We start from the raw sequence: 55,194 nt of genomic DNA, 5'->3' as shown, positions 1-55,194 counted from the left end.
CGAATCCCTGCTCTACGTGCTGCGCGAGCGCCTCGGTCTCGCGGGCGCTAAGGACGGCTGCTCGCAGGGCGAGTGCGGCGCGTGCAACGTCCAGGTCGACGGCCGGCTGGTCGCGTCCTGTCTCGTTCCCGCGGCCACGGCGGCGGGCTCCGAGGTCCGTACGGTCGAGGGCCTCGCCGTCGACGGCGAACCGTCCGACGTCCAGCGGGCCCTCGCCAAGTGCGGTGCCGTCCAGTGCGGCTTCTGCATTCCCGGCATGGCCATGACCGTCCATGACCTGCTGGAGGGCAACCACGCCCCCACGGAGCTGCAGACCCGCCAGGCGCTGTGCGGCAACCTCTGCCGCTGCTCGGGCTACCGCGGTGTGCTCGACGCCGTGCGCGAGGTCGTCGCGGAGCGCGAGGCGAGTGCCGCCGCGGCCGCCACCACCGAGCCCGGCCAGCCCGCCGACGAAGCCGCGCGCATCCCGCACCAGGCGCCCCCCGGGGCCGGTAGTGTGCAGCCCCACCCGCACGACGGAGGCATGGCGTGAGCAACGACGCGGCCACTGCGCCCACCGCGGCCACCGCGACGCCCCAGGGGGTCGACGACCCCCACCAGGAGCCGCCCGCCCACGGCCTCGGTGCCTCGCTCCCGCAGGCCGACGCACGCGCCAAGACCGAGGGCACGTTCCCGTACGCCTCCGACCTGTGGGCCGAGGGCCTGCTGTGGGCCGCGATCCTGCGCTCCCCGCACCCCTATGCCCGTATCACCGCGATCGACACCTCCGGCGCGACCGAGATGCCGGGCGTACGAGCGGTCATCACGCACGCCGACGTCCCCGGCGACTCGGCGTACGGCCGGCGTATCGCGGACCGGCCCGTCTTCGCGTCCGAGACCGTCCGCCACCACGGCGAGGCGATCGCCGCCGTCGCGGCCGACCATCCCGACACGGCCCGCCTCGCCGCCGCGGCGATCACGGTCGAGTACGAGGTCCTCGAACCCGTCACCGACCCCGAGAAGGCCTTCGCCGCCGACCCTCTCCACCCCGACGGCAACCTGATCCGCCACATCCCGCTCAGCTTCGGCGACCCCGAGGTGACCGGGGAGACGATCGTCGAGGGCCTGTACCGGATCGGCCGCCAGGACCCCGCCCCCATCGGTGCGGAGGCCGGCCTCGCCGTGCCGCGCCCCGACGGCGGCGTCGAGATCTACACCGCGTCCACCGACCCCCACACGGACCGCGACCTGGCGGCGGCCTGCTTCGGGCTGTCGCCGGAGCAGGTGAAGGTCGTCGTCACGGGCGTTCCGGGCGCGACCGGTGACCGCGAGGACCCGGGCTTCCAGATCCCACTCGGCCTGCTGGCCCTGAAGACCGGCTGCCCGGTCAAGCTCACGGCCACCCGCGAGGAGTCCTTCCTCGGCCACGCCCACCGCCACCCCACCCTGCTGCGCTACCGCCACCACGCGGACGCCGAGGGCAAGCTCGTGAAGGTCGAGGCCCAGATCCTGCTCGACGCGGGCGCCTACGCCGACGCCTCGTCGGAGTCGCTCGCCGCCGCCGTGGCCTTCGCCTGCGGCCCGTACGTCGTGCCGCACGCCTTCATCGAGGGCTGGGCCGTACGCACCAACAACCCGCCCTCCGGCCATGTGCGCGGCGAGGGCGCGATGCAGGTGTGCGCCGCGTACGAGGCCCAGATGGACAAGCTGGCCGCGAAGCTGGGCCTGGACCCCACCGAGGTCCGCCTCCGCAACGTCCTCGCGACCGGCGACATTCTCCCCACCGGCCAGACGGTCACCTGCCCGGCGCCCGTCGCCGAACTGCTGCAGGCCGTACGCGACTTCCCGCTCCCCCCGCTCCCCATGGACGCCCCGGAAGAGGCCTGGCTCCTCCCCGGCGGCCCCGAGGGCGCGGGCGAACCGGGCGCCGTGCGCCGCGGCGTCGGCTACGCACTCGGCATGGTCCACATGCTCGGCGCCGAGGGCGCGGACGAGGTCTCGACGGCGACGGTCAAGGTCCAGGACGGCGTCGCGACCGTCATCTGCGCGGCCGTGGAAACCGGCCAGGGCTTCTCCACCCTCGCCCGCCAGATCGTCCAGGAGACGCTCGGCATCGACGAGGTCCACGTCGCCTCCGTCGACACCGACCAGCCCCCGGCGGGCCCGGCCACGCACGGCCGCCACACCTGGGTCTCGGGCGGCGCCGTCGAACGCGCGGCCAAGATGGTCCGTACGCAGCTTCTGCAGCCCCTGGCCCACAAGTTCGGCATGTCCACCGAGCTGCTCCAGATCACCGACGGCAAGATCACGTCGTACGACGGCGTCCTCTCGACGACCGTCACCGAGGCCATGGACGGCAAGGAACTCTGGGCCACGGCCCAGTGCCGCCCCCACCCCACCGAACCCCTCGACGACCACGGCCAGGGTGACGCCTTCGTCGGCCTCGCCTTCTGCGCCATCCGCGCGGTCGTCGACGTCGACATCGAACTCGGCTCCGTCCGTGTCGTCGAGATCGCCGTCGCCCAGGACGTCGGCCGCGTCCTCAACCCGGCCCAGCTGTCCGCCCGCATCGAGGCGGGCATCACCCAGGGTGTCGGCACGGCCCTCACCGAAAACCTCCGCACCGCCCGCGGCCTCGTCCGCCACCCCGACCTCACGGGCTACGCCCTCCCGACCTCCCTCGACGCCCCGGACATCCGCATCGTCAAACTCGTCGAGGAACGCGACGTGGTGGCCCCCTTCGGCGCGAAGGCCGCCAGCGCGGTCCCGGTCGTCACCTCCCCGGCGGCCGTCGCCTCAGCGGTCCGCGCGGCCACGGGCCGCCCGGTCAACCGCCTCCCGATCAGGCCGCAGGCGGCGGTCGCGGTGCCCAACTCGTAGCCGTGTGATCCGCGTTGCACATGCAATGCCGAGGTGCGCGATGTCACTGATGGTGACTACAGTGATCACCGAAGCTTTGTGTGTTGGACGGGGAGGGGTCGTTTCGCATGGCGACTGACTGGGATGCGATGTCGGGCGCGGAACGTTCGCTGAGGGCGGTCAACCCCACGATGGCTTCAGCGCTTTACGACCCCGAGTCCATGCGGGACTTCAAGGTCCGCGTCGACGACCTCATCACCAAGCTCACCGAGTCCCCGGCCGGGGCCGGGAACGTCGCGTCGGATCCTGTGGCCCGCGCCCAGTTCGGCGGCGGCGGCGCGGCCTGGGTCGAGGCGTCAGGCCTCTTCACCGCGTACGGAACCGTGATTGCGGAGCTGAAGAAGCTGTCGGGGCTGCTCGCGGACTGTCTGGCGGGCATGGGAATTGCGGTCGTCGCCTCCAAGGACGGCATCGAGACGGTGGACGACGACATCCGCCGGAAGATGATCGCCATCAACGAGCGCACGAGCGAAGCCAAGGTCGCGGCCGAACGGCAGGCCGAGCAGGAGCGCCGGGCGAAGGAGACGGGGGAGCAGCAGCCGCAGCCCCAGCCCAGCGAGACCGCCGGTGGCGACGGCAATCTCCAGTAGCGGCTCGAGCGGTTTGACTGACGATTCCAGGGCCTACGGGGGCCACGGGGATAGAAGAGGCAGCAGATGCAACACGACGACGGCGACGGGTGCGGGGCGTGACCGACTTCAGCGGAATGTCTCACGAGCAGATGCTGGCGTGGGTGGACGAGGCCAGCAGTTTCTACGTCCAGTCCGCCGCGGACAAGCTGTCGATGGCCGCCGGCGAACTGCGCGACATCGCGCAGCAACTCCAGTTCCGCCCGGAACGGGTGGAGTGGAAGGGCGAGGCGTTCCAGGAGTTCAAGGACTGGGGCGCGGGCCTGGCCAGCGCGACGTACCGCCTCGCGGACTACAGCGAGAACGCGTCGAAATGGATGAGCCAGGCGTCCGAGGCGATCGCCGTCGCCCAGAGCGCCATCCCGCGCTACGCCTCCCATGCGCAGGCCAAGGAGAACCTGGAGGCCGCTCACCAGTACCACAACGACCCGGATGCGGGGCGTGTGGCACAGAACGCCCGGGCATCCATGGCGACGTCCGAGGATGCGAAGGCCATCGCGTTGAAGGAGGAGGCGAACCGTCAGGCCGCGGTGGACGAGATGGTGAAGCTGTCGCAGGCTTACCAGCAGTCCAAGACCCAGATGGAACGTGTGGAGGTGCCGGTTTTGCCGCCGCCGCCGGGTGCGTTTGTGCCGGAAGGCATGGACGCCCGTGGCGACTCTGGGTACATCCAGCCCTCAGCCACTAGCGATAGCGGAACTGTCGGCGGTTCCGGAGGGGGTGCCACCCGTTCCCAGGACAGCGGGTCGACGGCGGAGGTCGGCAGGAGCAATGCGGGCGGGGTGGTGCACCCCGAGCAGCCCGTGGGCCTAGGCATCGACAGCGTTGGCACCTTGCCCCCGCCGACGACGACCCCGCAGGTGTCGTCGGCCTCTCAGCCTCCTGTCGCCAAGCCGGACAGCGGGCTGGTACCTCCGGTTGGCATCACCCCTGGAGTCGCCCGCCCGACGACGGGTGGACCCCCCGTAGGCCGCGGTACGTCAGTCGGCCCGCGTTCTCCGCTGCTGCCCAGCGGTCGCAGTGGCCTTGGTGTCGGTGGTCCGCTGGGAACAATGCCTCGCGACGGCGGGATCACGGGCGGCCGTCCGGTTCCGCCAAGTACCGGTCGGCCGGTAGCAGGCATCCCGCGCGGCACCGTGATCGGCGCCGAGGGCGGCACGGGCCGTGGACCGATGGGGCATGGTGGCGGTATTGGTGGCGGTATTGGTGGCGGCAGTATGGGGGCCGGCCAGAGCGGCGTCAGCGGAGGACGTCGTCTCGCGATGGAGACCGGTGGCATTGTCGGTGGTCGCCCCCAGCAGGTCGGCGCGGTGAGCGCCCGGCCGTTCACGCCGGGCGGGTCCGGCCTGGTGCGTGGTGTGGCGCCAGGTGGCGCCTCCCGAGGTGGAGCTGGACCGATGGGGCGTGGCGGTGCCAGGCCTGCGGATACTCGCGGTACGGATTCGCGCCGTGAGGACGGCTATGGAGAACGCCCGGACTACCTCGTCGAAGACGAGGAGACGTGGCAGCAGGGCAGCCGTCGAGTCGCGCCGCCCGTCATCGACTGAGTTTTACGAGGACATAGATGCGTACCAGCAGGGATCGTGGTCGGGCAGTCGCTTCGGCAGCTCTGGGGATGCTGCTGGTGGGCATCGCATCCATTCCGGCGTATGCGGAGACGATCCGCTCCAGGCAGTGGCATCTGGACATCATGGGTGCCGAAAAGATCTGGAACGTCAGTACGGGCAAGGGCGTCACCGTCGCTGTGATCGACACTGGTGTGGACAAGAACAACCCGGATCTCCTAGGGCAAATTCTTGACGGCAAGGACTTTGCGCCTGACAAGCCGGGCGATGAGCACACGGATTACATGGGGCATGGCACCGGTGTGGCCGGGCTTATCGCCGGGACAGGGAACGGCAGTGGAGGGGACGGCGCGGTCGGCCTCGCGCCCGGGGCGAAGGTCCTTCCCATCAGGCTGCCGGGCGTGGACGTACAGGCTCACAGCCAGAAGGCCGGGAACCTTGAGTTCAACCGGGTTGCTCCGCCCGCGATTCGTTATGCAGCCGACTCCGGCGCCAAGGTCATCAACATCTCCTTGGGCGTGACGGAAGGCTCGCGACAGCTCACTGATGCTGTGAAGTACGCCTCGGACAAAGGATCCTTGGTCTTCGCCTCAGTGGGTAACAGCGCAGACAAGGGAAACCTGGTCGAGTATCCAGGTGCCACACCAGGTGTTGTTGGCGTCGGCGCCATCGATAAGAAGCTGACACGGACCATGGAGTCCCAGTACGGCCCCCAGGTGGACATGGTGGCTCCCGGTGAGCAGATGGTCCACGCCTGCGGTGGAGGAACCGGACTGTGTGAGTCCCACGGCACGAGCGACGCCACCGCCCTCGCCTCCGCCGCAGCCGCCCTCATCTGGTCCAAGCACCCCGACTGGACCAACAACCAGGTGCTGAAGGTCATGCTCAACACCATCAGCGGCCCCACCTCCGGCGAGAAGCGCAACGACTACATCGGTTACGGCGCCATCCGCCCCCTGCGCGCGCTGAAGACTCCGGGCGACCCCGGTCCCGCCGACGTCTACCCGCTTCCCGATCTCGCCGCGGAGTCGAAGACGCCCTCGTCCGCTCCTACACAGGCCGCAGGCTCCGGTGCCGAGAAGCCGGCCGCTGCCGCACCCGCTTCCAACGACAGCGACAGCAACACTGGCCTCTGGATCGGCCTCGGCGTCGCCGCCGCCGCGCTCGTCGGCACCGCCATCGCCGTCCCGGCCATCCGCGCCCGCCGCCGCGCGGCCACCCCCGCCGGAGCCCCGGGCCCGTATCCGCCTCAGTACCCGCCGTACGGCCCGACCGGCCCAGGCCAGTCGCGCTGAGCCGAACCGATCAGCAGCCACGCCAACACACCGCTCTGCAACGGGGAATCCATGTCGTTCGACGAAGAGTGGGCGTCAGCCCGCAGCACCGCCACAGCGAATGTCGGCATGAGGCTGAACCAGGCCGACGGAGGGCCCGGCGGTGGCGGAGGGGCCGCGGACTACAAGGTCACGTCCCCTGATCTGCGGGCCATCGGCAACGAGGCGCAGGAGCTCTTCCACTGGTTCGAGGCCGACGCCTTCCACGCCGGTGCGCAGACCGACACGGCCGCCAACAGCCTCGACGCAGACGGGTTCCAGACCGGACCGGCGCTGTGGACGATCTGGGATGCCTGGCGCACGCAATGCGAGACGCTGCTGAGCGCCTGCGCGCACATCCACAACCACCTCGAGGACACGATCGTCACGCACACGAATCACGAGGAGGAGCTCGTCACCAACTTCTCCATGTCCAAGATCAGCCAGCATTTCAACTGAGGAGAGGGCGTAGATGCTGAAGTTCGAGCAGGTGCTCCACGCCCGCCTCGGCAGCCTGAAGGAAGCCGTCACGAGCTGGTCGGAGACGGTTACGAAGCTGGAGAAGGCGGAGGAGAAGGCGCAGAACGGTCTGCGCAGCAAGGCCGAGAAGGCCGACTGGGCGGGCGAGAACGCCGGTGTGACTCAGGAGTTCGTCAAGAAGACGGCCAAGGAGTTCGGTGATGCGCTCAGGGAAGCGACGGGTATTCGGAACATCTTGCGGGACGCCCACACCGAATTCCAGGCCGCGAAGAGCGAGCTGGCGAAGCTCGTCGATGGGGCTCCCGGCAAGGGAATCAGGATCGGTCCGGACGGTGTGGTCGGCTATCTGATCCACCCGGACCGTCGGAGCAAGGATTACGACGGGCCCAAGCCGCAGGAGGCGGACTTCGACGCCATGCGGTCCGCGATCAAGAGGGCCGTCGACAAGGCGAACGACGCGGATGACGTCGCCGCCCGGGCCCTGCGCATGATCGTCGGTAAGGACGAGCACAACTTCCCCGGAACCAGCTTCGACTCGCTGAAGCAGGCATCGAAGGCACAGGACGCGGAAGACGCGAAGACCGCTCGCGATCTCTACAAGAAGGGCGACGACGCGACCCCGGAGGAGATCGACAAGCTCAACAAGATCTTCAAGGACAACGCGGACGATCCGTACTTCGCCGAGCGGTTCGCCCTTGAAGTCGGCCCGAAGGGGTCGATGGAGTACTGGGCGGACATGGGCGACCCGAGCGATGGTTCGCGCCTTGGGATCGACCACCGGGACAAGCTCAAGGAACTCCAGAAGAACTGGAGCCTGACACTTGCCACCGCGACGCACTCCACGAGCCCCGAGATGGAGCAGTGGAAGGCCGATGTCATCAAGGCGGGCAGCGAGCCGATCCAGACGCGCGGAACATCGCCGTACGGCTTCCAGGTCATGAGCAACCTCATGCGTGTCGGGGACTACGACGACAAGTTCCTGCGCAACTACGGGAACGCGCTCGTCGAGACCGAGGCGAAGTTGACGTACGGCGGCTCACTGCCGGCGAGCCGGGCCTGGCTCCAGCCGGGAGGAATGCAGAATCACCTCAACTGGCTGGGTGGCGGTCTGGGGCAGGACCCGATGGTCGGCTACATGGAGGCGCTCGGCCACAACCCGAAGGCGTCGACCGAATTCTTCAACGGCGAGCTCGACCTCACGCCGGACAACGGCAAGGACGACAAGAAGAGCCTTTTCGACTACTTCTCCAAGGACCGCGACTGGCCGGAGGAGTTGAACGACAAGGGCAAGATGTCCAAGGAACCCGGCTATGACGCGCTGGGGCACGCGCTCGAGTCGGCGACCACGGGTCATCCGTACGACGCGCCGACCGAGGGCCTGAAGGACGTGCGTACGGTCGAGAACGCCGAGGTCATGCAGAAGGTCGTCGAGCACTACGGCAGCGACCCGAAGTACATGCATGAACAGCCGGGCATCGACGACAGCCTGGGCAAGATGGGCGCCGCGTACATCGACGAGCTCGACCGCTCCCTGGAGCAGGACAGCGACACCATCATGGAGGAGAAGGCGAACTCCCCCTTCGGGTACAACAACAAAGATGGCACGTCGAGGTTCGGCGACAAGTTCGACACCGAGCTGCTGTGGAACCGGGGCGGCGCGGTCAACTTCATGGGCATCGTCTCGCAGAGCGAGACCGGCCACGGCACGTTGTCCGCGGCCCAGATGTTGTACACGACCAGTGTCCTGGACGAGGTTGGTCCGAAGCCCGGTTCGCCATTCGGTGAGAAGGACCTCACCGATGCCAGGACCACCCTGCGGATCGGCGGAGAAGCGCAGGGCATCATGGACCAGTCGCGCATGGCGCAGATCGACACCGATTATGCGATGGACTCCGAGGAACACAAGAAGGCGGTCGGCAGGACCACGGAGTGGGTCAAGTTCGGCGTGGGCGCGGTCGCCGCAGGCGGCGTCGCGGCGCTTACAGGCGGTGCCGGTGGCGCACTTGTACCGCTGGCAACGGAGACCGTGGGCGGTGCCGTCGTGACCTATCTCGGAATGGAGGCCGACGACATCGCAGAGAAGTACGAGAAGGATGAACTTCTCAAGAAAGAGTCGGATGAGCTCAAGCAAGAGGCGCTGAACGATGGCAAGAACAACGCCTTGAGGCCGGGACTGGCCTACGCCAACGCTCCCGGTTGGAGCCAAAGCGAACGTAACTATCTTGACGAGAATCTCGTCGACTATGTCAGGAGCGCGCGCATGCATGCCCGAGACAATTCACTACCCGACCCGTACGAACCGAAGAAGTGACATGCGATCCACGTTGAGAATGCTCATGGTGCCCGCGGCTGTCGTCGTTCTGGCGGCGTCAGCGGGGTGCTCCTCCGGCGTCGACGATGCGGCGAAGGGCAAGTCGGCGGAAGAGATCTGCGGTGCCATCGCGAAGAACGCGCCTGCCTCTACTGCGTTCAAGGCGATTGCCGGTGAGGGGAATTTGGAGGACACCCTTGCCGAGCCGGACAGGTTGCTCAAGGACCTCCGTGCAGCTGCCCTCGAGCCGCAGAGTGGAAAGACGCGTATGAAGGGTATCCCCTTCTGCTGGCCGAGGTCAGCAAAGGACGGGAAGGGTGTCTTCATGCTGACATTCCGTGAGGCGCTGGCTCTCCCGGGAAGGAGCGCTGATGATGAGAAGGTTGCCACCTTCTTCGCCACCGGTGAGCAGGCTTCGTCGTCCGACTACTACGCGTCGGTCTACTTCAAATGTCGCATGAAGGCGCCCGCCCACGAAATCTTGATCGACGCAGAGCTGGAACGGGCTGACGAAAACGAGGCCTCGGAGAAGAGCATCCGGGTGCACCAGATAACGGTGGCCAACGCGGCCGCCCGCAAGGTCGCCGCCGATCTGGGCTGCCAGAACGACACCAAACTGGTGAGCGGCGTGCCGACCCCGACGCCTGCTCAGTAGAAAGCGCTACTGCGGGACAGCCGCGTCTGCGGCGGCGACTCCGCAGAGACCGCCAGCGCCCGCCACGCCATCCCCGGTGCGGGCAAGCGGGCGCGGTACGGCGGACGCCGTGAGGTCGCACGTTCGAGTGAAGTGACCCTGTGTATACGGGTGTTGGCTGTACGGTGAGCGCAAAGCGGCCCCCGCGCTGGCGGCAACCAGCGGCGAGGGCCTTCACCACGAGTGCTTAAGCGAAGGAGCACCCGGAATGCTTCGTCATGTTATCCCGCCTGCCCGTTTCTACTCGCAGGTACCGAACGACCTCATCCGGCACCCGCGGCTCAACTCGGACGCGGTGAGGCTCCTGACCTGGCAACTGTCGCTCCCCGCCGACCGGCACGAATCGCTGTCGACGACCGCCGAGCGCGCCGGGATCAAGCCGAGGGCCTTCCAGCGGGCGAAGCAGCAGTTGAAGGACGAGGGGTACTTCCACGAGTGGAAGGAGCAGGGGCCCGGCGGGCTCTGGCAGACCCGGCAGCTGGTCTCCAATGTCGTGCTGACGGCCGAGGACGTCGCGCATCTGAGGGCAGAGGCACCGGCCCCCGCGAAACGGGCCGCCGGTGAGCCGACGGGCCCGTCCGTCGGCCGCCATCCAGAAGAAGACTTCCAGGAGAACACCTCCAACCCTCCAGACGACGGCGCCCGCCAACTCGTCGAGCAGCTGCGGGATCTGGATCCGCGGCTGCGCGTGCCGCGCGGCATGCTGACCGAACTCGCCGCCCTCGCCGCGCAGTGGTTGCACCTGGGACACACCGTCGACGGCGTACGCGCCGCGATCGCGCGCGGTCTGCCTGCCGCTCGGGACACCATCCATCGGCCTGGCGGGCTGGTGCGCTACCTCCTCCGCGACGTGCCACCGGTCGAGGCGCCTCTCGCACCACCGGAGCCGCCCCGCGTCGCCCTGATGCGGGAATGCGTCGGCTCGCACACCCAGCCGCGCCTCTTCCGGCCGGTGGCGGACGAGGATGCCTGCGCCGAGTGCCGCCGAGCCCGAGCCGAAGAGGCCGCGGCGACATCGCGGCCGCCGGCCACGGGGGCTCAGGCCGCCGTACGGGGCGCGGCAACCGCCAGGGCGGCGCTGCGCACCGTGCCTGTGTAGGGGATCTGCAGATCGAGCCGCCGGGTGGTGTCTTCACCGAGCCCGAGGACCACGGGCTCGGACGCTCCCGGGGCGGGCTGACCACCAAGCTCCACCTGGCGGTCGAGCAGGCCCAGAAACCGATGTCACTGGTCATCACGGCCGGACATCGCGGCGAATCCCCGCAGTTCGAGGTGGTCCTGGGGCGTATCCGGGTGCCCAGGCTTGGGCCAGGCCGCCCGCGCACCCGGCCGGACAAGGTCCGTGCTGACAAGGCGTACGGCTACTGCGCGAACCGCGCCCACCTGCGCAAGCGTGGTATCCGCTGCACCATCCCGGAGAAGCGCGGCCTCGGGCGGTGGTCTGGCCCGCGATACGACTGGCCCTGGTGCCTTGCGTTTGATCTGCCGACCGCTGTCTGAGGCGGTGCGTGCTGCCGCCGGAGCGGTGGGCGTGTCCCGATAGGCCCTTCGCGACAGGCACCGTCACAGTCCTGACCGCCACACCGTTCCGGCATCGGCCACCGGCGTTCCCGAGGCGATCAGGAGACAGGCGACCGTGCCAAGCATGACCCAGCAGACCCCTACGCGTCACCACATGGCTGACCAGCACGCTCGGACACCGAAGCGGCCGCCCCATCACCATGGGGCGGCCGCCTCAGGAGGACGGAACCGCAGAGGCCGTGACCGGAATCGAACCGGCGTAAATCGCTTTGCAGGCGATTCCCTGAGCCACTCGGGCACACGGCCGTGTCTGTCGTACGCATCGACCGTAGGAGCGGGTGGCGGCGGGGCTCAAGGATCCGGCGCGCGCTGCCATACGACTGCCATGCGCCGTTCACAGTGGTTCATGGTCCGGCCGTGGTCGTAGGGCCAAGGGATGAGCACGGTCCCGTCCCACGACAGGGGCGTTCAGTGCGCGTGCCACTTACTCTGGGGCTCATGACCGCCCTCGAACAGCACGGCGCCCACGCCGACACCAACGCCGGAACGGATGCCGACGTCACCGCCGGCAGAGCCCCCGGCGGCGTCCTCGGTCGCGAGCACCGCGCCCTCAGCCTCGGCATCGTGTCCGTCGTTCTGCTGATCGCGTTCGAGGCCACCGCCGTCGGGACGGCCATGCCGGTGGCCGCGCGTGAGCTGCGCGGGGTGGAGCTGTACGCGTTCGCGTTCTCCGCGTACTTCACGACCAGCCTCTTCGGGATGGTGGTGGCCGGGCAGTGGGCCGACCGACGGGGGCCGCTGGGGGCGCTGGCCGCCGGGATCTCGTCGTTCGCCGCCGGGCTGCTGCTCGCCGGGACGGCGTCGACGATGTGGCAGTTCATCGGCGGCCGGGCCGTCCAGGGGCTCGGCGGCGGGCTGGTGATCGTCGCGCTGTACGTCGTCGTCGGGCGCGCCTACCCGGAGCGGCTGCGGCCCACGATCATGGCCGCGTTCGCCGCGAGCTGGGTGGTCCCGTCCGTGATCGGGCCGCTCATCTCCGGGACGGTCACCGAACAGCTCGGCTGGCGCTGGGTGTTCATCGGCATCCCCGCCCTGGTCGTCGTACCGCTGGCGCTCGCGCTGCCCGCGATCCGGCGCATGGCGTCCGGGCCCGTCGACCCGACCGCGCCCGCCCCGCGCTTCGACGCGCACCGCACCCGGCTCGCACTCGCGATCTCGCTGGGGGCCGGGCTGCTCCAGTACGCGGGCCAGAACCTGCGGTGGCTGTCGCTGGTGCCGGCCGCTGCGGGCGCGGCGCTGCTCGTGCCGGCCGTGCTGGGGCTGCTGCCGCGTGGTACGTACCGGGCCGTGCGCGGGCTGCCGTCGGTCGTGCTGCTGCGCGGCGTGGCCGCAGGGTCCTTCATCGCCGCGGAGTCCTTCGTACCGCTGATGCTCGTCACCCAGCGCGGGCTGTCGCCGACGCTCGCCGGGCTGTCGCTCGCGGTGGGCGGGGCGACCTGGGCGCTGGGGTCGTACGTACAGTCCCGGCCGCGTGTGGAGCCGTACCGCGAGCGCCTCATGGTCGGCGGCATGGTCCTCGTAGCCACGGCGATCGCGGCCGCGCCGAGCGTGCTGATCGAGTCCGTGCCGGTGTGGGTCGTGGGGGTCGCCTGGGGCTGGGGCTGCTTCGGGATGGGGCTGGTGATCGCCTCGTCGAGCGTGCTGCTGCTCCAGCTCTCGGCACCGGAGGAGGCGGGCGCGAACTCCGCGGCCCTGCAGATCTCCGACGCGCTGTCGAACGTCCTGCTGCTGGCGGGGGGCGGCGCGGCGTTCGCCGCCCTCGGGGGTGGCGCCGTGGGAGCCCACACCGCCGCGACCGCCGGTGCCGGAGGCTCCCACCCGGCTGCCTTCGCCGTCGTCTTCCTGCCGATGGCGGCGGTGGCACTGGTCGGTGCGTGGGTCGCGACGCGGCTGACGTCACCCGCCGCACCCTGATTCACGCCGCACCCTGATTCACGCGGGCTCGTAAATCACGTGGGTGCCTGGCCTGCCCACCGCTACTCTCCGTACATGAAAGAGCTGACGATCAGCCTGCCCGAGGCCGAGTGGGCCGCCCTCGCGGACCGGGCCGACGCGGAGGGGCGGTCGGCGGAAGAGGTGGCGCAGGAGGCCGTCCGCCGCTACATGGACCTCCAGTCGACCCTGCTCCGCCATGAGGCGATGCGCCTGGCCCTGCGCCACGCACCGCTCCTGAGGAGGCTGGGCGAATGAGCCGGGAGATCACCCGCCACCTCACCCTCTCCGAAGTGACGGACATCGCGCGCTGGGCCTTCGGTGGTCGGCAGCCCGAGCTGCGCGCACCCGGGTCGCTGGAGTCCGCCGTGCACCGGCCGCGCGCCCGGGTGTTCGGTGTCGAGGCGTACCAGGACGTGTACGAGCAGGCCGCCGCGCTGCTGCACGCCATCGCCACGAACCACCCGTTCGTCGACGGCAACAAGCGCACCGCGTGGCTCGCCGCCGCCACGTTCCTCGCCGTCAACGGGGTCGATCTCGCCGACGTCGACCAGGACCGTGCCTACGACCTGGTCGTCGCCGTCGCGAGCGGCGCGATCGACGAGATCCACCGGACCGGCGGGACCGGCGGGAGCGTCACCATCGCCGCCGTCGCGAATGTCCTGCGCACCCTGTGACGCTTGCCGCACCTTCGCGCGTCACGGCCTCGTTCGGCCCGGTGCGCGGCAGTCGCACCGGTAGGGTGGCCCGGTTGTCGTACGGACATCCCGAGTACCCGAGCCCCGCAACCGGAGACCGTGACTACCACCGCCTCGCACTCCCATCACCTCTCACCCGCCTTCCCCGGCCGCGCCCCCTGGGGCACGGCCGGAAAGCTGCGTGCCTGGCAGCAGGGCGCGATGGAGCGGTACATCCAGGAGCAGCCTCGCGACTTCCTCGCGGTGGCGACCCCCGGCGCCGGTAAGACGACCTTCGCGCTCACCCTCGCGTCCTGGCTGCTGCACCACCATGTCGTGCAGCAGATCACCGTCGTCGCGCCGACCGAGCACCTGAAGAAGCAGTGGGCCGCCGCGGCCGCGCGGATAGGCATCAAGCTGGACCCGGAGTACAGCGCGGGCCCGCTGAGCAAGGAGTACGACGGCGTCGCCGTGACGTACGCCGGTGTCGGGGTGCGCCCGATGCTGCACCGCAACCGCAGCGAGCAGCGCAAGACCCTCGTCATCCTCGACGAGATCCACCACGCCGGCGACTCCAAGTCGTGGGGCGAGGCGTGCCTGGAGGCGTTCGAGCCGGCGACGCGGCGCCTCGCGCTCACCGGTACGCCCTTCCGGTCGGACACGAATCCCATCCCCTTCGTCACGTACGAGGAGGGCAACGACGGGATCCGGCGCTCGGCAGCGGACTACACGTACGGCTACGGGAACGCGCTCGCCGACGGCGTCGTCCGGCCGGTCATCTTCCTGAGCTACAGCGGCAACATGCGCTGGCGCACCAAGGCCGGCGACGAGATCGCCGCGCGGCTCGGCGAACCGATGACCAAGGACGCCGTCTCGCAGGCCTGGCGCACGGCCCTGGACCCGCGCGGTGAGTGGATGCCGAACGTCCTGCGCGCCGCCGACCAGCGGCTGACCGAGGTGCGGAAGTCGATCCCGGACGCGGGCGGCCTCGTCATCGCCTCCGATCAGGACTCGGCGCGGGCGTACGCCAAGCTCATCCGCGAGATCACGGGCACGAAGGCGACCATCGTCCTGTCCGACGACGCGGGCGCGTCGAAGCGGATCGACGAGTTCAGCGACAACGACGACCGGTGGATGGTCGCCGTCCGGATGGTGTCCGAAGGCGTCGACGTGCCCCGTCTCTCGGTGGGGGTGTACGCGACGACGATCTCGACGCCGCTGTTCTTCGCGCAGGCCGTCGGCCGTTTCGTACGGTCGAGGCGGCGCGGCGAGACCGCGTCCGTCTTCCTGCCCACCATCCCCATGCTGCTCGGCTTCGCCAACGAGATGGAGGTCGAACGCGACCACGTGCTCGACCGGCCGAAGAAGGAGGGGGAGGAGGACCCCTACGCCGAGTCCGAGAAGGAGATGGACGAGGCCAACAAGCAGCAGGACGAGGACACCGGCGAACAGGACATGCTGCCCTTCGAGGCGCTGGAGTCCGACGCGGTCTTCGACCGGGTGATGTACAACGGCGCCGAGTTCGGCATGCAGGCCCACCCGGGCAGCGAGGAGGAGCAGGACTACCTCGGCATCCCGGGTCTCCTCGAGCCGGACCAGGTGCAGTTGCTGCTCCAGAAGCGGCAGGCACGGCAGATCGCGCACAGCCGGAAGAAGCCGGACGCGGAGGCGGATCTGCTGGAGCTGCCGGCGGAGCGGCGACCGGTGGTCTCGCACAAGGAGCTGCTGGAGCTGCGGAAGCAGCTGAACACGATGGTGGGCGCGTACGTCCACCAGAGCGGCAAGCCGCACGGCGTGATCCACACCGAGCTGCGACGGGTGTGCGGAGGACCGCCGAGCGCGGAGGCGACGGCCGGGCAGATCCGGGAGCGGATCAAGAAGGTGCAGGAGTGGGCCACGCGGATGCGGTGACGTCCGCCGTCCGCTCGTGACCTCGGCGCTTGCCTGCGTCCCCTCGTGACCTGGGGCGCTCGCTCGCGCCCGCTCGTGACCTGGGGCGCTTGCCTGCGTCCGCTTGTGATCCGGGGCGCTCGCGTGCGCCCGCTCATGACGCGCCGCGCCTGCCAGCTCATGACGCGCCGCGCCTGCCTGCCATGACCCGGCGTGCGTGTGTGTCAATGACCGGCAGGCGTGGGTATGCGCGTCCGGGATGCATTTCGCCGTGCCCGAAGTCGCGAGATCCGAGGACCCGAACGCCTGCAGACGATCTGCTTCTTGTCGAGCCGACGCCCGGGTTGTCCCCCCTTGGGTCCCACGCGGGAGTATGAATGCCGCATCGACGCCCGGATTCTGGACGAGGTCTTCCGCTGAGCGGAGCTGATCGCTACATTCCCCGCATTGACAACGCCCCGTGGCAGCGCCGCCGCGGAGCGCAGCCGGTGTGCCAGGGCCTCCGGCGGCCTCTCCGTGCGTGCGGTCGCTCCATGGACCGGTGCCGCTGCAGACCCCGCGAGAGCGCCGCCGTTACCGACTCCGAAGGAGAGGGCGTCGTGACCGCGGAAACCTCCCAGACGCTCGACCGAGGACTGCGCGTCCTCAAGCTGCTCGCCGACACCGACCACGGCCTGACCGTCACCGAGCTGTCCAACCGGCTCGGCGTCAACAGGACCGTCGTCTACCGGTTGCTCGCCACCCTGGAGCAGCACGCCCTGGTCCGCCGCGACCTGGGCGGCCGCGCCCGCGTGGGGCTCGGCGTGCTGCGGCTCGGCCGCCAGGTGCACCCGCTGGTGCGGGAGGCGGCCCTGCCCGCGCTGCGCTCGCTCGCCGAGGACATCGGAGCCACCGCCCATCTGACCTTGGTCGACGGGGCGGAGGCGCTCGCGGTCGCGGTCGTCGAGCCGACGTGGACGGACTACCACGTGGCCTACCGGGCCGGCTTCCGGCACCCCCTGGAGCGCGGCGCCGCGGGCAAGGCGATCCTCGCCGCACGCCAGGGCGGCCTGACGGAGCCCTCGTACACGCTCACACACGGCGAGCTGGAGGCGGGCGCGAGCGGTGCCGCCGCACCGCTGATCGGCGTGACGGGCATAGAGGGCAGCGTGGGCGTCGTCATGCTCGCCGACTCCGTACCGGAGCGGGTCGGCCCCCGTGTCGTGGACGCGGCCCGCGAGGTGGCTGACGCGCTGCGGTGACGCGGTCGACGCCCATGCGGCTGAGCTGAGCTGTGCTGAGGCGAGTTGGGGAGAGGCGGGTTGCGGTGAGGCGTGGTGGGGTGAGGCGAGCTGCGGGTGCCCTCGGCGGCGGGACGCGCCGGGCGGACCGCTAGATTGACACCGTGCTCCTCTCTCGCCTCTCGCGCCCCTGGGCTCTCGTCGTGTGCGCCCTCCCCGTCGTCGCACTGTTCGTGGTCGCCGGGCTCGCGCCGCTGCCGTTCGCCCTGGCGCAGCCGGGGCAGACCACGAACGTGCTGGGGTCGGACCAGGGGAAGCCGGTGATCACGATCTCCGGGGCACCCACACGGAAGACGGAGGGGGCGCTGCGGATGACGACGATCGTGGCGACCGGGCCGTCCGTGGACGTGGATCTCGGCGATGTGGTCGACGCCTGGTTCCGTACGGACCGTGCCGTGCTGCCGCACGACTCGGTCTATCCGTCCGGTCAGTCCGACAAGGAGATCGAGAAGCACAACATCGCCGAGATGAAGAAGTCCCAGGACAGTGCCGTGCAGGCTGCCTTGGACTACCTCGACGAGGACCCGGAGACCGTGAAGGTCACCCTGCACCTCGCCGACGTCGGCGGCCCCAGCGCCGGGCTGCTCTTCTCGCTCGGCATCGTCGACAAGCTCGACGGCAACGGCTCGGGCGGCGACCTCACCGGCGGCCGTGACATCGCCGGTACGGGGACGATCACCGCGGACGGCAAGGTCGGCGCGGTCGGCGGGGTGTCCCTGAAGACACAGGCGGCGGCCCGTGACGGGGCGACCGTCTTCCTCGTGCCCAAGGCCGAGTGCGCGGACGCCCAGGCCGAACTCCCGGACTCGGTGCGGCTGATCCCCGTCACGACACTGAAGGAAGCGGTGGACGCGCTCCGCACCCTGGACCGCGACGCCGCCAAGGTCCCGACCTGCTGAGGCCCTGAGCCGCCCCGGCGTTGGTTCTCAGGCCGCAGCGGCAGGACGGGTCGTACGCGCGGGATGCGCGGCCACCATGCGCAGGCCGAGTTCGACCATTGTCCAGCCCAGTTGGGCACGGAGCGCCCGGCGCGGCGGGCGGGGCGGTCCTGCCACGGCCCGACGGTGCCGGCCGGCGTCGGCCGCATCCCGGTGCAGTTCAGTGGCGCGCAGTTCGTGCAGGTGCAGATGGATGTCGGCGTGCATGACCTGATCGGTCCCTTCAGTCGGTCTTCTGGGGGAACGCGTGCAGATGGAGCCGTACCTGCTCCGAGCCCTCCGCCGGCTCGGCCTGGCGATAGCCGGCGATGAGCTTGTGGATCCTGTCGCGCAGCTCCCCCAGCTGGCCGGGGGAGAGGCGGAGCGTGAAGTCGCTCATGTCCGAGTTCGTCGGCCACTCCTCGGACCAGTCGCCCATCGTTGCCAGCCAGGTCGACAGCTCCCTGTTGTGCATCGTGGCGATCTCGTGCAGGAAGACGTTCGCGGCCCCGCGCGTCTCCGGGTCGGGGTCGGTGAAGAGCGCGGAGTCGAAGGCCGTGCCTTCCTGGGCGGCCTTCCACCACCGCTCTCTGCCCTTTCCGCGCTCCGGGTCGTCCTCCACGAAGCCGTGCGCGGCGAGCTGGCGCAGGTGGTAGCTCGTGGCGCCGCTCGACTCGCCGAGCCGTTCGGCCAGCTGGGAAGCGGTGGCCGGGCCGTGGTGACGCAGTGCCGCCAGCAGCTGCATGCGCAGCGGGTGGGCGAGGCCCCGCAACGAGCGCGGGTCCAGGGTGCGGGTCGGGAACATCTCGGGCTCGGGCATGGCTCGAGCGTAGAGATGCAAAGGAGTCTCTGCAAGTAGTTCTTTGCATCAATCTCTTTGCATGGGCTCCTTTGCATCGACTTCTTTGCGTCTAGCGCCCGCCCACGTCCTCCGCCGCCTGCTCCACCAGCGGGATGATCCGCAGCGGTACGGGGTTCTCCATCACGATCGCCGTCGACGCCCGCACGATCCCCTCGAAGCCGACGACCCGGTCGATCACCCGCTGCAGGTCGGCGTTCGAGCGGGCGACGAGCCGGCACAGCATGTCGCCGTGTCCCGTGGTCGTGTGCAGCTCCAGCACCTCGGGGACCGTGGCCAAGTGGGCCCGTACGTCCGCACCCTGGCCCTGCTTGATCTCCAGGGTCGCGAACGCCGTGACCGGGTAACCGAGCGCCGCCGGGTCGACGTCCGGTCCGAAGCCCCGGATGACGCCGGCCGACTGCAGCCGGTCGAGCCGCGCCTGGACCGTGCCGCGCGCCACGCCGAGGCGGCGCGACGCCTCCAGGACGCCGATCCGCGGCTCGCGCGCGAGGAGCACGATGAGCCGGCCGTCCAGATGATCGATCGCCACGAGGGCCCTCCTGGTGGTCATCCTGTACAGATCGCCCGCACAAATCGGGCACCAACTGGGCAGGTTGCCCAGGCGATACACAAAGTATTGCGCAGCTTGTGGATCGGAGGGAGTCTGCCGCCATGACTGAGACCCTGGATCACACCCCTCACACCGCCCGGCAGGCCGACCCCTTCCCGGTGAAGGGAATGGACGCGGTCGTCTTCGCCGTCGGCAACGCCAAGCAGGCCGCGCACTACTACTCCACGGCCTTCGGCATGAAGCTCGTCGCTTACTCCGGACCGGAGACCGGCAGCCGCGAGACCGCGTCGTACGTCCTGACGAACGGCGCCGCTCGCTTCGTGTTCACCTCCGTCATCAAGTCGGCCACGGACTGGGGCCGTTTCCTCGCCGAGCACGTTGCCGCGCACGGCGACGGCGTCATCGACCTCGCGATCGAGGTGCCGGACGCGCGGGCGGCGTACGCCTACGCCGTCGAGCACGGGGCGCGCGGGATCGAGGAGCCGTACGAGGTCAAGGACGAGCACGGGACCGTGGTGCTCGCGGCGATCGCGACGTACGGCAGCACCCGCCACACGCTCGTCGACCGGTCCGGCTACGACGGCCCGTACCTGCCCGGCTTCGCCGCCGTCGACCCGATCGTCGAGCCCCCGGCGAAGCGGACGTTCCAGGCCATCGACCACTGCGTCGGCAACGTCGAGCTCGGCAGGATGAACGAGTGGGTGGCCTTCTACAACAAGGTCATGGGCTTCACGAACATGAAGGAGTTCGTGGGCGACGACATCGCCACCGAGTACTCGGCGCTGATGTCGAAGGTGGTCGCCGACGGAACGCTCAAGGTGAAGTTCCCGATCAACGAGCCCGCGATCGCGAAGAAGAAGTCGCAGATCGACGAGTACCTGGAGTTCTACGGCGGGGCCGGCGTCCAGCACATCGCGCTCGCGACGAACGACATCGTGGCGACGGTCCGCACGATGCGCGCGGCCGGCGTCCAGTTCCTGGACACGCCCGACTCGTACTATGACACCCTCGGCGAGTGGGTGGGCGACACCCGCGTGCCGATCGAGACCCTGCGTGAGCTGAAGATCCTCGCCGACCGCGACGAGGACGGCTACCTGCTGCAGATCTTCACCAAGCCGGTCCAGGACCGCCCGACGGTGTTCTTCGAACTCATCGAGCGCCACGGCTCGATGGGCTTCGGCAAGGGCAACTTCAAGGCCCTGTTCGAGGCGATCGAGCGCGAGCAGGCCAAGCGCGGCAACCTGTAACGCCGCAGTCCGCAACGCGCCGGCGTATGGCGCGGACACCGGGCGGGAGTGGGTGGCGAGCCCGCCCCCGCCCGGTGCTCATTCACCCGACGGGCTCGGCTCCGACCGGTCCGATGCCGACGGCCCCGGCTCGGACGGACCCGGCTCGGACGGGTCGGATTCCGACCCGTCGGCCCCCGAACGGTCCGGCCCCGGCCGGCCCGACGGCGACCGCTCCGATTCCGACGGGCCCGAGGTCGGCTCGTCGTCCTCGTCGTCGGTCCTGCGCTGACCGTCCGACTCCGACTCCTCCTGGGACTCCGACTCTTCCTCGGACTCCGACTCCGTGCGCGACTCCGGAGGCCCCGCCTCGCCCCAGATGTCCTCGGGCCCTCCCGCCGGCGGCTCGCCCAGCTTGTCGAGCGCCGCTTTGGCGCGCGGCGCCAGGAGCGGGGAGAAGTACGGGTTGATCCGCAGTGCCTCGGCCAGATGGCGGCGGGCCGCGCCGTACAGGCCCTCCGCACGCTCGATCTCACCGCGGTGGTACGAGAAAAGCGGGTTCCGCATGTTCGGTTCCGTCGCCCGCTTCGCGTACGCCAGCCCCTCCTGCGCCCGCCCCGCCCGGTACAGCGCCCACCCGAGCGCGTCCGCCACCTCCAGGCTCCGACGGCCCCGCTCCCACTCCTTCGTCAGCCGGCGCACCGCGGAGCGCGCGTCCCCGTGGTCCGCCTCGTACCGCCCGAGCACCAGCTCCACGTTCACCCCGTGCCCCCGCGCCTCCGCCGCCCGGGTCCGCACCACCCGGTACTGCGTACGCGCGTCCCCGTCCAGGCCCGTCGACTCGTACAGCTCGCCGGCCTCCAGCGCGTACTCCGGCAGCGGCCGCTTCTCCAGCGCCGCCTTGTAGTCCCGCATCGCCTCGTCGGTGCGCCCCAGCGCCCCCAGCGCCCGCCCCCGCCCCGCCAGCGACGGATGGTGCCCGGCATCGATCCGCAGGGCCGTGTCGTAGTGCCCGACGGCCTCCGCGGGCTCGCCCCGCTCCCACGCCAGCTCGCCCAGCCGGTGGTGGGCCGACGCCCTCTCCGCCAGAGTCCTCGCGCGCGTCATGGCCTCGTACGCCGTCGCCGCCGCGTCCTCGGGCCGGCCGTGGCCGGCGTACATCAGCGCCGTCCGTCCGAGGGTCGCCGCGGTGCCCGGGCGCAGGGCCCGGAGCTTCTCGGCGGCCTTCCCGGCCGCCTTGTAGTCGCCGAGACCGTTGTACGCGTCGATCAGCACCGGGTACGCGGTCCACCGCTTCGGCGCCCGCGCCCGCACCTTCTCGCCCCAGCGCTTCGCCGTCGCGTAGTCCCGGCGCGCGTTCGCCAGCGCCGCCATGCCGAGCTGTGCGTCCGCGTTGCCCTTCGCGGCCGGCAGCACCGCGAGCGAACGTTTCAGCGCCGTCTCCGCCTTCGGGTAGTACGACCACTCGCCCGCCAGCGACCCCAGCTCCACGTACGCCGAGCCGAGCACCGCCCAGGACGCCTCGTCGGCCGGGCGCGACCGCAGCCACTTCTCGCGGTTGTCGATCAGCGCCGACAGGTCGTTGAGCGACGCGGGCGCCCCGGCACCCACCGCGAGCATCGCCCGGGCCGCGGGCCCCGACGCAGGCAGCGGCCCTTCGGCCCCGGGGCCGAAGACCAGGAAACCGGCGACCAGGCCGCCGGCGACCAGCGTGCCGATCGCGGCATTCCTGACGTTCGGTGCGTATCGCGTCTTCATGGCGAACACTGTGCGGCAGCGGACACCTGATACGAAGAGCACACCCGGTGCAGCGAACGGGATCGCATACGGGTTCACACCGATGGCCCCCGGTGCCAGGCTGGGATCATGGACGATCTCCTCTCCCGGCTCGTTCCGGAGCTGCGTACGGGCCTCCCGGCCGAAGCCCTGATCATCGACCCGGACATCACCGCCTCGTACGCGAACGACATGGCGAGCTTCTGCGACGCCGGCACTCCCGCCGTCGTCGTACTGCCCCGCACCGTCGAGCAGGTCCAGCACGTCATGCGCACCGCGACCGCGCTGCGCGTCCCGGTCGTCCCGCAGGGCGCCAGGACCGGACTGTCCGGCGCCGCCAACGCCTCCGACGGCTGCATCGTGCTCTCGCTCGTCAAGATGGACCGCATCCTGGAGATCAGCCCCGTCGACCGGATCGCCGTCGTCGAGCCCGGCGTCATCAACGCCACCCTCAGCCGCGCGGTCGGCGAGCACGGCCTGTACTACCCGCCGGACCCCTCCAGCTGGGAGATGTGCACCATCGGCGGCAACATCGGCACCGCGTCCGGCGGGCTGTGCTGCGTCAAGTACGGGGTCACCGCCGAGTACGTCCTCGGCCTCGACGTCGTCCTCGCCGACGGGCGCCTGCTCAGCACCGGCCGCCGCACCGCCAAGGGCGTCGCCGGATACGACCTCACGCGCCTCTTCGTCGGCTCCGAAGGCAGCCTCGGCATCGTTGTCAAAGCGGTCCTCGCGCTCAAGCCCCAGCCGCCCCAGCAGCTCGTCCTCGCCGCGGAGTTCCCCTCGGCGGCGGCAGCCTGCGACGCCGTCTGCGCGATCATGGAGCGCGGCCACACCCCGTCGCTCCTCGAACTCATGGACCGTACGACCATCCACGCCGTCAACAAGATGGCGCAGATGGGCCTCCCCGACACCACCGAGGCGCTGCTGCTAGCCGCCTTCGACACCCCCGACCCGGCCGCCGATCTGGCCGCCGTCGGCGAGCTGTGCACCGCCGCCGGAGCCACCCAGGTCGTCCCCGCCGAGGACGCCGCGGAATCCGAATTGCTGCTCCAGGCCCGCAGGCTGTCACTCACCGCGCTGGAGACCGTCAAGTCCGCGACGATGATCGACGACGTGTGCGTCCCCCGTTCCCAGCTCGCCGCGATGCTCGACGGCACGGCGGCCATCGCGGAGAAGTACGACCTCACCATCGGCGTCTGCGCCCACGCGGGCGACGGCAACACCCACCCCGTCGTCTGCTTCGACCACACCGACCCCGACGAGTCACGGCGCGCCCGTGAGTCGTTCGACGAGATCATGGCCCTTGGCCTCGAGCTCGGCGGCACGATCACCGGTGAACACGGCGTGGGCGTGCTGAAGAAGGAGTGGCTCGCCCGCGAACTGGGCCCGGTCGGCGTCGAGTTGCAGCGCGGGATCAAGCAGACCTTCGACCCGCTGGGCATCCTCAATCCTGGCAAGCTCTTCTGAGTCCTACGGGACCGGGACCACATCGGTGCCAGTGGGGCCACAGCCCTAGGGGGTGTCTTGTGGATCTTGCCGGGCTCGCGTGCCCTGGCACGCACGCTCGCTGCGTTGTCGTCGGTCACCGACGCTCCGCGTCGATTTCCTCCTCCGCCTTGCGATCGCACGCACCAGACCCCGCTCCCTGATCCGGCCTGATCCACAAGACACCCCCTGGACCCCATGCCCGATGGCCCGCGGCACGGCTCCCCGCCTAGCGTGGAAGTACCGACTTCCGGTGACGAAGGAGGAGCCGTGCCCGCACGTCTTGACCACACCATCGTCCACTGCCGCGACCGGTTCGCCGCCGCCCGCTTCCTCACCGAGCTGATCGACGCCCCCGAGCCGAAACCTTTCGGTCCCTTCGCCAGCGTTCCGCTGGCCAACGGGGTCACCCTCGACTACCTCGACGAGCAGGCGGAGTCCGAGATCGTCTCGCAGCATCTGGCGTTCCTCGTCTCCGACGAGGAGTTCGACGAGATCCTCGGCCGGATCAAGGAGAGGGAGCTGCTCTACTGGGCCGACCCGATGCACGCCGAGCCGCAGCAGATCAACCACCACTTCGGTGGCCGCGGGGTGTACGTCGACGACCCCGATGGCCATTCCCTTGAGTTCATCACCCATACCTACGTGTGACCCCCGGGTGCGGGCGGCCTACGCCTCACCTTCCTGGGACTCGTCCGACGGCCACGGGTCCCGCAGGTACAGATCGTCCGCCGGGGTCGGCGCCAGCAGCTCCGCCAGCGCCTCGTCGATCCCGAGTTGCTCCGACTCGGCCCCCGGGGGTACCGCGCGCAGCGTCCGCTCCAGCCATGCGGAGACCTGCGCCGCCGACGCCTCCAGCAGAGCGTCCCCGTCCGGCGAGGTCAGGGCGATGAGGATGACCTTGCGCCCCTCGACCTTGGTCGGCCAGATGCGGACGTCGCCGTGCCCGCACGGCCGGAAGACGCCCTCGACCAGCAGCTCACGGGCGAAGGTCCAGTTCACGGGGTGCTCGGAGCCGATGTGAAAGGTCATGTGCACGGCGTACGGATCGGCCGTGCGGTAGGTCAGCCGGGCCGGTACGGGAATGCTGCGCTCCGGCGACAGCACCAGCTTGAGCTCCAGCTCGCGTTCCACCACGGTGTGCATGAGAGTGCGACTTCCTTTCCTGGTACGAGGCCCGGGAGCGGGCCACGCAGGGAGAGAGCGCCTTCCCCGCCGACTATTACGCGACTTCCGCCAACAACTTCTCAGTGACTTCGGAATCGGTTGCCGTGGTGGGGCACAGCGTTACCGGAAAGTGGTCCTTACGGCGGGACCGGCCCAGGGCGGAGCGCCGGTCTGATAGATGTGGACCCTTGAATCGATGCCCTCCACGCCCTCCAGGAGATACGGGACCACGGTGATGAGTGCCCCAACCCCGGCGACCGGCGACGGCAGCCCTGCGGCCGGCTTCTATCCAGATCCGTCCATCCCCGGATACGTCCGGTACTGGAACGGCACGGCGTGGGTGCCGGGTACGAGCAGGCCTGCGCCCAGGGACGGCGAGTCGCTGCCGACGCCGCCGGCCTCCGCGTCGGCGGCGTCCACCGCGCCGGTGACGCCCGCGACCCCGGCCACGCCCTCGGTGGAGGAGACCGGCCCCGTCTTCCTGGACGAGGAGCCCGAGCCGTCGGCCGCCGCGCCCGAGCCCGCCTCGGCGTGGCACGCGGACACCTCTCACCAGTCGGGCTTCGGCGGCGACCGCGACAACCGTGTCTCGTGGGGCGCGACGCCGCAGGACCCGCGTATCGGTGACGCGTTCCCGGCCGGGCGCCCGGACCCCCGCGCGGCGTCCGGCGCGGACCCGCGTCCGGGGGGCTCCTCCGGCGTCCGGTTCGACCGTGCGGCCGGTCCGTCGGCCGACGACCCGCGGGCCGCGGCCGGCGGGACGGCCCCGGCGGACCCCACCGGTGGTGCGCTGCCCGGGGTGCGGAGTGTGGGCGCCGGCGAGTCGAAGCCGGTCACCGACGGCACCGACACCGTCCGCGCTCAGCGCCCGAAGGCCGACGCGCCCGCCGACGGCACGATGGCGATCCGCGCGCTCGCGCCGCAGCAGCAGCCGTCGCAGCCACAGCAGCAGTCCGTGCAGGCACCGCCCCAGGTGCCCGCTCAGCAGCAGGCTCCCGTCCAGCAGGCACCCGTCCAGCAGGCGCCGGTGAGCGCCGGGGCCGGGGGCGGCGCGGCGTCGTGGGCGCAGCAGGTGCATCAGCTGGCACAGGCGCAGGCCCCCGAGCAGCCGGTCGTGCCGTGGAAGCCGCCGGTCGAAGACCCGTTCCTGCAGGCCGCCCAGGCCCAGGCCGCGGCCAGGCCCGCCGGGCTCGGCAAGCGGTTCGTGGCCCGGCTGATCGACACCGTCGTGCTCGGCGCGGTCACCGGAGCCGTCTCGTTCCCGTTCGTCTCCAAGGCGCTGACCCACATCGACGACAAGATCGCGGCGGCGAAGATGTCGGGCGAGACGGTCACCGTCTGGCTGCTCGACGGGACGACGATCACCCAGTTCGGCATCGCGCTCGCCGCACTGCTCCTGCTCGGCGTGCTGTACGAGGCGCTGCCGACCGCCAAGTGGGGGCGCACGCTCGGCAAGAAGCTGCTGGGTCTCGAGGTGCGCGACATCGAGTCGCACGGGCCCCCGGCGTTCGGGGCCGCGGTGCGGCGCTGGCTGGTGCACGGCGTGCTGGGCGTGCTGCTCATCGGCGTGGTCAACGTGCTGTGGTGTCTGTTCGACCGCCCCTGGCGGCAGTGCTGGCACGACAAGGCTGCGCACACGTTCGTGGCCGGCTGACCGTACGAACCGTCCGTACCTGCTGACGCCCTGTCAGCCCTCTGGCCCCGGGAGTCCCCCGAACGGCACCTGAGCCGTTGCGGGGCCTGGCCGGGCGCGGTGCACTGCCCCCATGAGCAACGACCAGCCGCCCGGCCAGCCGCCCGAGGACGACCCGTTCCGCAAGAAGCCGCAGGAGCCGCAGGAGCCCACGCCGCCGCCCGGTGGGCCTCCGCCGGGCGCGGGCTCTCCGTACGGCGCGCCTCCGCCCCCGCCCCCGGGAGGCGGATCCCCGTACGGCTCCCCCTACGGCGGGGCGGGTGGCGCGCCTCCGCCCCCGTACGACTCCGGCGCCTACGGAGGCGATCCCTACGGGGGCACCGACCCGCTCCACGGAATGCCTCCGCTCGCCGACCCGGCCAAGCGCTTCCTCCAGCGCTTCGTCGACTGGCTGATCGTCACGATTCCGCTCGCGCTCATCGGCATCCCGTTCGGGATCTACCACGGTCTGACGAACTCGTCGGACGACCTCGACGACATCGTCGCCGGCGCGAACACCGGCGGGCAGTGGGTGTTCCAGCTCATCTCGATCGTGGCGTTCGTCGGCTACGACACCCTGATGGTCCGGAAGGTCGGCCAGACCCTCGGCATGAAGCTGATGAAGATGCGTGTCGCGATGCTCAACGACGGGAGCACTCCCGACACGGGCTCCTCGCTCATGCGGGCCGCGGTGCTCTGGCTGCCGCAGCTGATCTGCTGCCCCTGCATCTGGCCGCTGATCCTGGCGATCATGATCCTGGTGGACAAGCCCTACAAGCAGGGCCTGCACGACAAGGCCGCCAAGACGGTGGTGGTGTCAACGGCGCAGTGAATGCTCGCCCACCCGCGGACCGGCCCCCGTGCGCACGTGGGCGACGGGCACCCGGGTGGTGGTGGCGGGATCCGTGGCGACGGCGGTCGCCGCGGCGGCCGGAGCTTCCTCGGGGACGGCGGCGGCATGGTTCGTACGGACCGTGTGCGCCGCCTTCGCCTTGGCGGGCAGCGGCACGGTCACGGCGACCAGCAGGCCCAGCGCGAGCGCGGCGATCCCGATGACGGCGACGCCGATGCCCGTGGAGGTGCGGGAGAGCAGCAGCATGGCGACGGTCGAGACGACGACAGTGGCCGAACCGTAGGCGAGCTGTGCGGCAGTAGGACGCGGCATGACGGTATCCGTCCCTCGAGGCATCATTTCGTGGTGTCGCAACGGGTCGCACTGTCAGCGACTCTACGACGGTGGATGCCCGAGGGGAACCGGTAGTAAGCGTGACCTAACCCACGGTACCGGTGCATGGGGGGCGCATGGAGTCACCCGTTCCGCGGAGTGGACGGTTCGATGCGCCTGTTGTCGGGTCGCGTGGGGTAATAGGGTTTTCCCTTGCGTCTGAGTGTCCACGCGTCCGGATATCGGAACTGCGCTCCTGCATAGTGCAGTTGGCCTGCGCAAGTCAAGATCTGTCTTTTCTTTCTTAACTCCGGTCGAATGTCGTCACTTGTGACGCGCAGCCGCGCGCGGATCCACCCCACATCCTTGGTTCCGCGGACGCGGGCGCGGGGGAGGACACTGTCAAGTGACCAGCAGACGACGGGCGATCAGAACGTCCGCGGTGTTCGTGGTGCTCGCAGCCACCGGTGCGACGGCCTCGGCCTACACCATGGCCCAGGCGGAGAACCACAGCACGACGGCCGGTATCGAGCGCCATGACCCGGCGCCGGGAGCCGGCCACGACAAGGCCCATGACGCGGCCCATGTCGACCACGATCTCGAGGGTCCGTTCAGCAAGCAGCAGGAGCAGCAGCGCAAGGCGGCGCTGGAGCAGGTCATATCCGGCGACGCGACCGTGCAGAAGCGCGGTGCGTCCAACGTCGTGAAGCTCGACGACAAGAAGTACGTCGAGCTCGGCCGTGAGAAGACGGACAAGATCTTCACGATCCTCGTCGAGTTCGGCGACAAGGTCGACGACACGACCATGTTCGACCCGGACGGCGACGGCCCCGAGGCTCCCGTCAAGAAGTACGGCGGCACGCCCGGCCCGCTCCACAACGCGATAGCCGAGCCGGATCGCAAGGCCGACAACTCGACCGCCTGGCAGAAGGACTTCAACCAGGCGCATTTCCAGGACCTGTACTTCGGCAAGGGCAAGAACAAGGACGGCAGCCCCAAGCACTCGCTGAAGACGTACTACGAGCGGACCTCGTCCGGCCGCTACTCGGTCGACGGCACCGTCTCCGACTGGGTCAAGGTCGAGTACAACGAGGCCCGTTACGGCTCCAACTACTGCGGCTCGTCCAACTGCGCCAACGTCTGGGACACGGTGCGGGACGGCGTCAACGCCTGGGCCGCCGACCAGAAGGCCAAGGGCCGGACCGACGCCCAGATCAAGGCGGACCTGGCCCAGTACGACCAGTGGGACCGCTACGACTTCGACGCCGACGGCAACTTCAACGAGGCCGACGGCTACATCGACCACTTCCAGATCGTCCACGCGGGCGAGGACGAGTCGGCGGGCGGCGGCGTCCAGGGCGGCGACGCCCTGTGGGCCCACCGCTGGTACGCGTACGGCACCGACGCCGGCAAGACGGGCCCGGCGGGCAACAAGTCCGGCGGCACCCAGATCGGCAACACCGGCATCTGGGTCGGCGACTACACCATGCAGCCCGAGAACGGCGGACTCGGCGTCTTCGCCCACGAGTACGGCCACGACCTCGGCCTGCCCGACCTGTACGACACCTCGGGCAAGGGCGAGAACTCCACCGGCTACTGGTCCCTGATGTCGTCCGGTTCCTGGCTGGGCACCGGCCAGGAGTCCATCGGCGACCTCCCCGGCGACATGAACGCCTGGGACAAGCTGCAGCTGGGCTGGCTCAACTACACCAAGGCCGAGGCGGCGACGAAGTCCACCCACAAGCTGGGTGTGTCCGAGTACAACACCAAGAACCCGCAGGCCCTCGTCGTCGAGCTGCCGAAGAAGGCCGTCACCACCACCGTCGTGAAGCCCGCCGAGGGCTCCAAGCAGTGGTGGAGCGACATGGGTGACGACCTCAAGAACACCCTCACCCGCACGGTCGACCTCACCGGCAAGTCCAAGGCGTCCCTGGAGCTTTCGGGCTGGTGGGACATCGAGGCCGACTACGACTACCTGTACGCCGAGGTGTCGACCGACGGCGGCGCCAACTGGACCGCGGTCGACGGCACCGCCGACGGCGCGGCCATCACCCGCGACGCGAGCGGCGCCCCGGCGCTGACCGGTGCGTCGGGCGCGTACAAGAAGCTCGTCTACGGCCTCGACGCGTACGCCGGCAAGAAGGTCGACGTCCGCTTCCGCTACCAGACGGACGGCGGCGCGGGCGGCAAGGGCTTCGCGGCCGACGCGATCACCGTCACCGCCGACGGCGCCCCGCTGTTCTCGGACAACGCCGAGGGCGACGACAACGGCTGGACCGCCAAGGGCTTCTCCCGCATCGGCGAGTCCTTCACCAAGGAGTACGAGCAGTACTACCTCGCCGAGAACCGGCAGTACGTCTCGTACGACGCGACCCTGAAGGTCGGCCCGTACAACTTCGGCTTCAAGGCGCCGAAGGACAGCTGGGTCGAGCACTACCCGTACCAGAACGGCCTGCTGGTCTGGCTCTGGGACACCTCCCAGAAGGACAACAACACCAGCCAGCACCCGGGCCGTGGTCTGATCCTGCCGGTCGACGCCAACGCCAAGCCGATGAAGTGGGCGGACGGCACCCTGCTCCGGAACCGGATCCAGGCCTACGACTCGACCTTCAGCCGCTTCACGACGGACGCCTTCACCCTCCACAAGGCGGACGCTCCGCTGCGGATCGGTGCGCACAAGGGCATCCCGGTCTTCGACGACCGCAAGGGCGTCTACTGGTACGAGGAGAACCCGACCGCCGGTGTCAAGGTAACTGACACCAACACTCGGATAGCGATCGTCGACGAGCCGAAGAACGGCCAGACGATCACTCTGAAGGTGGGCCCCTCGACCAAGTAGTCGACATCGTCGCAGGTCAGAGCGTGATCGGCCGTCGCCCTCTAGCGGGCGGCGGCCGATCGTGTTTAGGTGCGTCTGACGAAGTTCTTATTGACAGCGAGCTCACGGGGGAGTGATGCGGCATGCCCGGCGGAGGTTTCTGCAAGCTGCCAGGAGGCAGTGTCGTGGTCGCGATAGGGCTGCCGAGTCCGGTCGGCGACGGCAGTACGGTGCGCGTGCTGGTGCACGCGGCGAACCGTGCGCGGGCGCTGACGCGGCTGCGGAATCTGGGGCTGCGCGCGGTGTATCTGCGCGGTAACGCGGAGCCGCCGACGCCGGACGAGATCACGGCGGTACTGCACCACCCCGACGGCCTGCTGTGGCGCACCCACGAGCCGCCGTCCCAGGAGCTCTGGCACCCCATACGCGCACTGCTCCGCCCGGCGGGCGGAGCGTAGGCCTCCGGGGGGGTGGGCGGCGCGTAGGCCTCATGCGTAGGCCTCTGGAGACCGCGGAGGCCCCGGTCACACCACCGGCTTCCCCGACAGCTCCACCCCTGCCCCCCGCAGCTCCTCGAGCGCCCGGTCCGTCGTGTCCTCGGCGACACCGGCCGTGAGGTCGAGCAGTACGTGCGTGCGGAAGCCCTCGCGGACCGCGTCCAGGGCCGTCGCGCGTACGCAGTGGTCCGTGGCGATGCCGACGATGTCCACCTCGGTGACATCGCGGGCCCGCAGCCACTCGGCCAGCGTGGAGCCGTTCTCGTCGCTCCCCTCGAAGCCGCTGTACGCCGCCGCGTGCGCGCCCTTGTCGAAGACCGTGTCGACCGCCCCGCTGGCGACCGCCGGGGCGAAGTTCGGGTGGAAGCCCACGCCCTCCGTCCCCGCGACGCAGTGCGCCGGCCATGTGCGGACGTAGTCGGGGTGCTCCGAGAAGTGGTCGCCCGGATCGATGTGGTGGTCACGGGTGGCCACCACGTGCCGGTAGCCGGGCTGGGCCTCACCGATGAGGTCGGTGATGGCGGCGGCGACTTCCGCGCCCCCCGCCACCGCGAGGCTGCCCCCCTCGCAGAAGTCGTTCTGAACGTCCACGACGATCAATGCGCGGTGCATGGCGGGTGTCCTTCGGTGGTGGGAGGCGGGGGAGGGGGGAGCGGCGACGGTCGGGCGGCAATGTTCTGAGGGTAGAGACTCAAACCGCCTTGCGGGAGAGGGCATTTGCCTGCTAACGGCGCTGGTGTTGCCTCGTTGGCCATCTGCTGTTCATACGCCTCGCAGGTATTCCGTCGGGATCACCGGCTCACCGCGGGACAGCTGGGTCGCCGACATCGGCAGGCCCGCACGCGCCGCGATGTGCCGCTCACGTGCCGCGTCCAGCGGCTCACGGGCGACGATCTCGCCGCCCTTGACCAGCTCCACCAGCAGCTGCCGGTCCTCGAGCTCCTCCGGCACCGGGCCGGTGCCGAGCACCTCGGCCTCGGCGATGCCCTGCTCGTCGACCCGCCGGGCGGCCCACTTGCGGCCCCCCACGGACAATTTTCCGCCCAGCGACTTCTTCGCCACCGGGGTCAGCGGCGCCCCCGGGTCGGCCGAACCGGCGCGGGCGACCAGCTTGTAGACCATGGAGCAGGTGGGGTGCCCGCTGCCCGTGACCAGCTGCGTTCCGACGCCGTACGCGTCCACGGGCGCCGCGGCGAGCGAGGCGATCGCGTACTCGTCCAGGTCGGACGTCACGACGATCTTCGTGTCGCGTGCCCCCAGCTCGTCCAGCTGGTGCCGTACCCGGTGGGCGACCAGCAGCAGGTCCCCGGAGTCGATCCGGACGGCCCCGAGTTCCGTCCCCGCGACCTCCACGGCGGTACGGACGGCCTCGGCGACGTCGTACGTGTCGACGAGCAGGGTCGTCCCCCGTCCGAGTGAGTCGACCTGCGCACGGAAGGCGTCCCGCTCGGTGTCGTGCAACAGGGTGAAGGCGTGGGCGCTGGTGCCGACGGTCGGGATGCCGTAGCGGAAGCCCGAGGCGAGGTCCGACGTGGAGCTGAAGCCTCCGACGTACGCGGCGCGCGCGGAGGCGACGGCGGCGAGCTCGTGCGTGCGCCGGGCGCCCATCTCTATGAGCCGGCGCCCGCCCGCGGCGGACGACATGCGGGAGGCGGCGGCCGCGATCGCCGAGTCGTGGTTGAGGATCGACAGGATCACGGTCTCCAGCAGGACGCACTCGGCGAAGGAACCCTCGACACGGATGATCGGCGAGCCGGGGAAGTACACCTCGCCCTCCGGGTAGCCCCAGATGTCGCCGCTGAAGCGGTAGCGGGACAGCCAGTCGAGCGTGGGCCCGTCGACGATGCGCCGGTCCCGGAGGAAGGCGAGGACGCCGTCGTCGAAGCGGAAGTTCTCCACGGCGTCCAGGACGCGCCCGACGCCGGCCACCACCCCGTAGCGGCGGCCCTCGGGCAGCCGGCGGGTGAAGACCTCGAAGACCGAGCGGCGGTCGGCCGTGCCGGCCCTCAGCGCCGCCTGGAGCATCGTGAACTCGTACTGGTCGGTGAAGAGCGCGGTCGACGGCACGTCCACCGGCAGACCCAGATCCGCAGTGCTCACCATGGTCAACCTCGAACTCTCGTCTCGGCCGCCGGCCGGGCCGGCCGGGGGTCCGGGGGGTGTCCCCCGGGAATCGCTGCCATACGTGCGATGCTAGCGCACATCTCGTCAGAGTGACGAGATGTCGGCGATTCGGCCGGGGCCGTTTGTGCGACAGGGCCTGTCGGGTGGCAGCATGGGTGGAGTGACTGTGCCCCTAGAGATCGAACAGACCCAGTCGGCCGAGGAGTCGTTCGCCGTACCCGAGCCGGACGTCCCCTGGGTGACGATCGTCCACAACGATCCGGTCAATCTGATGAGCTACGTCACGTACGTGTTCCAGGCCTACTTCGGCTACCCCAAGGACAAGGCCCACAAGCTGATGCTCGACGTCCACCACAAGGGCCGCGCTGTCGTCTCCAGCGGCAGCCGCGAGGAGATGGAGCGTGACGTGCAGGCGATGCACGGCTACGGACTGTGGGCGACGCTCTCCCAGGACCGCATGTGATGGCCGGCCACTTCGAGGCGCTGCCCGGTGGCGGCGCCGCCGTCGCGCTCGACGAGGTCGAGATCTCCATCCTGCGCTCGCTGGCCGTCCAGCTGCTCGAGCTCATCGGCCCCGGCGACGAGCCCGCCAAGGGTGAGGACCCGCTCGCCGCACTCTTCGCGCAGGGTCCGAGCGAGCCGCCGTCCGACCCGGCGCTGGCGCGCCTCTTCCCGGACGCGTACGGCGGTCCCGAGGACGAGGAGAACGACGAACTGCGGGAGTTCTCCGCCGAGTTCCGGCGCTATACGGAGAACGACCTGCGCGCCCGCAAGCGCGACGACGCCCTCGTGGTCGTCCGCAACCTCGACGCGCTCAGCGCGACGGGCGAGGGCGGCGCGGTCCTCAAGCTGACCGCCGACGACTCCCTGCACTGGCTGGGCGCCCTCAACGACCTGCGGCTGACCATCGGCACGCGCCTGGAGGTCACCGACGAGGACGAGGGCGGTGACCTGTACCGGCTGCCGGACTCCGATCCGCGCAAGCCGATGGTGATGGCGTACCTCTGGCTCGGCGCGCTCCAGGAGACGCTCGTCGAGACGCTGGCGCCCTGATCCTCACCCCCGTAAGGCCATCTCCGCACGCCCGTGCGTTCGCTCAACGGACACTCAAATCCGGATAACGATCGCGTCACTCGACCGCTCCGCCTTGCCGACCCTTAGGTCATTTGTCCGCTTCTTCCTGTGCCGTGCGCCACATCCGCCCCCGTCGATCTTTGTTGCGGCCGTGATAAATCTTCACGACCGCCCGGGCACGCCACCCATGTTCCCGGGGCGCTCGGACCGGCTGACCGCCGGTAGCAACTCCATCCATATCCGGGGGGATCAGGACCTGGTCCGCAGCCGTACGCAGACGGCGCGGGCCAGCATGGAGAAAGGCGCACCACCCATGACCTCAGTGCGGGTCGACAAGCATGACGGCAATGAGGCCGCGGCAACGTCCAGTGAGGGTTACGAGCGGGGTCTCGGACCCCGTCAGGTCCAGATGATCGCCATCGGCGGCGCCATCGGCGTGGGCCTGTTCCTGGGAGCCGGAGCGAACATCGCGAAGGCCGGACCCAGCCTCATCCTGATGTACGCCCTCGCAGGCGTGATCATTTTCTTCATCATGCGGGCGCTCGGCGAACTGCTCCTGTACCGGCCGGTCTCCGGCTCCTTCGCGGAGTACTCGCGCGAGTTCCTCGGCCCGTTCTTCGGATACGTCACCGGCTGGACGTACTGGCTGATGTGGATCGTGACCGGCATGGCGGAGCTCACCGCCGCCGCCATCTACATCAACTACTGGTTCCCCGCGATCCCGCAGTGGGTCACGGCCCTCGTCTTCCTGGTCGTCCTCTACATCGCCAACCTGATCTCGGTGAAGCTGTTCGGCGAGATCGAGTTCTGGTTCTCGATGGTCAAGGTGACGGCGCTCGTCGGCATGATCGTCATCGGTCTCGGCGTGCTGACCTTCGGCTTCAGCGCCGCAGGTGACACCGCAGCCGTCTCCAACCTGTGGGCCTTCGACGGCTTCTTCCCCAAGGGCATCGGCTCCAGCCTGATGACCCTGCAGGGCGTCATGTTCGCCTACCTCGCCGTCGAGCTGGTCGGTGTCACGGCCGGTGAGTCCGAGAACCCCGAGAAGACCCTGCCCAAGGCCATCAACTCGCTGCCCTGGCGGATCGCCCTCTTCTACGTCGGTGCCCTCACGGTCATCCTGTGCGTGGTCAAGTGGACCGAGTTCGCCCCGGGCGTGAGCCCCTTCGTCGCCGCCTTCGCCAAGATCGGCATCCCGGCCGGCGCGGCCATCGTCAACTTCGTCGTCCTCACCGCGGCCCTGTCGTCCTGCAACTCCGGCATGTACTCCACCGGCCGCATGCTGCGCGACCTGGCCTCCAACGGCGAGGCCCCGAAGGCGCTGGGCAAGCTCGCGGCCAGCAAGACCCCGGCCATCGGCATCACCGTCTCCGTCGCGCTCATGGGCATCGGCGTGCTGCTCAACTACGTCGTCCCGGAGAAGGCGTTCGGCTACGTCACCTCGGTGGCCACCGCGGCGGGCATCTGGACCTGGATGATGATCCTCGTCAGCCACATCCGCTACCGCCGCGCGGTCGAGGCCGGCCGACTGCCCGCCTCCTCCTTCCCGGCCCCCGGCGGCTCGGTCTGCAGCTGGATCGCCCTGGTGTTCCTGCTCTTCGTGACGGGCCTGATCGCGTACGACCCCGACTCCCGTATCAGCCTGTACGTGGGCGCCGGCTGGGCCATCGCGCTGGCCATCGGCTGGTTCCTCATGCGGGGCAACAAGACGGAGGGCACCGCCGAGCCGACCCGCGAGTACGCGGACGTCGCCAAGTAGCGGCACGCTTCCTCGCACCAGTCGTCGGGCCATGCCGGGCCCCGCTCGCCCGGCATGGCCCGACGCGTTTCCGGCGCCGCACACGCGCCCGGGTTCACCGGACACGCGCCCGGGTTCAGGCGAGCCGGACGCCCTCCGCGCGGGCATGGAGCGTCACACCGGCATCGCCGACCGAGATGCCGGTCGGGGTCAGCCCGGCGGGCAGCTCAGGCACGGTGCGCTCCCGGCCGGCGAAGGCTCCGGCGACACGGGGGCCGGCCGGGTCGACCGGACGGCCCGCGAACGACGCGGCGACGGGCACCGGGGTGATGGTGCGCCCGGTCAGCCGCAGCTCGGCGACGACGGTCAGCGGCAGGCCGAGCACTTCACGGTCGATGCGCAGACGTCCCTCCGCGTCCGCGGAGAGCGAGGCGCCCTCGCCGGGGCCGTCACCGAAAGAGCCGAGGGAGCCGAAGGAGCCGAAGGGCACGGTGAAGCGGGCGTCGGCGGTGGCGGCCGTGTACGCACCGGCCTTCCCGGTGACTCCCCGCAGCTCCACCGACGCCTGCACCGGCTGCCCTTCCGCGGTCACGGCGTCGGCCCGTACCGCCACCCGGGGAAAGGTCCCCTCCGCGGCGCTCAGCAGGAAGGGGAAGGCGTCGATGCTGACCTGCGGGGTGCCGGCCAGGGCCTTCTGGCGGTCGGCGATCCGCCCGGCGAGCCGTGCCTCCGCGGCCGCGACGGCGATCCGGTCGGCGAGGGGCAGCGCGGCGAGCACCGCGGTCAGCGCGAGCGACGTCCACAGCAGCCGCCTGCGGCCGTGGGCAGCCAGGACCCGGATCATGACGTGCTCCCGGTGGTCGTGAAGGCAGTGCTGTCGGCAGGGGCCGGGGCAGGGACCGGGGCAGGGCCGCCGTCCTCGACCTCCACGTGCGGCAGCAGCCGGTCCAGTGGGCCGGGCAGCCACCAGTTGGCGCGGCCGAGCAGGACCATCGTGGACGGCACGAGAACGCCCCGGACGACGGTGGCGTCCAGCGCGACGGCCGTGGCCAGGCCGATACCGAACATCTTCACCACCGGGTCGTCGGACAGCAGGTAGCCGAGGAAGACACTGACCATGATCAGCGCGGCGGACGTGATGATCCGCCCGGTTCCGGCGAGCCCCGTGATCACGGCCCGCCGGTTGTCCCCGTCACGCAGGTAGGCCGCGCGGACGGCGCTGAGCAGGAAGACCTCGTAGTCCATGGAGAGCCCGAACAGCACGGCGAACATCAGCAGGGGAACGTATCCGGGGATCGGTACCGGGCCCTCGAGCCCGATCAGGGGAGCGCCCCAGCCCCACTGGAAGACCGCGGTGATCACACCGTAGGAGGCGGCGACCGAGACCAGGTTCATCAGCGCGGCCTTGACCGCGACGACCGGGGAGCGGAAGGCCACCAGCAGGAGCAGCGCGGCGACGGCGAGGACGAAGCCCACGACCAGCGGCATCCGCCGTGTCAGGCGTTCGTTCAGATCGGCCTGGGCGGCCGTGGCCCCGCCCACATGGGTCACCTGACCGGTGCCCGCGGTGGCCTCGGGCAGGGTCTCCTCCCGCAGCGTGCGTACGAGCCCGGCGGTGGCCGGGTCGCCGGGCGCGGTGGTGGGGGTGACCTGCCAGCGCACATGAGTGCCGTCGGCGGCCGTCTGCGCGGGCCCGACGGCTGCGACGCCGCCGGTCGCGCGCAACGCGGCGGTGATGTCCGTGATCCGGGTGTCGTCCGGGCCGGACGCCGGGGTGGGCAGTGTGGACACGATCTGCAGGGGGCCGTTGGCACCGGGGCCGAAGGCGTCGGCCAGCCGGTCGTACGCGGTGCGGCTCGCCGTTCCCGGGGATTTGTCGCCCGCGTCGAGCTGACCGAAGGTCAACTGTGCGGCAGGGGCGGCGAGCACCGCGGTCAGGGCGAGCGCGGCGAGCAGACACCGCCACGGCCGTGACGCGACGGACCCGGCGACGCGGCCCCAGCCGCCGGGGTGCTCCCGGCCGGGTCCGTGGATCGCCTCGTCCGCCGCGGCCGCCTCGTCCGTGGCCTTCGTCGTGCGTGCCCCGGGCGTGAGCCGCCGTCCGAGGAGCGAGAGCACGGCGGGCAGGAGCGTGAGCGTGGCCGCCATCGCGACCAGAACGGCGATGCCCGGCGCGAGCGCCAGCGCGTGCAGCAGGGGCAGCCCACCGAACGCGAGCCCGGCGAGCGCGGCGACGACCGCACTGCCCGCGAACACGACCGCCCTGCCGGAGCTGGCCGTGGTGCGCGCGGCCGCGTCCTCCGTGCCCAGTCCGGCCGCTCGCAGCTCACGGAACCTGGTCAGACAGAAGAGCGTGTAGTCGATGCCGACGCCGAGGCCGATCATCGCCGCGATCGTCGTGCCCGAGGACGGCATGTCCGTCAGATGGCCCGCGAGGCCGATCGCGCACAGGGAGACGGCCAGGCCGATCGTCCCCATGAGCAGCGGGACCCCGGCCGCGACCAGGCTGCCGAAGCCCACGGCGAGGACGACGAAGGCGGCCGCGAGCCCGATGATCTCGCTGTGGCCGGTGGAGCCCTTGTCCGCGGCGGCGGCGAGATCGCCGCCGGGGGTCACCTCGATACCGGCCCGGGTGGCGGGGGCCGCCGCGTCCGTGATGCTCCGGGTGGTCGCGGACGTGATGTCCCGGCCGCCGACGTCGAGTTCGACCGAGAACTGACCGGTGCGGGCGTCGGCACCGAGGGCGCCGCGGCCCGCGGGATCGTAGGGCGTGGTGACGCCCACGACGTGATCCACGCCCTCTATGGCCCGTGCGGCTTCCTCGACGGCCTCCCTCTGCCGGGTCGCGGTGAGGGGCGCGGTGCCCGGCGGTGCGTACAGGACGACGGGCTGCCTGCCGGAGGCCGCGTCGGAGAAGGCCCCGGCCGCGTCGCGCGCCGCCTGGCTGTCGCTGCCCGGGATGGTCACGGCCTCGGTGGTGACCCTTCCGAACGCGCCCACGGCGGCGGCCAGGGCGGCGAGCAGCAGCAGCCAGGCGGCCACGGTCCGTCTGGGTCTGCGGGCGCACCAGCGCCCTACGGACAGGAGCATCGGATGAGCCGTCCCTCTCGTGCGGCGGAAGTTATTGCACTCGGCGTGCAATCCACACAGTTGCATCGGGAGTGCAATAATGTCAACGCAGGGATCGGGAGGAGCCGACGTGAACCAGACGCACTCGCAGACGCACCCACAAGCGCCGGCCGGTGCGGCGAACGCCGCACGTGAACGGGCGCGAGGCGGTGCGCCGGACGGCCGTACGGAGCGCGGGCGCCAGACCCGCGAGAAGATCGCCGACGCGATGCTCTCGCTGCTGGACGAGGGCGAGACGCAGTTCCCGGCGGACCGTGTCGCCGAGCGCGCCGGGGTGTCCCGGCGCCTGGTGTTCCATCACTTCGCCGACATGGCGCAGCTCGCGGACACCGCCATCGCCCGGCGCCTGGACCAGCTGGCCGCACAGATCAAGCCGCTGCCGACGGACGGGCCGCGGGAGGCGCGGGTGGCGGCGCTCACCGAGCAGCGCGCCCGGATCCTGGAGTGGATCACGCCGGCGCGGCTGACGATGATGCGGATGGACCACCTCTCCGAGCGCGTGGAGGAGGCCACCCGCCAGGTCATGGACTTCGCGCGGCAGCGGCTGACCGAGATCTTCGCGGTGGAGCTCGGCCGGCTTCCGGAGGATCGCAGGGCCGACCTGCTCAACGGGCTGGACGCGGTGACCACATGGGGCGCCTGGTACCACTGGCGCAGCGGCGGCCTGGACCCGCAGGCGGCCCGCCGTGCGATGGAGACCACGGTGCACGCGCTGCTCGCCGTGACCGACCGGCCGGAGACCTGGCCCGGCTCCGGGCCCCGCGCCCCCGGGCCGCGGGCGTGATCTCACTCATTGGTCCCCGGATCTCAGATCCGGGAGCCGTCCGCCTATTCTCGTCACCATGCTGACCATCACCCGGGCCCTGTACGACCAGATCGTCGCCCACGCCCGCGAGGACCACCCCGACGAGGCCTGCGGCGTGGTCGCCGGACCCGTGGGCGAGGGGCGCCCCGAGCGGTTCATCCCGATGCTCAACGCCGCGCGCTCGCCCACGTTCTACGAGTTCGACTCCGCGGATCTCCTCAAGCTCTACCGCGAGATGGACGACCGCGACGAGGAGCCGGTGATCATCTACCACTCCCACACGGCGACCGAGGCGTACCCGTCGCGCACCGACATCTCCTACGCCAACGAGCCCGGCGCGCACTACGTCCTGGTGTCCACGGCCGACACGGACGGCGCGGGCCCGTTCCAGTTCCGCTCGTTCCGGATCGTCGAGGGCGAGGTCACCGAGGAGGACGTCAAGATCGTCGAGGCGTACTGAGGCTCAAGCGTCCGACTGGCGAACAGGTCGCGTCCGCGATGCGAGATCACATGCCGGGAGCAGGACCGGGAATCGTTACGATGACCGCATGGTTTCGAACGACGTGAGCGAGAAGACGCCGGGCACGCCGCTGCTCGTGGCGCGACTGCACGTCGACCTGTGCCGCCTCGCCAGCGCCATGTGTACGCGCTGCGCGGACCGCCGTCCGGCCTGAGCCACGGCCCCCAGCGCACCGTCCCCTGCACCGACCCCCGCGCGGGGGGCTGAGCCGCGCGCCCTTACGTCACTCACGTAACGCCCTTACGTCCTCCCGACAGGAGCCCACGCCATGGCCATCGAGGTCCGCATCCCGACCATCCTCCGCACCTACACCGACGGCGCCAAGACCGTGGAGGGCAGCGGGGACACCCTCGCCGACCTCTTCGCCGACCTCGAGTCCCGGCACGCGGGCATCCAGGCGCGCATCGTCGACGGCGGCCAGCTGCGCCGCTTCGTGAACGTCTACCTGAACGACGAGGACGTCCGCTTCCTGGACGGCATCTCCACCAAGCTGTCCGACGGCGACAACGTCACGATCCTGCCGGCCGTCGCCGGCGGCATGGTCTGATCCCTGATGCGCTACGACTCCCCGCTCGCCGCGGTCGGCAACACGCCGCTCGTCCGCCTGCCCCGGCTCTCCCTGTCGGAGGACGTCCGCATCTGGGCCAAGCTGGAGGACCGCAACCCGACCGGTTCGGTCAAGGACCGCCCCGCGCTCCACATGATCGAACAGGCGGAGAAGGACGGCCGGCTCACCCCCGGCTGCACGATCCTGGAGCCGACCAGCGGCAACACCGGCATCTCGCTCGCGATGGCGGCCAAGCTGAAGGGATACCGCATCGTCTGCGTGATGCCCGAGAACACGAGCGAGGAGCGCCGCCAGCTCCTGGCGATGTGGGGCGCCGAGATCATCTCCAGCCCCGCGGCGGGCGGCTCCAACACGGCGGTGCGCGTCGCCAAGGAACTCGCCGGGCAGAACCCGTCCTGGGTGATGCTCTACCAGTACGGAAACCCGGACAACGCGGGTGCCCACTACGCCACGACCGGCCCGGAGATCCTCGCCGACCTGCCGTCCATCACCCACTTCGTGGCGGGCCTCGGGACCACGGGCACGCTCATGGGCGTGGGCCGCTTCCTGCGTGAGCACAAGCCGGACGTGAAGATCGTCGCCGCCGAGCCGCGGTACGACGACCTCGTCTACGGCCTGCGCAACCTCGACGAGGGCTTCGTACCCGAGCTGTACGACGCCTCCGTCCTCACCACCCGCTTCTCGGTCGGCTCGGCCGACGCGGTCACCCGCACCCGCGAGCTCCTCCAGCAGGAGGGCATCTTCGCGGGCGTCTCCACGGGCGCGGCCCTGCACGCCGCGATCGGTGTCGGCAAGAAGGCCCTCAAGGCCGGCGAGGCCGCGGACATCGTCTTCATCGTCGCCGACGGCGGCTGGAAGTACCTCTCGACGGGCGTCTACACGGCCCCGACGACCGAAGCCGCGATCGAAACCCTCCACGGCCAACTCTGGGCCTGACGCCCGAGCCCCCTGCGGCTGCCGCTGCCGGCGCCCGCGTCGAGCGTGCCGGTGGCGGTGGGCGGGCAGGGGTCCGGGGCGGAGCCCCGAATTTCACGGCCGAAGGCCGCACGAGGTCTGGGGGCTTGCCCCCGTTCGGAAGGGGCGGGGTGGGGGAAGGCCCGCCACAGGCGTCGCCCGTCGCCCAGGCCCCACGCCCCCTCAGCAGGGCCCCGCCTCAGTGGGACAGGTGCCGCACCTGGTCCCACAGGAGCGGGTCCACCACCCCCACCCGGCGCCGGAAGTCCCGCACCCGGACCTCCCGCAGCTCGTCCGTCTCCAGAAAGCTCGGCCGCCCGTGCGTGTCACCCACCGCGCCCGGCGGCAGCGCGAGCACGCCAGGACGTTCGTCGTGGTACTTGCTGGTGATCTTGGCGACGCGCGCCGCCCCACCGTGGACCTGGAGAACCAGACAGGGCCGGTCCTTGGAGCCGGGCCCGTCCTCGTACGGGACGTCCGCCCACCAGATCTCGCCCGGCTGCGGCCGCCGCGTCGGCCCCGCCTTGCCCCGCCCTGGAGCACGGCCCGGGGCCCTGCCCGGCGCGGCCCGTCCCGGCCCCCGCTCCACGCGCGTCCGAGGCCTGCCGGGCGGCCGTACCCGCCCCACCGCGGCCACCAGCGCGATCACCACCACCGCGCCGAGCGCGAGCCACCAGGACGTGTCCATACCCAGACGGTACCCGGCGCGCACACCCCGCCGTCCGCCCCCCGCACACGCTCCGCACGCGCCCCGCACACAGCCCGCGCACCTCGTCCTATCCGGTGACAGGGCAGGTGAGTTCCCCCACAACGGGCTGCCGCGAAGGAGCGGCCAACCCTTTCGCGCCTTACGCTCAACAAACCGCACGAGCTCCCCCGCGCTGCGCTCCAGCCCTCCCCGTTTCCCGTCCAAGGACGACCGTCCACGGAGGTCCAAGCTCCATGAAGCTCACCGTCGTCGGCTGCTCGGGGTCGTTCCCGTCCGCGGAATCGGCCTGCTCGAGCTACCTCGTAGAGGCCGACGGCTTCCGGCTGCTCCTCGACATGGGCAACGGCGCCCTCGGCGAGCTGCAGCGCCACATCGGTCTCTACGACCTCGACGCCATCTTCCTCAGTCATCTGCACGCGGACCACTGCATCGACATGTGCGGGTACTTCGTCGCCCGCTACTACCGCCACGACGGCGGCCGCTGCGACGCCATCCCGGTGTACGCGCCGGAGGGCGCCGAGCAGCGCCTCACCACCGCCTACGCGGACACCCCCTCCGACAAGTCGATGAGCGAGGTCTTCGACTTCCACACCCTCAAGCCGGGCTCCTTCGACATCGGCCCCTTCTCGATCCGTACGGAGAAGGTCGCGCACCCCGTGGACACCTTCGCCATCCGCGTCGAGCACGGCGGCGCCTCGCTCACGTACTCCGGCGACACCGGCGTCTGCGACCCCCTCGTCGAACTCGCCGACGGAACCGACCTCTTCCTCTGCGAGGCGGCCTTCACGCACGGCAAGGAGGACATTCCGGGCCTCCACCTCAACGGCCGCGAGGCCGGCGCCCACGCCGCCCGCGCCGGAGTGCGCCGTCTCCTGCTCACGCACATCCCGCCGTGGACGGACGCCGAGCAGAACCTGGCGGACGCGCGCGCGGTGTACGGGGGCCCGGCGGAGCTGGCCGTCCCGGGAGCGGTCTACGAGATCTAGGCCATCACGAGGTCCAGGTCCAGGACGTCCGGTCCACGAGGTCCAGATCCACGAGACCCAGGTCCACGAGACCCAGGTCCAGGACGTCCAGTCCACGAGGTCCGGATCCACGAGGTCCAGGTCCAGGACGTACAGATCCACGACGTCCGGATCCACGACGTCCGGATCCCGCCACGAGATCCACTCCCCAGGCCGTCGGCGACCCACGCCGGTACACTCGCAAAGGCATACAAGGCCGACACATCGCCCTGACCTGCGAGGACACATGGCCGATGACGTCGCGGACACCGCCGCGCCCCCACCCAGCGCGCACAGCCACGAGGAGGGGCCCGGGGAGCTGAAGCACAACGCGATCGGCTTCGTCGACGCGCTCGTCATCGGTATCAACTCCACCTCGCCCGCCTACTCCCTGGCCGCGGTCATCGGTCCGGTCGTGGCCCTTGTGAGCATCTACGCGCCCGGCGTGGTCCTCATGTCGTTCGTGCCGATGCTGCTGATCGCATCGGCGTTCTTCTACCTCAACAGGGTCGACCAGGACTGCGGCACGACCTTCTCGTGGGTCACCCGGTCCATGGGCCCCTGGGCCGGCTGGCTCGGCGGCTGGGCGATCATGATGACCGGCGTGCTGGTGGTCGGCTCCCTCGCCGACGTCGCCGTCGGCTTCGGACTGCTCGCCGTCGGCCTCGACAGCTGGGCAGACAGCGCCCTCGTCCGGCAGACGCTCACGGTGGCCGTCATCCTCGTGATGACGGCCATCTGCGTCATCGGCACCGAGGCATCGGCCCACGTCCAGAACGTCCTCATCCTGGCCCAGGTCGCCTGTCTGCTCGCGTTCGCCGTCGTGGCGATCTACCGCGTCTACGCCGGTACGGGCACGCTGGACCCGATCAGACCCGAGATCACCTGGCTCGACCCGCTCGGGGCCGGCGGCGCGGCGCTGACCGGGGGCCTGCTCCTGGGCGTGTTCATGTACTGGGGCTGGGAGTCCGCGGTCAATCTGACCGAGGAGGTCGAGCACTCCGAGACCGCCCCGGGCCGGGCCGGCATCTGGTCGACGATCGTGCTGCTCGTGACGTACCTGTCGGTCACCATCGCGGTCGTGGCCTATGCCGGACCCACGTACCTGGCCGAGAACGCGGGCGAGGAGGAGTTCGTCTTCGCCCTGCTCGCCGGTGAGGTGATGGGCGGCTGGGACTGGGTCGTGCTGTTCGCCGTCTCGACGTCCGCGCTGGCCTCGACGCAGACGACGATCATCCCCTCGTCGCGCACCGCCCTGTCGATGGCCCGGCGGCACGCACTGCCGTCGGTCTTCGCCCGTATCCACCCGCGGTTCCGCACACCCCACGTCAGCACCTGGGCCGTGGCCGTCGTCGCCATCGCCTGGTACCTCGTCGTCAGCCGGATCAGCGAGAACGCGCTCTTCGACTCCCTCACGGCGCTGTCGCTGCTCATCGCCTTCTACTACGCGCTCACCGGCGTCGCCTGCGCCGTCTACTACCGCCGCCATCTGACCGAGAGCGTCCGCAGCTTCCTGCTCATCGGCGTCGGCCCGCTGGTCGGCGCCGCGCTGCTCAGCTGGCTGCTCGTCGAGTCGGTCGTCGACATGTCCGATCCCGCGAACTCCTACAGCGGCGTCTCCTGGTTCGGCCTCGGGCCGCCGCTCGTCATCGGCATCGGCATCGTGATCGCGGGGCTGGTCGTCATGGCCGGGCGGCGCCTGGCGACCGGCGCGTTCTGGCGCGAGCGTCCCGGTGTGGCCGACCCCGACCTGGTGCACGGCAGGAAACCGGAACCGCTCTGAAGGATCTGAAGGAGGCCTGGGATGTCCGTGGTCCTCGGATACGACGAGTCCCCGGGCGCGGCACGGGCGCTCGACGTCGCCATCGAGGTGTCGGCGGCCTTCGGCGAGCCGCTCGTCCTGGTCTTCGGCGCCGCGGCCCCGGGAGCGGCGGGCGAGGAGTACCGGGCCCACCACGAGGCCATCCGCCAGGCGGGGAGGTCCGCGCTGGCGCACGCCGTCGAGGCCGCCGACGAGGCGGGCGTACCGACGGCCGTCGAGGTCCTGGACGAGCGCCCCGCGCAGGCCCTGCTGGACGCGGCCGCCCGCCACGACGCGCGGGTGATCATCGTCGGCAGCTACGGCGAGAGCCCGATGCGCGGCGCCCTGCTCGGCTCGACCACGCACAAGCTGCTGCATCTGTCGACGGTGCCGGTGCTGTGCGTACCGGCCGCCGCGGAATGAACGAGGCCCCGCCTTCCGTGGAGGAAGGCGGGGCCTCGGCGGCCTGGTGCGGCCGTGTCGCTTATTCGGCCTCGGCTACTTGGCCTCGGCCTTTTCGAGCTCGGCCAGCTCCTCGTCGGACTCGCGGCCCGGCGTGGGGAGGTTGAACTTGGTGATCGCGAAGCGGAAGACCACGTAGTAGATCGCCGCGAACACCAGACCGATCGGGATGATCATCCAGGGCTTGGTGGCGAGGCCCCAGTTCAGGAAGTAGTCGATTGCACCAGCCGAGAAGCTGAAGCCGTGGTGCACGCCGAGCGCCCAGGTGACGGCCAGCGAGACGGCGGTCAGGAGGGCATGGATCACGTACAGCACCGGCGCGATGAACATGAACGCGAACTCGATCGGCTCGGTGATGCCGGTGACGAACGAGGTCAGCGCCAGCGAGAACATCATGCCGCCGACGACCTTGCGGCGCTCGGGACGGGCGCAGTGCGTGATCGCCAGCGCGGCCGCGGGCAGAGCGAACATCATGATCGGGAAGAAGCCCGTCATGAACTGGCCGGCGGTCGGGTCGCCGTGGAAGAACCGCGGCAGGTCGCCGTGCCACAGGGTACCGGCGGAGTCCTTGAAGGAACCGATCTCCTGCCACGCCACGGTGTTGACGAACTGGTGCATGCCGACCGGGAGCAGTGCGCGGTTGATGGCCCCGAAGATTCCGGCGCCGACGGCGCCGAGACCCGTCATCCACTCGCCGAAGCCGGTGATGACATCACCGATGGGCTCCCACACCAGGCCGAAGAAGACACCGACGGCGGTGCCGATGAAGGCCATCAGGATCGGGACGAGACGGCGGCCGTTGAAGAAGCCGAGCCAATCGGGCAGCTTGGTGCGGTGGTACCGCTGCCAGGTGACGGCGGCTATCAGGCCCATCACGATGCCGCCGAGCACCTTGGGGTCGTTGTAGGTCGCGGCTACGTCGACACCCTTGTTCGCGGTGGTGTTGACCACGGCTTCGCTGATCGGGAACGCGGTGAGGACGTTCTTGTACACCAGGAATCCGACCAGCGCCGCGAGAGCCGTCGAACCGTCGGCCTTCTTGGCGAAGCCGATGGCGATGCCGACACAGAACAGCAGCGGCAGATTGGCGAAGACGGCGTCGCCGGCGGTGGCGAACACCGAGGCGACCTTGTCCCAGCCGAGGCCGTCGGCACCGAACACGTCGGGCTGGCCGAGGCGCAGCAGGATGCCCGCCGCCGGCAGCACGGCGATGGGCAGCTGCAGGCTTCGGCCGACCTTCTGCAGGCCCTGGAACAGGCCGGAGCCCCATTTCTTGGCGGGCGGCGCCGGGGTGGCGGTGGCCGTGGACACAACTTCCTCCAGTGGGCAAGGCGCCGCCCGGGACCAGGGGAAGAGGGGGACGGCGGCGTCTCAGGGGGGAACGCGGTGGTCTGGACCGCGTGGTCTACACCAGTCAGAGGTGTAGACCTGTTGTAGCACGTGAGGGACGGATAAGGAACCCGCGGAATCTGTGACCTGGGTGATACGCCGTCAATACCGACAAAAGGCCACCGTGGGCGCAGGTCGCGCTGCCCGTGCGCGCCCCTCAGTCCTTCGTCGCGGCCCGTTCCAGCTCCTGCTCGATCTCCTCCGGTTCGCGCCCCGGCGTGGGGATGTCGAACGCTGTGATGAGCACCCGGAAGAGGACGTAGTAGACCACCGCGAAGCAGGCTCCGATCGGGATGATCAGCCAGGGCTTGGTGTCGAGGTGCCAGTAGAGGATGTAGTCGATCACGCCCGCGGAGAAGGTGAAGCCCGCGTGGACGCCGAGGGCCCACGTGATCGCCATGGAGGCACCGGTGAGCAGCGCGTGCAGCCCGTACAGCAGCGGCGCCGCGAACATGAAGGAGAACTCGATCGGCTCGGTCACCCCTGTGACGAACGAGGTGAGTGCGACCGAGAGCATCAGGCCGGCCACCCGCTTGCGGTGCTCGGGGCGGGCGCAGTGCGTGATCGCGAGGGCGGCCGCGGGCAGTCCGAACATCATGATCGGGAAGAAGCCCGACGTGAACTGGCCCGCGGAGGGGTCGCCGGCCAGGAAGCGGGTGATGTCGCCTTGGACGGTCTTGCCCTCCGGTGTGGTGTAGTCGCCCGCCTGGAACCAGAAGAACGTGTTCAGGAACTGGTGCATGCCGATGGGGATCAGCAGCCGGTTCGCGACGCCGAAGATGCCCGCGCCCCAGGCGCCGAGGTCGATGAGCTGCTTGGCGAACCACTCCAGCGCATCACCGACCGGCTGCCACAGCAGGCCGAACGCCACCCCGAGGACGCAGCACACCAGCGCCATGATGATCGGGACGAGTCGGCGGCCGTTGAAGAAGCCGAGCCAGTCGACGAGTTTCGTGCGGTGGTACCGCTGCCAGATGGTGGCCGTCAGCAGCCCGATCAGGATGCCGCCCAGCACGCCGGGGTTCTGCGGGACGCCGTCCGGCGTGGCTGCGGTCACCGAGCCCGCGACCGGAAACGCCTTGAGGGTGCCGTAGTAGACCAGGAAGCCGGCGACGGCGGCGAGCGCGGTCGAGCCGTCGGACTTCTTCGCGAAGCCGATCGCCACCCCGATGCAGAAGAGGAGCGGCAGTCCGAGGCTGCCGTCGAGGATGCCGCCGCCGCCCTTGACCAGGACGTCCGACACCTTCTCCCAGAACGGGCCGTGCAGATAGGCGCCGAAGAGGTTGCCGAGACTGATCAGCAGGCCGGCCGCCGGCAGGACCGCGACGGGGAGCTGGAGGCTCCGGCCGATCTTCTGGAGTCCCTGGAGGATTCCGTTCCACCACTTCCGCTGCGGTGGCGCGGCCGCGCTCTCGGCGCTCATGGGCATCCTCCGTCGGTGCACACTGGTGTAGACCAGTTGCGGTACGCTCGCCAGTGCCCGGCCGTGGACCGCGGGCAGGGCGCGGGTGATCATCATCATTCGATACGGGGCCGCAACTCGCTCGCGAAGTTGGGCCAACCGTGAGTTACCGTGACAAAACGGATTTGCGGCCCACGGTCCCGGCCGACGGCACCTTCCGGGACAGTGACATCAGCGGCTGTCGCCGCGGGCCCCGGACCTCCGGACCCCGGCCGAAAAGACTTAGGGAGCAGACATGGCCAGCAAGGCTGAGAAGATCGTCGCCGGGCTCGGCGGTATCGACAACATCGAAGAGGTCGAAGGCTGCATCACCCGCCTCCGCACCGAGGTCGTGGACCCGAGCAAGGTCGACGAGGCCGCGCTGAAGGCCGCCGGCGCCCACGGCGTCGTGAAGATGGGCACCGCGATCCAGGTCGTCATCGGCACCGACGCCGACCCCATCGCCGCCGACATCGAAGACATGATGTGAGCCCTCTCCCCGCTCACCCTTGAGGGGCCCGTTCCACACCGGAACGGGCCCCTCGCGCATGGCCGGATAGGCTCATCACATGTCTCGAATCGACGGCCGCACCCCCGAACAGCTCCGCCCGGTCACCATCGAACGCGGATGGAGCAAGCACGCCGAGGGCTCCGTCCTCATCTCCTTCGGCGACACCCGAGTCTTCTGCACCGCCTCCGTCACCGAAGGCGTCCCCCGCTGGCGCAAGGGCAGCGGCGAAGGCTGGGTCACCGCCGAGTACTCGATGCTGCCGCGCTCGACCAACACCCGCGGCGACCGCGAGTCCGTACGCGGCAAGATCGGCGGCCGTACGCACGAGATCTCCCGCCTCATCGGCCGCTCCCTGCGCGCCGTCATCGACTACAAGGCCCTCGGCGAGAACACGATCGTCCTCGACTGCGACGTCCTCCAGGCCGACGGCGGCACCCGCACCGCCGCCATCACCGGCGCGTACGTCGCCCTCGCCGACGCCGTCGCCTGGGCCCAGGCCAAGAAGCTCGTCAAGGCCGGCCGCAAGCCCCTGACCGGCACCGTCGCCGCCGTCTCCGTCGGCATCGTCGACGGCACGCCGCTCCTCGACCTCTGCTACGAGGAGGACGTGCGCGCCGAGACCGACATGAACGTCGTCTGCACCGGCGACGGCCGCTTCGTCGAGGTCCAGGGCACCGCCGAGGCCGAGCCCTTCGACCGCAAGGAGCTCAACGCCCTCCTCGACCTGGCCACCGGCGGCTGTGCCGACCTCGCCGCGCTCCAGACCGAGGCACTCGCCCGCACGCTCGAGAAGTAGCGGCGAGAGCAGTTCGAAGAAGCGGTTCCGAAGAAGCGGCGGGGAGAAGCCGCTCGAAGAAGCCGCTCGAAAGGTAAAAAGGCAACCAAGGACGCCACTGCCGGCGTCCTTGTTGGCACGGGCGTACGGGCCGAACCGTACGCCCGTCCGTGAACCCCGGGAGGGACCGTTCCATGCGCAGTCGCCGTATCGCACTCGCCGTCGTCACCGCCGTCGCGCTCACAGGGGCCGTCGGCTGCAGCGCCGTCGACAAGGCCCTGGACTGCGTCAAGACCGCCGACGCCATAGCCACCAGCGTCGACAAGCTGTCCCAGGCCGTCAGCACCGCCACCGACGACCCCACCCAGCTCACCGAAGCCCTCGACGACATCGACAGGGAACTCGGCAACCTCAAGGACACGACCGACAACGCGGATCTGTCCAAGGCCGTCGACGACCTCGGCAAGGGCGTCGAGAACGTCCGCACGGCCGTCGAGAACGGCGACACCACCCCGGACATCGCACCGGTCACCGACGCGGCCGCCGAGATCGGGAAGGTCTGCACCTCGTAACCCCGGCGGGCCCCCCGGAGATACTGGGCGCATGACCCGCCTGATCCTCGCCACCCGCAACGCCGGGAAGATCACCGAACTCCGTGCGATCCTCGCCGACGCAGGCCTCGGCCACGAACTCGTCGGCGCGGACGCTTACCCCGACATCCCCGACGTCAAGGAAACCGGCGTCACCTTCGCCGAGAACGCACTGCTCAAGGCCCACGCCCTGGCCAGGGCCACCGGCCTCCCGGCCGTCGCCGACGACTCCGGCCTCTGCGTCGACGTCCTCGGCGGCGCCCCCGGCATCTTCTCCGCCCGCTGGTCCGGCCCCCACGGCGACGACCGCGCCAACCTCGACCTGCTCCTCGCCCAGCTCGCCGACATCGACGACGCCCACAGGGGAGCCCACTTCGCCTGCGCGGCCGCGCTCGCCCTGCCGGACGGCACGGAACGCGTCGTCGAGGGCCGCCTGACGGGCGTCCTGCGGCACGCCCCGGTCGGCACGAACGGCTTCGGCTACGACCCGATCCTCCAGCCGGAGGGCTACGACGTGACGTGCGCGCAGCTGACCCCGGAGCAGAAGAACGCGATCAGCCACCGGGGCAAGGCGTTCCGGGCGCTGGTCCCGGTGGTGCGGGAGCTGTTGGACTGAGGACCGTTCGACGAAGGCCCAGCTCGCAAACTCCGCAAGCTGGGCCTTCGATTCGAAGGTTGGTGCGGCCGGTGGGACTCGAACCCACATGGGATTGCTCCCAGGTGCCCCTAAAACACCCGCTTATGCCAATTCAGCAACGGCCGCTAGCCGTCAGCCATCGTAGCGGTCGGGCGGCACTTGTGGCGCGGGTGTGTTCTCACCGAGAGCTGTGGTGCTTGCCTCCTCGGCACCAGGTGGTGGTGATCGCATGGCAGTTGGGGCAGAGCAGCCGCAGGTTCTCGGCGCGGTCATCGCTCCAGTCACCGTTGATGTGGTCGACCTCCAGGGTCATGGGCTTGCCCAGCCATGCGGGGCCCGTGCCGCAGCACGCGCACTGCTCCGGCACGCCGATCTCGCTGAGGGCTCGGCGCAATGTCACCGTGCGAGTGCGTTGCTTGCCGTCGTGCTTCACCAGTACCTCCTCTGCGGGGCGAGACGGGGTTGGGCCGGGCTTGCCCCGCTGGTGCGCCTGGCCCAGGAAGTGGGAGGTGCTGAGGCCGTCTTCGTTCAGCCATCTGCGCAACAGTGCCCGTTGCCTAACGTTGTCGGGCCGGTTCAGGCGTCGCAGTGTCCCGGCGATGGAAAATGAGTCGGCGACCGCCAGAGTCAGCTCCTCAGTCGTCGGTCGGGGACGCCTACCGTGCGACTGGAAGTGCGAGATGTCGATGCCGAAGCGCGCGAAGCGCCTTATCAAATAGCGGCCCAGGTGCCCGTAAGGACGTGTGCCCAGGAAGGCGATGACCTCGTCGATGTCGTTGCACCGTCGCGCGGCTTCGGCCAGCAACTCGTGGGTGTAGCGCTTGCTCTGACTCATCGGCCATCCCGACCGGACCGCGACGGTCGGCGAGTCGTAGCTCTGCGGGCCTTGCCCTGGCCGCGATAAGTATCGGTCGTCGAGTGGCAGTTGGGGCAGAGGAACCGCAAGTTTTCGATGCGGTTGTTGCGCCAGTTGCCGTCGATGTGGTCGACCTCAAGGGGGAGTGGTTGCCCCTGCCAGGTCGGTTCGATTCCGCAGAGTGCACAGTGCTCGCTGACACCCAGGTCACGCATCGCCCTCTTCAGCCGGTCATTGGGTGTGCGCGTGGCGTGCGTGGACGGATTCTCAAGGATGATTTCCTCGGGCGACCGGCGGCGCCGGTTGTCCCGCATGTTCTCGGTGCGTACCTGCGGGGTGAAGTGTGAAGTGTCGATTCCCAGTGCACGGATTCGACGGCTGATGTGCGTGTGCTGTCCGCCAACGACCTCGACGCCCAGGTGGCGAAGAACCTGGCACATGTTCGTGGAGGCGGCAACGGCGGATTCAAGGATTTCCCTCGTCCACCGCGCTCCCTCCCGCTCGAAGTGCGAGGTGTCTATGCCCAGCTTCTTCATCCGCTCCCGGATATAGGACCGCGTCGGCCCCTTCGGGTCGACCCCCAGCTTCGTCAGCGCCGCCGACAGCGTCCGTGACGACCCCGCCGCCTCGACGAGGCGCTCGCGCGTGTATGGACTGACCGGCATCGTGCGTTCCCTCCGTCCCGGTCGCGTGTTCGCAACCTCGCACGGAGTAATGATCCGAATATCGGCCAGTCACGTCCAAAATACGGAACGGGCCGCTCCGTCGGTCCGGAGCGGCCCGTCCTGCGGGAGCCGGGTACTCAGATCCCCAGATCCTTGATGATCTTCGCGACGTGGCCCGTGGCCTTCACGTTGTACAGCGCACGCTCGACCTTGCCGTCCTCGTCGACGACGACCGTCGAGCGGATCACGCCCGTCACTGTCTTGCCGTAGAGCTTCTTCTCGCCGAAGGCGCCGTACGCCTCCAGGACGGCCTTCGAGGGGTCGCCGACCAGCGTGACCTTGAGGTTCTCCTTGTCGCGGAACTTCGCGAGCTTCTCCGGCTTGTCCGGCGAGACGCCGATGACGTCGTAGCCGGCCTCCGCCAGGACGTCCAGGTTGTCGGTGAAGTCGCAGGCCTGCTTGGTGCAGCCGGGCGTCATGGCCGCGGGGTAGAAGTAGACGATGACCTTGCGGCCCTTGTGGTCGGCGAGCGAGATCTCGTTGCCGTCCGCGTCGGGCAGGGTGAAGGCCGGGGCCGGGTCGCCGGGCTGGAGTCGCTCGCTCATTCTCGGTTCTCCTCAGGGGGTACGGGCGTACGGGACCGAGCGTAATAGGGGTGCCGTGGGGTGTGGCGAGCGTCGAGCTGACAGACTGTCGATGACGTAGCAGTTGACGAAGAAGTACCGGATACGACCACGGAGGCGGCGCAGTGTCGGATTCCAGGACCCCTGCGCAGATCGAGGCGGACATCGTCCGCCGGCGCGAGCGGCTCGCCGAGACGCTCGACGAGCTCGGTGTGCGGATGCACCCGAAGACGATCATCGGGGATGCGAAGGCCAAGGTCGCCTCGACCGTGGATCAGACCGCCGGGCGGGCGTTCGTCGCCGCGAACCGTGTGGTGACGGACATGAAGGTCCGTTTCGTGCACGAGGACGGCGCGCCCCGGCTGGAGCGCGTGGTGCCGGTGGCGCTGGCCGTCGTCGGGCTCGTCGGCCTGCTGGCGCTGTCGGCCAGGAAGCGGAAGGCGTGACCCCCTGCGGCGTGCGGGACGCGTCCGGGCAGGTAGGTTCGTGGTCGTGAGCGAGAACACGCACGACAAGCTGCCGATCAAGATGCTGCACGACCGGGTACTGGTCCGGTCCGACGCCCCGGAGGGCGAGCGGCGCTCCGGCGGCGGCATTCTGATCCCGGCCACCGCCGCGGTCGGCCGCCGCCTGGCCTGGGCCGAGGTGGTCGCGGTCGGGCAGAACGTCCGCACGGTGGAGCCTGGGGACCGGGTGCTGTACGACCCGGAGGACCGCGCCGAGGTCGAGGTGCGTGGAGTGGCGTACATCCTGATGCGCGAGCGCGATCTGCACGCGGTGGCCGCCGACCGGTTCGAGGGCGGCGAGGACACGACGGGGCTGTACCTGTAGGCGTGCGCGCTGCGTGCGCTGCGGCGTGAGGTCGTAAGAAAGGCCTGGTGACAGGGGTCACCGGGCCTTTTCGTCTCCCGCTTCGCACCCCGTTTGCTACGTTTGAGGGAACCCGACGAGACGCGCCGTACCGGGCAAGGCAAAGACGACGCACCCCGCACGAAGTCCACGTCTCGGAGGTGCCTGTCATGGCCTGGGTTCTGCTCGTCGTCGCCGGTCTGCTCGAGGTCGGCTGGTCGATCGGGATGAAGTTCACCGACGGATTCACCCGGCTGTGGCCCAGTGTCTTCACCGGCGCCGGGATCGTCGCGAGCATGCTCCTGCTGTCCTACGCCGCGAAGTCCCTGCCGATCGGTACGGCCTACGGCGTGTGGGTCGGCATCGGCGCTGCCGGTGCGGCGGTGGTCGGCATGGTGGCCCTGAACGAGCCGGCGACCGCGGCGCGGATCTTCTTCGTGGTGCTGCTGCTGGTCGCGGTGGTGGGCCTGAAGGCGACGTCGGGACACTAGTGTCCTGCGCCCGAAATTGCGTTACTAAATCTTTTGCTAGTTTTCGGTGGCTGGCGGAGTGACCTTGGTGAGGTAGTCGGCGAGGGATTTG

Annotated in this window: 56 protein-coding genes, 2 tRNA genes, 1 pseudogene and 1 riboswitch (1 of these 60 only partly in view); of the genes and pseudogenes, 41 read left to right on the top strand and 18 right to left on the bottom strand. The window is 70.1% G+C overall.

The window, feature by feature from the left end:
* The 10 genes and pseudogenes from ACFV9O_RS23085 to ACFV9O_RS23040 all read left to right on the top strand — a co-directional run.
* A protein-coding gene (locus ACFV9O_RS23085) for a 2Fe-2S iron-sulfur cluster-binding protein (protein ID WP_385420735.1) crosses the window boundary here: on the top strand, positions 1-532 show its final stretch. The gene continues 869 nt to the left of window position 1, outside the view; 532 of the gene's 1,401 nt are visible here — the last part of the coding sequence; its start codon lies beyond the left edge, outside the window; its stop codon occupies positions 530-532.
* Complete coding sequence (locus ACFV9O_RS23080) at positions 529-2,859, top strand: xanthine dehydrogenase family protein molybdopterin-binding subunit (RefSeq protein WP_385420733.1); 2,331 nt, start codon at positions 529-531, stop codon at positions 2,857-2,859. The genes ACFV9O_RS23085 and ACFV9O_RS23080 overlap by 4 nt, the downstream gene beginning before the upstream one ends.
* A gap of 107 nt (positions 2,860-2,966) precedes the next feature.
* Positions 2,967-3,488 (top strand): hypothetical protein, encoded by a 522-nt coding sequence (locus ACFV9O_RS23075; protein ID WP_385420732.1) that lies wholly within the window; start codon positions 2,967-2,969, stop codon positions 3,486-3,488.
* Between the two features lie 98 nt (positions 3,489-3,586).
* On the top strand, positions 3,587-5,074 hold the full coding sequence (locus ACFV9O_RS23070; RefSeq protein ID WP_385420731.1) for a WXG100 family type VII secretion target: 1,488 nt from the start codon (positions 3,587-3,589) through the stop codon (positions 5,072-5,074).
* 68 nt (positions 5,075-5,142) lie between these two features.
* Positions 5,143-6,387, top strand: coding sequence for a type VII secretion-associated serine protease mycosin (mycP, locus tag ACFV9O_RS23065; RefSeq protein WP_385420729.1), 1,245 nt, complete (start codon positions 5,143-5,145; stop codon positions 6,385-6,387).
* 108 nt (positions 6,388-6,495) lie between these two features.
* A complete protein-coding gene (locus tag ACFV9O_RS23060) occupies positions 6,496-6,864 on the top strand; it encodes a hypothetical protein (RefSeq protein WP_385420728.1) in 369 nt (122 codons plus the stop codon).
* Positions 6,865-6,877: 13 nt separating this feature from the next.
* The gene (locus ACFV9O_RS23055; RefSeq protein ID WP_385420726.1) at positions 6,878-9,196 is read left to right on the top strand and encodes a DUF6571 family protein; all 2,319 of its coding nucleotides are present in this window, start codon (positions 6,878-6,880) and stop codon (positions 9,194-9,196) included.
* A 1-nt stretch (position 9,197) separates the two neighbouring features.
* Positions 9,198-9,851: a hypothetical protein gene (locus ACFV9O_RS23050; protein WP_385420725.1), complete on the top strand. Its 654-nt coding sequence runs from the start codon at positions 9,198-9,200 to the stop codon at positions 9,849-9,851.
* 247 nt (positions 9,852-10,098) lie between these two features.
* Positions 10,099-10,989 carry a hypothetical protein gene (locus ACFV9O_RS23045; protein ID WP_385420723.1) on the top strand — a complete coding sequence of 297 codons (891 nt, stop codon included), beginning with the start codon at positions 10,099-10,101 and terminating at the stop codon, positions 10,987-10,989.
* A 38-nt stretch (positions 10,990-11,027) separates the two neighbouring features.
* Positions 11,028-11,309 (top strand): annotated as a pseudogene (locus ACFV9O_RS23040) (transposase); the annotation flags it as partial.
* A gap of 336 nt (positions 11,310-11,645) precedes the next feature.
* Here the strand turns inward: ACFV9O_RS23040 and ACFV9O_RS23035 are convergent.
* Positions 11,646-11,717, bottom strand: a tRNA-Cys gene (locus ACFV9O_RS23035).
* Between the two features lie 192 nt (positions 11,718-11,909).
* Here ACFV9O_RS23035 and ACFV9O_RS23030 point away from each other — a divergent pair.
* The 6 genes from ACFV9O_RS23030 (at position 11,910) to ACFV9O_RS23005 (ending at position 18,149) form a co-directional block, all read left to right on the top strand.
* On the top strand, positions 11,910-13,385 hold the full coding sequence (locus ACFV9O_RS23030) for an MFS transporter (RefSeq protein WP_385420721.1): 1,476 nt from the start codon (positions 11,910-11,912) through the stop codon (positions 13,383-13,385).
* 75 nt (positions 13,386-13,460) lie between these two features.
* Complete coding sequence (locus tag ACFV9O_RS23025; RefSeq protein WP_385420720.1) at positions 13,461-13,661, top strand: hypothetical protein; 201 nt, start codon at positions 13,461-13,463, stop codon at positions 13,659-13,661.
* Entirely contained in the window at positions 13,658-14,080 is a 423-nt protein-coding gene (locus ACFV9O_RS23020) for a type II toxin-antitoxin system death-on-curing family toxin (protein ID WP_385420718.1), read from the top strand. Before ACFV9O_RS23025 ends, ACFV9O_RS23020 begins: the two co-directional genes overlap by 4 nt.
* A 120-nt stretch (positions 14,081-14,200) precedes the next feature.
* Positions 14,201-15,991, top strand: coding sequence for a DEAD/DEAH box helicase (locus tag ACFV9O_RS23015; RefSeq protein ID WP_385420716.1), 1,791 nt, complete (start codon positions 14,201-14,203; stop codon positions 15,989-15,991).
* 578 nt (positions 15,992-16,569) lie between these two features.
* Positions 16,570-17,211, top strand: a complete 642-nt coding sequence (locus ACFV9O_RS23010) for an IclR family transcriptional regulator (protein ID WP_385420715.1) — start codon at positions 16,570-16,572, stop codon at positions 17,209-17,211.
* Between the two features lie 143 nt (positions 17,212-17,354).
* Entirely contained in the window at positions 17,355-18,149 is a 795-nt protein-coding gene (locus ACFV9O_RS23005) for a S16 family serine protease (RefSeq protein WP_385420713.1), read from the top strand.
* A 27-nt stretch (positions 18,150-18,176) separates the two neighbouring features.
* Here the strand turns inward: ACFV9O_RS23005 and ACFV9O_RS23000 are convergent, their stop codons facing one another.
* The 3 genes from ACFV9O_RS23000 to ACFV9O_RS22990 all read right to left on the bottom strand — a co-directional run bounded on the left by ACFV9O_RS23000 (position 18,177) and on the right by ACFV9O_RS22990 (position 19,558).
* Positions 18,177-18,395, bottom strand: coding sequence for a hypothetical protein (locus tag ACFV9O_RS23000; RefSeq protein ID WP_385420711.1), 219 nt, complete (start codon positions 18,393-18,395; stop codon positions 18,177-18,179).
* A 16-nt stretch (positions 18,396-18,411) separates the two neighbouring features.
* Positions 18,412-18,987 carry an ArsR/SmtB family transcription factor gene (locus ACFV9O_RS22995; protein WP_385420709.1) on the bottom strand — a complete coding sequence of 192 codons (576 nt, stop codon included), beginning with the start codon at positions 18,985-18,987 and terminating at the stop codon, positions 18,412-18,414.
* Positions 18,988-19,078: 91 nt separating this feature from the next.
* Positions 19,079-19,558, bottom strand: a complete 480-nt coding sequence (locus ACFV9O_RS22990) for an Lrp/AsnC family transcriptional regulator (protein ID WP_385420707.1) — start codon at positions 19,556-19,558, stop codon at positions 19,079-19,081.
* A gap of 122 nt (positions 19,559-19,680) precedes the next feature.
* On the opposite strand from ACFV9O_RS22990, the gene hppD reads away from it, so the two are divergent.
* A complete protein-coding gene (gene hppD, locus ACFV9O_RS22985; protein ID WP_385420705.1) occupies positions 19,681-20,826 on the top strand; it encodes a 4-hydroxyphenylpyruvate dioxygenase in 1,146 nt (381 codons plus the stop codon).
* A 78-nt stretch (positions 20,827-20,904) separates the two neighbouring features.
* Here the strand turns inward: hppD and ACFV9O_RS22980 are convergent, their stop codons facing one another.
* The gene (locus tag ACFV9O_RS22980; RefSeq protein WP_385420704.1) at positions 20,905-22,563 is read right to left on the bottom strand and encodes a tetratricopeptide repeat protein; all 1,659 of its coding nucleotides are present in this window, start codon (positions 22,561-22,563) and stop codon (positions 20,905-20,907) included.
* A 108-nt stretch (positions 22,564-22,671) separates the two neighbouring features.
* On the opposite strand from ACFV9O_RS22980, the gene ACFV9O_RS22975 reads away from it, so the two are divergent.
* Both ACFV9O_RS22975 and ACFV9O_RS22970 read left to right on the top strand, forming a co-directional pair.
* Positions 22,672-24,051, top strand: coding sequence for an FAD-binding oxidoreductase (locus tag ACFV9O_RS22975; RefSeq protein ID WP_385420702.1), 1,380 nt, complete (start codon positions 22,672-22,674; stop codon positions 24,049-24,051).
* Between the two features lie 288 nt (positions 24,052-24,339).
* Positions 24,340-24,720, top strand: coding sequence for a VOC family protein (locus ACFV9O_RS22970; RefSeq protein WP_385420701.1), 381 nt, complete (start codon positions 24,340-24,342; stop codon positions 24,718-24,720).
* Between the two features lie 18 nt (positions 24,721-24,738).
* Here ACFV9O_RS22970 and ACFV9O_RS22965 read toward each other — a convergent pair whose 3' ends face one another.
* Positions 24,739-25,215, bottom strand: a complete 477-nt coding sequence (locus ACFV9O_RS22965; protein ID WP_385420699.1) for an SsgA family sporulation/cell division regulator — start codon at positions 25,213-25,215, stop codon at positions 24,739-24,741.
* A 256-nt stretch (positions 25,216-25,471) separates the two neighbouring features.
* Here ACFV9O_RS22965 and ACFV9O_RS22960 point away from each other — a divergent pair, with 256 nt between their 5' ends.
* A complete protein-coding gene (locus ACFV9O_RS22960) occupies positions 25,472-26,890 on the top strand; it encodes an RDD family protein (protein ID WP_385420697.1) in 1,419 nt (472 codons plus the stop codon).
* A gap of 112 nt (positions 26,891-27,002) precedes the next feature.
* Positions 27,003-27,740, top strand: coding sequence for an RDD family protein (locus ACFV9O_RS22955; protein ID WP_385420696.1), 738 nt, complete (start codon positions 27,003-27,005; stop codon positions 27,738-27,740).
* Here ACFV9O_RS22955 and ACFV9O_RS22950 read toward each other — a convergent pair.
* Positions 27,726-28,073: a hypothetical protein gene (locus ACFV9O_RS22950; RefSeq protein ID WP_385420695.1), complete on the bottom strand. Its 348-nt coding sequence runs from the start codon at positions 28,071-28,073 to the stop codon at positions 27,726-27,728. The two genes, ACFV9O_RS22955 and ACFV9O_RS22950, sit on opposite strands and share 15 nt — an antisense overlap.
* A gap of 406 nt (positions 28,074-28,479) precedes the next feature.
* On the opposite strand from ACFV9O_RS22950, the gene ACFV9O_RS22945 reads away from it, so the two are divergent.
* Both ACFV9O_RS22945 and ACFV9O_RS22940 read left to right on the top strand, forming a co-directional pair.
* Entirely contained in the window at positions 28,480-30,912 is a 2,433-nt protein-coding gene (locus tag ACFV9O_RS22945; protein ID WP_385420693.1) for an immune inhibitor A domain-containing protein, read from the top strand.
* A gap of 122 nt (positions 30,913-31,034) precedes the next feature.
* Entirely contained in the window at positions 31,035-31,349 is a 315-nt protein-coding gene (locus ACFV9O_RS22940) for a hypothetical protein (RefSeq protein ID WP_385420691.1), read from the top strand.
* Positions 31,350-31,415: 66 nt separating this feature from the next.
* On the opposite strand, the gene ACFV9O_RS22935 is transcribed toward ACFV9O_RS22940, so the two are convergent.
* Together ACFV9O_RS22935 and ACFV9O_RS22930 are read right to left on the bottom strand one after the other, a co-directional pair.
* The gene (locus tag ACFV9O_RS22935) at positions 31,416-32,000 is read right to left on the bottom strand and encodes an isochorismatase family protein (RefSeq protein ID WP_385420690.1); all 585 of its coding nucleotides are present in this window, start codon (positions 31,998-32,000) and stop codon (positions 31,416-31,418) included.
* Positions 32,001-32,150: 150 nt separating this feature from the next.
* Positions 32,151-33,488: a nicotinate phosphoribosyltransferase gene (locus ACFV9O_RS22930; RefSeq protein WP_385420775.1), complete on the bottom strand. Its 1,338-nt coding sequence runs from the start codon at positions 33,486-33,488 to the stop codon at positions 32,151-32,153.
* 175 nt (positions 33,489-33,663) lie between these two features.
* Between ACFV9O_RS22930 and clpS the strand changes: the two genes are divergently transcribed.
* The 3 genes from clpS to ACFV9O_RS22915 all read left to right on the top strand — a co-directional run bounded on the left by clpS (position 33,664) and on the right by ACFV9O_RS22915 (position 36,345).
* A complete protein-coding gene (gene clpS, locus ACFV9O_RS22925) occupies positions 33,664-33,975 on the top strand; it encodes an ATP-dependent Clp protease adapter ClpS (RefSeq protein WP_385420688.1) in 312 nt (103 codons plus the stop codon).
* Positions 33,975-34,565 carry a DUF2017 domain-containing protein gene (locus ACFV9O_RS22920; protein ID WP_385420686.1) on the top strand — a complete coding sequence of 197 codons (591 nt, stop codon included), beginning with the start codon at positions 33,975-33,977 and terminating at the stop codon, positions 34,563-34,565. Before clpS ends, ACFV9O_RS22920 begins: the two co-directional genes overlap by 1 nt.
* Before the next feature lie 334 nt (positions 34,566-34,899).
* Entirely contained in the window at positions 34,900-36,345 is a 1,446-nt protein-coding gene (locus ACFV9O_RS22915) for an amino acid permease (protein WP_385420684.1), read from the top strand.
* Positions 36,346-36,460: 115 nt separating this feature from the next.
* On the opposite strand, the gene ACFV9O_RS22910 is transcribed toward ACFV9O_RS22915, so the two are convergent.
* Entirely contained in the window at positions 36,461-37,168 is a 708-nt protein-coding gene (locus ACFV9O_RS22910; protein ID WP_385420682.1) for a DUF2993 domain-containing protein, read from the bottom strand.
* On the bottom strand, positions 37,165-39,414 hold the full coding sequence (locus ACFV9O_RS22905; RefSeq protein ID WP_385420680.1) for an MMPL family transporter: 2,250 nt from the start codon (positions 39,412-39,414) through the stop codon (positions 37,165-37,167). Before ACFV9O_RS22905 ends, ACFV9O_RS22910 begins: the two co-directional genes overlap by 4 nt.
* A gap of 109 nt (positions 39,415-39,523) precedes the next feature.
* Here ACFV9O_RS22905 and ACFV9O_RS22900 point away from each other — a divergent pair, with 109 nt between their 5' ends.
* From ACFV9O_RS22900 to ACFV9O_RS22880, 5 genes are all read left to right on the top strand, one after another.
* Entirely contained in the window at positions 39,524-40,237 is a 714-nt protein-coding gene (locus ACFV9O_RS22900) for a TetR/AcrR family transcriptional regulator (RefSeq protein ID WP_385420678.1), read from the top strand.
* A gap of 58 nt (positions 40,238-40,295) precedes the next feature.
* The gene (locus ACFV9O_RS22895; protein ID WP_385420676.1) at positions 40,296-40,718 is read left to right on the top strand and encodes a Mov34/MPN/PAD-1 family protein; all 423 of its coding nucleotides are present in this window, start codon (positions 40,296-40,298) and stop codon (positions 40,716-40,718) included.
* Between the two features lie 88 nt (positions 40,719-40,806).
* Complete coding sequence (locus ACFV9O_RS22890) at positions 40,807-40,932, top strand: putative leader peptide (protein ID WP_385420674.1); 126 nt, start codon at positions 40,807-40,809, stop codon at positions 40,930-40,932.
* A gap of 114 nt (positions 40,933-41,046) precedes the next feature.
* A complete protein-coding gene (locus tag ACFV9O_RS22885; RefSeq protein WP_385420672.1) occupies positions 41,047-41,325 on the top strand; it encodes a MoaD/ThiS family protein in 279 nt (92 codons plus the stop codon).
* 6 nt (positions 41,326-41,331) lie between these two features.
* Positions 41,332-42,282 (top strand): PLP-dependent cysteine synthase family protein, encoded by a 951-nt coding sequence (locus ACFV9O_RS22880; RefSeq protein ID WP_385420670.1) that lies wholly within the window; start codon positions 41,332-41,334, stop codon positions 42,280-42,282.
* Positions 42,283-42,499: 217 nt separating this feature from the next.
* Here ACFV9O_RS22880 and ACFV9O_RS22875 read toward each other — a convergent pair whose 3' ends face one another.
* Positions 42,500-42,988, bottom strand: a complete 489-nt coding sequence (locus ACFV9O_RS22875; protein WP_385420669.1) for a type II toxin-antitoxin system PemK/MazF family toxin — start codon at positions 42,986-42,988, stop codon at positions 42,500-42,502.
* Between the two features lie 254 nt (positions 42,989-43,242).
* On the opposite strand from ACFV9O_RS22875, the gene ACFV9O_RS22870 reads away from it, so the two are divergent.
* The 3 genes from ACFV9O_RS22870 to ACFV9O_RS22860 all read left to right on the top strand — a co-directional run bounded on the left by ACFV9O_RS22870 (position 43,243) and on the right by ACFV9O_RS22860 (position 46,237).
* Positions 43,243-43,995, top strand: coding sequence for an MBL fold metallo-hydrolase (locus tag ACFV9O_RS22870; RefSeq protein WP_385420668.1), 753 nt, complete (start codon positions 43,243-43,245; stop codon positions 43,993-43,995).
* 265 nt (positions 43,996-44,260) lie between these two features.
* Complete coding sequence (locus tag ACFV9O_RS22865) at positions 44,261-45,796, top strand: APC family permease (RefSeq protein ID WP_385420666.1); 1,536 nt, start codon at positions 44,261-44,263, stop codon at positions 45,794-45,796.
* Positions 45,797-45,817: 21 nt separating this feature from the next.
* Positions 45,818-46,237 (top strand): universal stress protein, encoded by a 420-nt coding sequence (locus tag ACFV9O_RS22860; RefSeq protein WP_385420664.1) that lies wholly within the window; start codon positions 45,818-45,820, stop codon positions 46,235-46,237.
* Between the two features lie 75 nt (positions 46,238-46,312).
* Here the strand turns inward: ACFV9O_RS22860 and ACFV9O_RS22855 are convergent, their stop codons facing one another.
* Positions 46,313-47,587 carry a PTS transporter subunit EIIC gene (locus tag ACFV9O_RS22855; protein WP_385420662.1) on the bottom strand — a complete coding sequence of 425 codons (1,275 nt, stop codon included), beginning with the start codon at positions 47,585-47,587 and terminating at the stop codon, positions 46,313-46,315.
* A gap of 235 nt (positions 47,588-47,822) precedes the next feature.
* Positions 47,823-49,088, bottom strand: a complete 1,266-nt coding sequence (locus ACFV9O_RS22850) for a PTS transporter subunit EIIC (RefSeq protein WP_385420660.1) — start codon at positions 49,086-49,088, stop codon at positions 47,823-47,825.
* A gap of 274 nt (positions 49,089-49,362) precedes the next feature.
* Between ACFV9O_RS22850 and ACFV9O_RS22845 the strand changes: the two genes are divergently transcribed.
* The 4 genes from ACFV9O_RS22845 (at position 49,363) to rdgB (ending at position 51,598) form a co-directional block, all read left to right on the top strand.
* On the top strand, positions 49,363-49,596 hold the full coding sequence (locus ACFV9O_RS22845) for a glucose PTS transporter subunit EIIB (protein ID WP_093660495.1): 234 nt from the start codon (positions 49,363-49,365) through the stop codon (positions 49,594-49,596).
* 79 nt (positions 49,597-49,675) lie between these two features.
* Entirely contained in the window at positions 49,676-50,413 is a 738-nt protein-coding gene (gene rph / locus ACFV9O_RS22840; RefSeq protein ID WP_385420658.1) for a ribonuclease PH, read from the top strand.
* Between the two features lie 173 nt (positions 50,414-50,586).
* The gene (locus ACFV9O_RS22835) at positions 50,587-50,964 is read left to right on the top strand and encodes a hypothetical protein (protein WP_385420656.1); all 378 of its coding nucleotides are present in this window, start codon (positions 50,587-50,589) and stop codon (positions 50,962-50,964) included.
* 31 nt (positions 50,965-50,995) lie between these two features.
* The gene (rdgB, locus tag ACFV9O_RS22830; protein ID WP_385420654.1) at positions 50,996-51,598 is read left to right on the top strand and encodes an RdgB/HAM1 family non-canonical purine NTP pyrophosphatase; all 603 of its coding nucleotides are present in this window, start codon (positions 50,996-50,998) and stop codon (positions 51,596-51,598) included.
* A gap of 60 nt (positions 51,599-51,658) precedes the next feature.
* On the opposite strand, the gene ACFV9O_RS22825 is transcribed toward rdgB, so the two are convergent.
* From ACFV9O_RS22825 to bcp, 4 genes are all read right to left on the bottom strand, one after another.
* Positions 51,659-51,745 (bottom strand) — tRNA-Leu (locus ACFV9O_RS22825).
* Positions 51,746-51,797: 52 nt separating this feature from the next.
* Complete coding sequence (locus ACFV9O_RS22820) at positions 51,798-52,454, bottom strand: HNH endonuclease (protein WP_385420652.1); 657 nt, start codon at positions 52,452-52,454, stop codon at positions 51,798-51,800.
* Complete coding sequence (locus ACFV9O_RS22815) at positions 52,451-53,140, bottom strand: HNH endonuclease (protein ID WP_385420650.1); 690 nt, start codon at positions 53,138-53,140, stop codon at positions 52,451-52,453. Before ACFV9O_RS22815 ends, ACFV9O_RS22820 begins: the two co-directional genes overlap by 4 nt.
* A 137-nt stretch (positions 53,141-53,277) precedes the next feature.
* Positions 53,278-53,745: a thioredoxin-dependent thiol peroxidase gene (gene bcp / locus ACFV9O_RS22810; protein ID WP_385420648.1), complete on the bottom strand. Its 468-nt coding sequence runs from the start codon at positions 53,743-53,745 to the stop codon at positions 53,278-53,280.
* A gap of 143 nt (positions 53,746-53,888) precedes the next feature.
* Here bcp and ACFV9O_RS22805 point away from each other — a divergent pair, with 143 nt between their 5' ends.
* From ACFV9O_RS22805 to ACFV9O_RS22795, 3 genes are all read left to right on the top strand, one after another.
* Positions 53,889-54,209, top strand: a complete 321-nt coding sequence (locus ACFV9O_RS22805; protein WP_385420647.1) for a DUF3618 domain-containing protein — start codon at positions 53,889-53,891, stop codon at positions 54,207-54,209.
* 46 nt (positions 54,210-54,255) lie between these two features.
* Positions 54,256-54,594 carry a GroES family chaperonin gene (locus ACFV9O_RS22800; RefSeq protein ID WP_385420646.1) on the top strand — a complete coding sequence of 113 codons (339 nt, stop codon included), beginning with the start codon at positions 54,256-54,258 and terminating at the stop codon, positions 54,592-54,594.
* Between the two features lie 83 nt (positions 54,595-54,677).
* Positions 54,678-54,749, top strand: a riboswitch (guanidine-III (ykkC-III) riboswitch).
* A gap of 33 nt (positions 54,750-54,782) precedes the next feature.
* Complete coding sequence (locus ACFV9O_RS22795; protein ID WP_242337002.1) at positions 54,783-55,103, top strand: multidrug efflux SMR transporter; 321 nt, start codon at positions 54,783-54,785, stop codon at positions 55,101-55,103.
* Positions 55,104-55,194: the final 91 nt, after the last annotated feature.

It is taken from the genome of Streptomyces sp. NPDC059909 (assembly GCF_042730885.1).
In the GTDB taxonomy this organism is placed as follows: Bacteria; Actinomycetota; Actinomycetes; order Streptomycetales; family Streptomycetaceae; genus Streptomyces.
The sequence above is the reverse complement of the archived record's forward strand: the minus strand, read 5'-3'. Positions and strand labels throughout refer to the sequence as shown.

Coding starts and splice junctions, on each gene's coding strand:
- ACFV9O_RS22895 (WP_385420676.1), top strand. CDS start 40,296: ATGCTGACCATCACCCGGGCCCTGTACGACCAGATCGTCGCCCACGCC.
- ACFV9O_RS22915 (WP_385420684.1), top strand. CDS start 34,900: ATGACCTCAGTGCGGGTCGACAAGCATGACGGCAATGAGGCCGCGGCA.
- ACFV9O_RS22845 (WP_093660495.1), top strand. CDS start 49,363: ATGGCCAGCAAGGCTGAGAAGATCGTCGCCGGGCTCGGCGGTATCGAC.
- ACFV9O_RS23055 (WP_385420726.1), top strand. CDS start 6,878: ATGCTGAAGTTCGAGCAGGTGCTCCACGCCCGCCTCGGCAGCCTGAAG.
- ACFV9O_RS22815 (WP_385420650.1), bottom strand. CDS start 53,140: ATGCCGGTCAGTCCATACACGCGCGAGCGCCTCGTCGAGGCGGCGGGG.
- ACFV9O_RS23025 (WP_385420720.1), top strand. CDS start 13,461: ATGAAAGAGCTGACGATCAGCCTGCCCGAGGCCGAGTGGGCCGCCCTC.
- ACFV9O_RS22865 (WP_385420666.1), top strand. CDS start 44,261: ATGGCCGATGACGTCGCGGACACCGCCGCGCCCCCACCCAGCGCGCAC.
- ACFV9O_RS22860 (WP_385420664.1), top strand. CDS start 45,818: ATGTCCGTGGTCCTCGGATACGACGAGTCCCCGGGCGCGGCACGGGCG.
- ACFV9O_RS22820 (WP_385420652.1), bottom strand. CDS start 52,454: ATGAGTCAGAGCAAGCGCTACACCCACGAGTTGCTGGCCGAAGCCGCG.
- ACFV9O_RS23045 (WP_385420723.1), top strand. CDS start 10,099: ATGCTTCGTCATGTTATCCCGCCTGCCCGTTTCTACTCGCAGGTACCG.
- ACFV9O_RS22870 (WP_385420668.1), top strand. CDS start 43,243: ATGAAGCTCACCGTCGTCGGCTGCTCGGGGTCGTTCCCGTCCGCGGAA.
- ACFV9O_RS23030 (WP_385420721.1), top strand. CDS start 11,910: ATGACCGCCCTCGAACAGCACGGCGCCCACGCCGACACCAACGCCGGA.
- ACFV9O_RS22890 (WP_385420674.1), top strand. CDS start 40,807: ATGGTTTCGAACGACGTGAGCGAGAAGACGCCGGGCACGCCGCTGCTC.
- hppD (WP_385420705.1), top strand. CDS start 19,681: ATGACTGAGACCCTGGATCACACCCCTCACACCGCCCGGCAGGCCGAC.
- ACFV9O_RS22875 (WP_385420669.1), bottom strand. CDS start 42,988: ATGGACACGTCCTGGTGGCTCGCGCTCGGCGCGGTGGTGGTGATCGCG.
- ACFV9O_RS23020 (WP_385420718.1), top strand. CDS start 13,658: ATGAGCCGGGAGATCACCCGCCACCTCACCCTCTCCGAAGTGACGGAC.
- ACFV9O_RS22940 (WP_385420691.1), top strand. CDS start 31,035: ATGCCCGGCGGAGGTTTCTGCAAGCTGCCAGGAGGCAGTGTCGTGGTC.
- ACFV9O_RS22885 (WP_385420672.1), top strand. CDS start 41,047: ATGGCCATCGAGGTCCGCATCCCGACCATCCTCCGCACCTACACCGAC.
- ACFV9O_RS22905 (WP_385420680.1), bottom strand. CDS start 39,414: ATGCTCCTGTCCGTAGGGCGCTGGTGCGCCCGCAGACCCAGACGGACC.
- rdgB (WP_385420654.1), top strand. CDS start 50,996: ATGACCCGCCTGATCCTCGCCACCCGCAACGCCGGGAAGATCACCGAA.
- mycP (WP_385420729.1), top strand. CDS start 5,143: ATGCTGCTGGTGGGCATCGCATCCATTCCGGCGTATGCGGAGACGATC.
- ACFV9O_RS22835 (WP_385420656.1), top strand. CDS start 50,587: ATGCGCAGTCGCCGTATCGCACTCGCCGTCGTCACCGCCGTCGCGCTC.
- ACFV9O_RS22910 (WP_385420682.1), bottom strand. CDS start 37,168: ATGATCCGGGTCCTGGCTGCCCACGGCCGCAGGCGGCTGCTGTGGACG.
- ACFV9O_RS23000 (WP_385420711.1), bottom strand. CDS start 18,395: ATGCACGCCGACATCCATCTGCACCTGCACGAACTGCGCGCCACTGAA.
- ACFV9O_RS22850 (WP_385420660.1), bottom strand. CDS start 49,088: ATGAGCGCCGAGAGCGCGGCCGCGCCACCGCAGCGGAAGTGGTGGAAC.
- ACFV9O_RS22920 (WP_385420686.1), top strand. CDS start 33,975: ATGGCCGGCCACTTCGAGGCGCTGCCCGGTGGCGGCGCCGCCGTCGCG.
- ACFV9O_RS22975 (WP_385420702.1), top strand. CDS start 22,672: ATGGACGATCTCCTCTCCCGGCTCGTTCCGGAGCTGCGTACGGGCCTC.
- ACFV9O_RS22935 (WP_385420690.1), bottom strand. CDS start 32,000: ATGCACCGCGCATTGATCGTCGTGGACGTTCAGAACGACTTCTGCGAG.
- clpS (WP_385420688.1), top strand. CDS start 33,664: ATGGGTGGAGTGACTGTGCCCCTAGAGATCGAACAGACCCAGTCGGCC.
- ACFV9O_RS22880 (WP_385420670.1), top strand. CDS start 41,332: ATGCGCTACGACTCCCCGCTCGCCGCGGTCGGCAACACGCCGCTCGTC.
- ACFV9O_RS22795 (WP_242337002.1), top strand. CDS start 54,783: ATGGCCTGGGTTCTGCTCGTCGTCGCCGGTCTGCTCGAGGTCGGCTGG.
- ACFV9O_RS22965 (WP_385420699.1), bottom strand. CDS start 25,215: ATGCACACCGTGGTGGAACGCGAGCTGGAGCTCAAGCTGGTGCTGTCG.
- ACFV9O_RS22960 (WP_385420697.1), top strand. CDS start 25,472: ATGAGTGCCCCAACCCCGGCGACCGGCGACGGCAGCCCTGCGGCCGGC.
- ACFV9O_RS22950 (WP_385420695.1), bottom strand. CDS start 28,073: ATGCCGCGTCCTACTGCCGCACAGCTCGCCTACGGTTCGGCCACTGTC.
- ACFV9O_RS23050 (WP_385420725.1), top strand. CDS start 9,198: ATGCGATCCACGTTGAGAATGCTCATGGTGCCCGCGGCTGTCGTCGTT.
- ACFV9O_RS23060 (WP_385420728.1), top strand. CDS start 6,496: ATGAGGCTGAACCAGGCCGACGGAGGGCCCGGCGGTGGCGGAGGGGCC.
- ACFV9O_RS22980 (WP_385420704.1), bottom strand. CDS start 22,563: ATGAAGACGCGATACGCACCGAACGTCAGGAATGCCGCGATCGGCACG.
- ACFV9O_RS23075 (WP_385420732.1), top strand. CDS start 2,967: ATGGCGACTGACTGGGATGCGATGTCGGGCGCGGAACGTTCGCTGAGG.
- rph (WP_385420658.1), top strand. CDS start 49,676: ATGTCTCGAATCGACGGCCGCACCCCCGAACAGCTCCGCCCGGTCACC.
- bcp (WP_385420648.1), bottom strand. CDS start 53,745: ATGAGCGAGCGACTCCAGCCCGGCGACCCGGCCCCGGCCTTCACCCTG.
- ACFV9O_RS22995 (WP_385420709.1), bottom strand. CDS start 18,987: ATGCCCGAGCCCGAGATGTTCCCGACCCGCACCCTGGACCCGCGCTCG.
- ACFV9O_RS22955 (WP_385420696.1), top strand. CDS start 27,003: ATGAGCAACGACCAGCCGCCCGGCCAGCCGCCCGAGGACGACCCGTTC.